The sequence below is a fragment of the Kiloniella sp. genome, from assembly GCF_048270245.1.
GTDB lineage: Bacteria > Pseudomonadota > Alphaproteobacteria > Kiloniellales > Kiloniellaceae > Kiloniella.
Genome location: NZ_JBLWTH010000001.1, coordinates 980418 through 1038088, shown reverse-complemented (window position 1 = coordinate 1038088; position 57671 = coordinate 980418). Strand labels below are relative to the sequence as shown.

Sequence of the window (57671 nt, the reverse complement as noted above, 5' to 3'; positions counted from 1 at the left end):
AGATAAAAGAAAAAGCAACATCCTGTGCGATTGCGATTCTTTGCCCTATAGGTGGTATAAAACTGTGTAGATCATTATGTGAAAGTATTGATGGGCGAGCCTGCTTTAGTAGCTCTTCACAACGTACATCCCAGCCAACCTGCTCTGCCGCTTTGTCAAGATAGCCATCAAGCTTGCTATGCTCAATCGCCTGCACCAAGCCAAGATGCCTATTTGGCAAAACCAGATCATCCTGCCTTTTCAGATAACCAAGGACCGGAATTCCAAGCGGCTCGCAAGCCTCTTTCAGCAACTCTGCATGTCGCGGCGAACCGACTCTGTTAAAAATGACCCCGCCAACAGTGACCTCGGGATCAAGAGAAGCAAACCCATGCAAGATGGCCGCTGCCGAGGCAGACATTCCCTTCACATCAATCACAAGGATAACAGGCCATCCGGTTTTCTTTGCCAGTTCGGCGGTTGATCCCGCCCCACCGGCCGCTCCGTCAAAAAGCCCCATCACCCCTTCGGCCAAGATCACATCAACATCATGCCCGCTATGCGCAATGATAGAAGCCAGACTCGCTTGCCGCATGGCCCAAGGGTCAAGGTTGAAACAGGGGCGTCCCGCTGCTGCTGTGTGATAAGCCGGATCGATATAATCCGGGCCGACCTTGGCCGGACCAACACGCAGATTATTGTTTTTAAAATAACGCAACAATGCCAAGGTCAGCGTGGTCTTGCCACTCCCTGAAGAAGGAGCCGCAATAATCAGTCCCTTAGGGGCCTCTGAATTTATAGAAGCGTTTTGCTGTTTTGAACTTTCGGCACTGTCCTTGGCGATCAAGCGTTCGCAACCTTATCAATATTTGCAGATAGATTGAGCGGATCAGACGTCAAGACCCTACCGTTCATTGCCCCCATCCAGTCAAGGCCTGAACGCAAGCGCACAACTTCACCAATCACGACAAGTGCTGGCGGTTCAATACCGCTTTTGGCGACGTCTTCGACACAGCGTCCCAAGCTGGTTTCCAGGACTTCTTGCGACGGGGTCGACGCTCGGCTGACAATGCCGACGGGTTCATCAGCAGACCGACCATGGGCCATAAGCTTTTGAGCGATATCACCCAGATGTTTGATGGCCATATAGATCACAATAACAGGTGATCCCTGTGCAAGACCTTCCCAATTAATGTTATCCGGTACGATACCGCTCGCATTATGTCCCGTCAGAAACGTCACCGCAGAATTACAATCGCGGTGGGTAACAGGAATGCCGGCATACGCCAGACCGCCAATACCGCTAGAGATACCCGGAACAACACGGAAAGGCACATTCGCTTCTACCAGCGCCAGAGCTTCCTCGCCCCCTCTGCCGAATACGAATGGGTCGCCACCTTTCAGGCGCAGAACTCTTTTACCTTCTTTTGCCAACTGGATAAGACGTTGTGAAATATCAGCCTGCTTTGAAGACGGCTTGCCACCCCGTTTACCAGCATATTCAAGCTCACAGCCTTCACGGGCCATCTTGAGGATATCTTCGCCAACCAGCGCATCATATATCAGAACATCGGCAGATCGCAGGGCATGCAATCCATAAAGTGTCAAAAGGCCAGCATCACCCGGTCCACCACCGACAAGCCAAACCCAGCCGGGTTCAAAATTTGGAAGGTCTAGAGGCAGTTTATCCATTTATCACACTGTCCTTCTCGTGTAGCTTCACTCTGAAGATATCTCATTTGGGGAAGATACCCCAAACAAGAAAGATACTTAAAACTAACAAAGTACCCCAAACTGGTGTTACTTTCTGATTCATTTCAGAAGTAAAGCCAAACGATCTATAAAATAACGGTTTAGCATTATACTGTCATGGCACGAAAACCCGAAGGAAAATTGAAAAGAGGTTGGACCACTGGTGCCTGTGCCACTGCGGCAACCAAAGCGGCTTATACAGCTCTTCTAACAAATCAATTTCCAGATCCTGTTACTATAACTCTCCCAAAAGGAGAGCAACCCGCTTTTGCTCTTTGCAGAGAAGAAAAAGACGATTGCTCAGCGATGGCAGCAATTATAAAGGATGCGGGCGACGATCCGGATGTCACCCATCATGCCACGATAATCTCTCGAGTGCGCAATGGCGTGCCTGGAAGCGGCATAGTTTTTCACGCTGGCGAAGGGGTCGGCATGGTTACCAAGCCCGGCTTACCCATTCCCGTAGGTGAACCTGCAATCAATCCAGTTCCCAGAAAGATGATGACCGAGGTAATCACAGAAGTTGCGGGTCAACACGGGCTGCCCGGCGATGTTGAAATTGAAATATCCATTCCTAATGGCAAAGAGCTTGCCCAGAAAACATGGAATCCACGACTGGGCATTCTTGGTGGTTTGTCCATCCTCGGCACCACAGGCCTTGTTATTCCCTTTTCCTGTTCATCCTGGATCCATTCCATACATCGCGGTATCGACGTAGCCATAGCAACAAATCGACCACATGTGGCAGGTTGCACTGGATCTACATCGGAAAAAGCGGTCATGGACCTTTATGGTCTTGAAGATACAGATATGCTTGATATGGGGGATTTTGCCGGGGGTATGCTCAAATATCTGCGTGATCACCCCGTTCCCAAACTTACCATTGGCGGTGGCTTTGGCAAGCTGACAAAACTAGCGATGGGCCATATGGATCTTCACTCCGGACGTAGTCAGGTCGATATGTCCTGGTTGGCCGATAGACTGCGAGAGATATCAGCCCCGGAAGATATCATTGAGGAAGCACAAACCGCCAACACAGCCAATCAAATCCTTGTGCATTGCCTTGCCGAGGGTATTCCTCTGGCTGAAAAAATTGCTTTTCTCGCCCAAGCAGAAGCCTTGAAAATTTTAAAGGGAACTTCCCGAGATAATATCACCGAAGTAGAGATCATCATCATTGATCGTCCCGGAGCTATTGTGGCTAAAACCGGCTTTTTAAAATGACTTCTAGAGAACTAGGCGAAATAAATCATCACTTGGATCAAGCACGCATTTTGATTCTGGGCGGCACCACCGAAGCCAATCAACTTGCAGAACAACTGTCGAAAAACCCGACCTTTCACGTCACGACATCACGCGCTGGCGTCACAACAAACCGTAAACAAGTATCCGGCAACGAAAGACTTGGTGGCTTTGGTGGTATCGACGGTCTCGTGAAATATCTGGAAACAGACGCAATAGACATCGTTATAGATGCCACACACCCCTTTGCCACAACAATTAGCGATCATGCCTGGACAGCCTGTCAAAAACTTGAAACTCCTCATCTTGTTCTCCAGCGCCCGGCTTGGAAAAAAGAAGAAAACGATGAATGGGTTGATGTACCTGATATGCAGGCTGCACAAGATTATTTGCAGTCTCAGGACACTTCTTTAACCATTTTCCTAACAACTGGCCAAAAAGAACTCGACGGTTTTACCTCGATTATAAAACATCGTTTCGTCGCACGAATGATCGAACCACCGGCCCCAGAAGCAGAAAAACAAAATTTAAAAGTTATACTTCAACGTGGCCCCTTCACGCTTAATGAAGAAATCCAGCTTATAAAAGAAGAAAAGATTGACCTGCTGATCAGCAAGAACTCAGGGGGTACCGCAACCAGTGCCAAGCTCATTGCCGCCAGAAAACATAATATTCCTGTTCTGATGATAGCCCGCCCGCCACAGCCACCAGCTATGGTAATACCCACTGTTGAAGGTTGTCTCGAATGGTTAGATAATCGCTATTCAGCTGAGTAACTTTTACCTTCTCGAAAGTAAGCTTAAGCTCACACAAAAAGCCTAGTCCAATTTTTTAACACCACCTGATAATGAAAGCGCTGACATCATGCGGATCAAACTTGAAGATGAACGAAGAACCGACATTATCGAAGCTTTGATCAATTTTCACTACTCAGAGTTTGATGAAAATATCAGTGAGTTCCGTGCTGCAGAAATCGTGGATTTCCTTCTGAAGAAAATTGGCCCGTCACAATACAATCAAGGTATCGCCGACGCCCGAAAATATTTTGCCGAGAAACTTGATGATCTCGATACAGAGTTATACGAACCAGAAGAATAACCCAGGTTGGGATCACTCAATACAAATTCCCTTTTTCTCTTAATCTCCGCCACGTTCTGCTGGTAAAGAGAAGTAAAAATCTGATCCATTATCAGGGGTGCTATCCACCCATATCCGGCCTTTGTTACGACTGAGTAGATCCTTACATAACGGCAATCCTAATCCAGTCCCGTGTTCTCCCCCTGTACCGATTGTCGATGTCTTTTCATCCAAAGTAAAAATCTTCTTAACTTGCTCTTCAGACATACCAACACCATGATCAGAGACCTTAACCTCAATCATATCGGCAATTCTTTGTGCAGAAACAGAAACGCTATCCCCTTTCGCCGAAAACTTCAAAGCATTGGCGAGTAAGTTCCGCAGCACCGTCGAAACCATATTGCGATCACAAAAAGCCTCAATGTTCTCTACTTCATTTATAAGGAGTATCCCTTTTTCCTCTGCAATAGGATCCAGAACATCCAGATTTTCCCGCGTAACTTGTCTCAGATCCACGGATTGCTTTTCCAGAGTATTTTCCATCATCTGAAGACGCGACCAGTCCAACAGATTTTGTAGAAGATCAAACACGCGGTTACCTGTTTCATTTACATCGCGAGCATAGTCGACCAGCTTCTCTTTGCTCATCTTATCTGCCATTTGAGACATCATTTGGGTCATCCCCAAGAGCGAAGTAAAAGGGCTTCTTAAATCATGAGCAATAATGGAAAAGAACTTGTTTTTAATCCCAACCTCGTACTTAAGCTGCTCATTCAAAACAGCTTCTTGTTCAGCCAAAGCCGCGAGTTCGCTTGATTGCACTTCTTGTTGTCGACGGGCCATCTTGGCCTCAATCAACATCATTTCCAAACGAGAGTGAAATGCATTGATAGCGTAGAAAACAATAATCAAAGTCAGCACAATAACTGCCAGACCAATCAGCGAGTTGGTCAAAAGGCCATCCTTAATAGCGCTTAAAGCCAGAGCCTCTTCCTGTTCCACAATAACATGCCATCCCAGCTGTGGAATGAAGCGCGTATTTAACAACATGGCTTCTCCGGCTTTTTCATACTCAAAGAACCCACTATCAGCTGCCATTATATCCTTTGCAACGACAGATACCCCATCAGCAGAGTAAATATTATCTTCTTCGATCGTTGCCCCTTCAGACCGAATCAGGATCTTCCCCGCATCATCGACAAAATAAACATGACGACCATAATCTTTTTCGTAATACCCTACGATTTCCGCCACAGTATCCAGCTTGAGCCCTACACCGACAGCTGCCAGAAAATTGTCATCATAATCAAAAATTTTATGATTGATAAAAATGGTTGTCGTATTATTCTGAGCTTCGTTTAAATCAACGTTTAGTTCGTATTCTAATGCTCCATCTTTTACCCGAAAGAACCAAGTATCATTCTGATCATCTTCAGAGATTGATTGCGTTAGGCCTTTGAAATGATAATAATTACGGGTTTTTTCAGAAACTAAAAAGCTTGTAAAAAGACCATATTTTGTTCTGATTTCATCCAGATATCGGGCAATTTTATCAACGTCTTTCTCACCCCCAATCAACCAGTCTTTAACAAAGATATCGTTCGCCATAAGAGAGGCCACAAAGACAGGCTGCAACAAATCCTGCTGGATTTCTGAATAAATATTATTACTCGTCAGGGGGAGCTCATTATTAATCAGAGCTTCACGTAAGCTGTTTCGTGAAATTTGATAGTTAAGGAAGTTTGTGATCAAAAAACCCGCCATCAATACGAAACCGATCGTCAGGATAAGCGGGGCACGAACCGAGTGAGGGTTATTCCACCAGCGCATATTGAAGTCGTCCCTGTAAAAAGAGCTGTATTAGGAGATTCTTTGAAAGTTTATTTTTTGAGCTTTTACCCCCTTATATCGAGCAAAACAAGATTGGTTTGACCAAAAGCACAAATAGTCCTCTCTTATTTGTGCTCGCTTCTTTTTCAGAAAACGTCATCCTTATGACAGATCACAACTAAATCAGATACTTACCATGTTGCGTTGGAGCATTCTTTCTACGGCCAAAATCGGCGAAAAACACGTGAGCCCGGCAATATTAGATGCTAATAATGCCGGGATCACCGCCATCGCCAGCCGGGATAAATCAAAAGCAGACGTCCTTGCTGAACACTTTTCTATCCCACAACCTTTGGGTCTTATGAAGAACTCCTCGCAAGCGATTTGGTCGATGCTGTCTATATTCCCCTCTCCACGTCGAATCATGTGGAATGGTCTATCCGGGCAACAAATGCAGGAAAACATGTGCTTTGTGAAAAGCCAATTTCTCTGAAGGCATCACAAATAGAAGAGATTATTCAAGCACGTGAGAAAAATTGTGTTTTGATTTCAGAAGCTTTTATAATTACGTACCACCCGCAATGGCACAGAGTACGGGATTTGATCCAAGATGGTGCCATAGGCGCTCTTTTCCACGTGCAAGCGGCGTTCACCTACTTCAATAAATATACCCGAAACATGCGAAATATCCCCGCGCTGGGGAGGCGGTGCATTGCCGGATATTGGGGTTTACCCAACTGTCGCAACCCGTTTTGTCAAAGGGGGCTGAACCTGTCGCAGTTTCTGCACGGGTAAATTTTGATCAGGATTTTAACACTGATACCTATGCATCCTGCCGCGCGGATTTCGGATCCTTTGAAATGACCATGTATGTGTCAACTCAACTCGCACACAGGCAAGAAATCTCGTTCCATGGCGACAAGGGATAGATCGACGTATCAGGCCCTTTTAAGTAACGATCCCTCAGAAAACGCCAAAATATTTTCTTTGGAAAATTCACAGAAAAATCAACGAATGATTGATGCTATTTATTAAGCCGGACGAACTGGCGTTTGGGAAGATATTTATATGCCAAGATTCCTCAAATTATCATTTGATAATTCAGTCTAATAAGCCCAAAGCTTGCTTTTTTCTATTTACACTTTATGTTTCATTTTTCTAAACTGGATCAACATCAATGTTTATAAAATATTTATAACATTGCCCCTCAAGTCCACTTACTCGTCAATCCTGAGTGCCCAAATGACAATTAAAGCAGTTCTTCAAAACGGAGACGAAATACAGGTCAATGGTCCCTTAATATTAATGGCTGATGACGGCCGCGTTGTGGTAAGTCCTGAATTATTTTCCTGTGCTCAGAACGGAGAGTTTATCAAAGTTCATATTGATAAACTTAGAAATGCAAATTTTCCGGAAGAAAGCCTTCATAAGGTGAAAGAAATCATGTCGTCCGAGCTTCCCAGCGTCAAGGCCATATGGCAAGAACTTCATACTCATCTGACACTGAAATAAATCGCTATCGATAGATCAACTCTTCCACAATGTGTATAGTAAGGCTGTGTCTAAAAGACTTTCAGCACACAAAAACACTCTCAAAAATAGAAAATTAATTATAAATACAGATTATATGATATACTGCCAGTATATATTGGCCCACATTTAAGATTATAGCCCCCAAAGGTTATAACCATGCTCGTTAATCTTCATAGAACATCACGTACAAGTATTTATTTCTTAGTCCTACTGACCTGCATATTCGTCTCAATTTTTTCTCTAAAAGTTACGCATGCAGCAGAGTATGAAATTTATAGTTATCATAACGTCCCTCCCTTCATTATAAATGAGAACGAAGGTCTTAGTTACGATCTGGTTCGCTATTTGAACAAGCACAGTGATAACAAGTTTCAGTTTAAACTTAACATTATACCTCGCAAACGTTTGGACAAGTTACTGGATGCAAACAGCGACATTATTGTTCCCTGGGTCACACCAGAATGGTTTGGCATAAACGCCAGATCACGTTTCCTTTGGACAGAGCCATTGCTTTCAGACCGTAATATCTATTTTTCCCGAAAAGATAATCCTATCGACATTAAAGAAATCACCGATTTGAAGCATCTAATTCTCGGCGGTGTTCTTGGGCATCGTTATGCAACAATTGACCAAGAAGTCGCCAAAGGAAGACTTGCCAGAATCAATGCCCCACACGAACGGAACCTGATTAAAATGCTACTTGGTGAACGTGCCGACATTGCAATAATGGCAGAAAGTTCCGCACGGTATCTGATTTGGGAAGGAAAACTGGATCAAGATATATATATCAGTCCCTATAAACACAGTGCCTTTCTCCGGCGCTTGCTCATAAGCGGTTATCTGCCACAGGTACATCTATTTCTTGATGATATAATACTGAAAATGAACACAGACCCGGAATGGATCGCGATTAAATCGCGCTATAAGCCCCCCATTGAAACCAACTAATTTTCTTTTACTGTCAAAGTTTTTCCCAAGTCTCGTCATCACCTTGGCATAAACATTGAATGTACTTTAAGCATAGGAAGGATCGTTCCCATGTTTAAAATTACATTTTTCCTCGTATCGTTGTTGAGTGGGCAACAGGAAATGACTATTGGGGGATCAGAAACCTACACCACTTACGAAAGCTGCAAAGCCTCTGCCGAGTTTGTGGCGCAAAACTCGCCCGAAGGTTATCGAACGATATGGGAATGCAAAGAAAACGGATTGAACTAGCAGGAAATATCAGCTGATGAGCCTTAGTCTTGCACAAAAAGCAGCGCTTCAATAAAAACAACGCAACAGAGAGAAGCAATAAGCTCCTCTCTGCATTTTCCATCGATGAAATTTTCTTAGTTTGATGGCGTGATCGCTTTTAGCTTCAGCACTGGTTTTGGTTTAGGTTTTGGCTCAATTGGAATAGCCTTGATTTTATCAATTTTAACTTTCGCCGGTGCCTGCTTCAAAGTTGTCGGCGAATTGAATTTCGGTTTTGGTTTACATTTCCAGCTGTAAAAGCTTTCCTGTGAAGTCGTGCTAACAGGTTCGACAACTTCCACTTTCCAGGACCCGTGTTTTTTATCACTCGGTGCATTTTCAAATCCGTTGATATTACCGTTCTGTGGGGGATTATTGATTGCAAGCTTATTGATTTTTCCGCCAGACGGTTCGCCAATATGACGGGTGAAATCTATAATTTTATGACCATCATTATTAAAGTTAACACTGTTGATTGGACCTTTTGCGCCGACTTCGTTAATCATACGGTACTTAACGGTCCCCTTACCTTGCGCTTTGAAGGTTAAACGAAAACCAAGATCAGCAGGACATTGGCCAACATAATTTTTGACATGCGGCGCGACCTTCGCTTCGCTAAGGGCAAACTTTGCAGCAAGGTTATTTTGTGAAACCTGTGCTGGTGATGACTTCACAAGGGTTGGGTCACCTTTAAATTTAATACCAATTGGCACAGATGCCGTCACATAACCGCCTCTGCTATCAGCACCTTTATTACAATATCCGGCAAGAGAAACCGGGCGCATAATGCTAAAGAACTGATCCTGCTTAAGGAAGTCAAGTTCATCCCCACCACCATTTACGTGCTCTTCCAACCTTTTATTAAATTCCTCGACCGGATCAACGCGAACTGATGGATGTCCGTTCTTGATATTGGCAAGCGGAACTTTAAAAGCTTCTGCATTTCCTGCTTCTGCAATCCACCCCCCAAAAGTACCTGTCCAAACCTTGAAGGTTGGATGGTAACCATCCTCATAAAGTGCGTTTACAGGAACAATTTTGTTACCCTGTCGTTGGGCGGCACCAAAATACATCCGCCCCTTATTAAAATCGATCTTCTTGCTCTTGCTACACTGAACAAAACCCTTCAATGGAATGTTCATTACTGTGTTAACAGGTTGAACATTTATCTTGCTCATCAGTTTTGAGCCGGACATGTTTTTCAGCTCAATCATGTTAACGTTGATTCCCTTCATGGACAGGGTCACATCTTTTACATAATCAGAATTACTCCGGGGAGAATTCGCGTTAACAACTGGGGTTAAAGCTGTTGCTGTAAGAGCCAGAATACTTGTTGTTAGAAGAATATTTTTCATCTCTATCGCCTCAACATTTGTTAAGCAGTAATCAACTACTGCGGTTGAGGATTAAGCCGAGACAAAGGTAAATTGGGTTCAATTTTTTTTTAATGTTATTCAAACAACAATATTAATCAATTACTTGCAAATGAATATGATCATCATGACGGGCAGCTTTGCATCCCTGAAAACGGATAATTTTATTCGAAACACCTAAACGCTTGGCCAAATAAGGTTCAACAAAGACTTTCGACACCTTATAAGATTGTCCTTGTTTCACAAGCCATTGCAACGCCGCCGAGGTTCTTTCTTGATCAAGGTGATATTGGTGTTTGTTGAAAAATTGAAACCAATCCATATCCCATCGTAAATTCAAATTGTGATCTTTATTGGAACAAAGTTGACCATCATCATCAGTAGGTTGCTCAAAACCCCAATATCCGATCGGGGATTTAGTTTTTCCCACAACATATTCATTTTTCTCATTACGATAATAAAAGGCGATATCCAGTTTTCTTCCGTCATCGTGAGACAAATGCGGCAAAAGGGGAAATTTATCAAAAAATGGAAAATTAGCATCAAGAGCCAGCGTTTGTGTTCCTGGAAACTGAGCATCAATATTCGCTGCTAAAGCATTACCAACCTCTAACAATTTTGGGGAAACATAATGCCTATTGAGCACACAATAAAATGGTGATTGAACCACAATTTTTTCAGTCTGATCAGAAAAACAAGGAATAGCTACTCGACCAAACTGCGGAGCGATCAAAAAGGATCCGCCCCATAAGACGCTATAACAAAGAATAAAGAGAAGAAAATTATACCTAAACTTCGATTTGTTTATTGCAGGAATAAACTGTTTGAAAATTAAAACAATAACATAGGCGACACCACCAATTTGTGTCACCACGGTCAAAAGCACGGACAAGGAAAGATGCAGTAAGCCTCGAAAAACCATATTGTTTTTCCAATAATTAATAAGCGTGATTACACCCTGCACATAAATTGTGTCGAAAATAAAAGAGAGGCCACAAAGCCTCCCTCACTCATATTCCTAACGCGAAATCTGATAATCGTCAGTCCAGTCCACCCGGTACATTGGCTTCGCGTTCCACGGCGGCAGCTTTTTTCTTGTTTTTACCAAGGCGCAGGACGTGGACGAAGTCCGGGTCGTAGAGCTTGCTGTCAATAAAGTCTTTGTCATCAGCAAGCACGTGACCGACAAGGATCAGCGCCGTGCGGGTGATTTTGGCTTCACGTGCTTTTTCGCGTACATCTTTAAGGGTACAGCGAATAATCAATTCATCAGGCCAGGTCACACGATAGGCGATAACCACAGGGCAATCTTCACCGTAATGCGGAATTAGCGTTTCCTGTAGGTGTTTGAGGTTACGCACGGACAGATGAATGGCAAGGGTTGCGCCTGTTTTACCAAAGGTGTCCAGATCTTCGTTGTTGGGCATTGCCGAAGATTTCATGGCTGTCCGGGTCAAAATAATAGACTGACTGACTTCCGGTAACGTCAATTCCTTCTGAATAACAGCAGAAGCCGCTGCATAGGCTGAAACGCCCGGAACAACTTCGTAATCAATACCCAGCTGATCAAGGCGGCGCATCTGTTCGGCAACAGACCCATAAAGGCAGGGGTCACCAGAATGCACCCGTGCAACATCTTTGCCGTCTTTATGTGCTGTGTTGATGTCTTCGATGATCTCATCAAGGTTCATCGGGGCGGTGTCTTTAATCAAGGCACCTTCTGGAGCAAAGGCAATAACACCTTCCGGAACCAGTGACCCTGCATAGAGACACACGGGACACTTAGCAATCAGATCACGCCCCCGAATGGTAATAAGATCCGGCGCACCCGGACCAGCGCCAATGAAATAAACCGTCATGCTGCTGATCCTTCTGTTATCGCTTTTACTTCGCCTGTTTGGTCAAAGTCTTCATAGAGATGGGCTTTCTTTTCATACCCGCGCGGAGTGTAAACCCAGCATGAACCATCGGATTTTTCAATCTTGCGCGAGGTAGATGACCCGACAAGGACAACTGTCAACATATCGACCTGATCGGGGGTCAACTCATCAAGGCGGAGAACAGTCATGCTCTCGCCTTCGCGGCCAAGGTTACGGCCCAGCATAACCGGCGTGTCTGCCGGGCGATGCTTGAGAAGAATTTCAACAGCTGTTGCCAATTGTTTGGTGCGACGGCGAGAAACCGGATTATAGAAGGCAATGACAAAATCGCCCTGCGCTGCGGCGTTCAAACGCTTTTCAATGGCTTCCCATGGGGTCAAAAGATCAGAGAGAGAAATCGTGCAGAAGTCATGGCCCAATGGTGCTCCAATACGTGCAGAAGCTCCTTGCAGGGCCGAAATACCCGGGGTGACCTGAATATCAACCCGGTTCCAGTCGGCGCGTTCACCGCGATCAAGCAGCTCAAACGTCAACGCAGCCATCGCATAGATACCGGGATCACCAGAACAGACCAGCGCCACAGAGCGACCTTCTGCGGCAAGGTTCAACGCGATACGAACCCGCATCTCTTCTTCGCCCAGTTCATAGCCGTGACGGTCTTTGCCTTCGGCCAAGGGGCCAAGCAGATCGAGATAGAGATGGTAGCCAACCAGATCGGTTACACCACGCACAACGCGATCAACTTCTGGCGCACGCCAGCTTTGATCGCCCGGGCCAAGCCCCACAACAAAGAGCTTGCCGCGTGCTTGACCAAGAGTTGACGTTTCGATGATCTCTTTTGATTGCCCAATAGCGCAGGTCGCGCGCTTGGACTTGTTCTTGGCAACAAGAAGCTTACCGTCATCACCAACAGCAGCCAGCGCAGATCCTTCGGACACCCCATGGCAGCCAACCTCGGCAAAGACGATATCCGATGGTGTTTCCAATCGAGGCGTCTGCTTCTCAAGTTCTTCAGCCGGGAAGAAACGTGCAGGAACATCCAGTTCCGCAGCAAGTGCTTGTACAGCGGTTTCATCTGCTTTCACATCAATGGAGAAAACACCAGCAACAGCTTTCGGGGAAAGCCCATCTGCCTTAAGTGTTTCATGAACAAGTTTTGCAAGCTCTTCTGCTTCTGCATTGCGTTCACAACCAACACCAAGCGAGAGCGTTGCAGGATGCAGGATAAGCTCTTTCTCAGAACCCTCGAGATCCTTCTCGGTTACTGTGATAACAAGCTCACCATCATCAGAGATCGGAAGGCTCCCCGCTTTCACCCAATCCGCTTCGCCATTCAGTTTCACAGAAGCACCCGCCAAAACCGACGCGATAAAGGCTTTGTAATCCTGTGGATTACCAAGTTTCCATCCTACTGGCGGATTATCCAGTGCAATGCCAAAACGATTATCAGAAGCCGTGGTAATTGAGGCAACAACATCAAGTTTACTGCTCAAGGACTTTGCGAGGTCGTTAGCCCCGTGATGTCCGCCCAAAAGTGGTACAACAGCAGAGCCATTTTCAGCAACAGCAATGACGGGCGGTTCTGCACGTTTATCAGCCAATAGCGGTGACAAACCGCGGATCAAAACACCGGCAGCACAGATACCCACAATTGCGCGTCCTTCGCGGAAAAGCGACTGAATATGTGCGATGGTTTCATCGAAAGAAACATCTGCACCTTCCACACGGCCCACGCGGCCGTGAACTTCACCCGCGCCAAAGGCATCGCGTAATCTAGTGGCCAGTTTGGCTCCTTCGGCAGTAAGCGCCACAAAAGCAGGAGAGTGATCAAATTTTTGAGTCATTACAGTGTCCAGGCCTCACCACGTTTGTGGACCAATATCATTGAGAAATAAGGGGCTTTAGCTTCGCCAACTTCGCTAAGCGGCATGATTTTCTGATTTTCCATGGTCGCGCGCTCCACATATCGGGCACAATCAAGCAAATCGAGTTCTTCTAAGATGTTACGAATTTTTTCAAAGTGACGCCCCACCTTGATAATCGCGGCTGCCTGCACATTGCGCAGACGCTGTTTCATAATCTCTTCGTCAACGGGACCGGGAATGATTGTCATGACATCATTGCGGGCTGCCAGGGGCGCACCGACCATCGCCGAACAGGCCATGAGAGAAGAAACACCGGGCACAACTTCAACGTCATAATTTTCCATCATGCGTCCGAATAGGTACATGAAAGAGCCATAAAAGAAGGGATCACCCTCACATAGCACTACGACGTCCTGACCAGCATCGAGAAACTCGGCTATATCTTTAGCCGCTTTGTCATAGACATCCTGTGCTGGAAAACGTTCCGTCACCATCGGTATCCGGATCGGGTATTCTGTCTGTCCACCGGGTAGATGTTCCCCCACGATTGTTCGCGCCAGACTATCGCCCACATCAGGTGCCGGATAGGCCAATACCTTGGTCTTCTGGATCAAGTGCAAGGCTTTTAATGTTAAAAGCTCTGGATCGCCGGGCCCAATGCCGACGCCATAAAGTTTACCCGTCATATCTTTTCGTCACTGCAAACTGGGTTACAGGCATCGCTGCCCGCCAGCCATGATAAGGTCCAATGGGGGATGCCTGACTAATCGAAATACGATTGAGCTCTCCCCCTACTTTTTTATACCATTCAAAGAGTTTCATTTCGCCTTCCAGCGTCACAACATTTGCAACAAAGCGGCCGCCAGGCTTTAAAGCTTTCCAGCAGATATCAAACAGCCCTTCGGATGTAGCTCCTCCGCCAACAAAAATGGCATCAGGGCGTTGCTCTTCTTTCATCAAATCACCAAGAACAGAAAGCAGTTCACCTTCTTTGATAGACAAAAAAGGTGTTCCCAAAGCCTGTGCATTCGCTGCAATACTTGAAAGACGATCTTGATCGCGTTCGATCGCAACAGCTTTCGTTCCACGTACGGCACGCATCCATTCGATGGAGATGGATCCACAACCAGCGCCCAGATCCCAAAGAACTTGCCCCGCCATCGGCATCAGGGCTGATAGGGTCGATGAGCGCACAATCTTTTTCGTCAACTGCCCATCGTGCACAAAGGCATCATCAGGCAATCCCGGAACAGTTGGCAAAACTTCGGCACGATGTGTTGCAATACACTCGACAGCAATCGTGTTAAGATCAGCACAGCCAGGATAGGACCAACAGTGCGCAACACCGTCGAGTACCTGTTCTTTCTCTCCGCCCATGTGTTCAAGAACGGTAATCTTACTATCGCCAAAACCACGATCAGTAAGCAAAGAGGCGACTTCGGCTGGTGTGGTTCCATTTTCACTCAGCATAAGCAACTGTGCACCGGGCTGAACATGAGGATGAAGGAGGCTCAAAGGGCGGCCATGCAACGTCAGCATATCAACATCCATCATAGCCCAACCAAGTCTGGAGCAGGCAAGTGAGTAGGATGAAATACCAGGAACAACAAGCATTTCATCAACAGAAATGCGTTTGGAGAAAGTAGCGCCGACACCGAAGCACATCGGATCACCCGACGCGAGGATACAAATATCTTCGCCTCTGCGATCGAGAATTTTCTCAACCATTGTTGAAAAAGGCGATCCCCACACTATTTGTTCTCGTGGATCTTCGCCCAACATTGCCAGATGACGCTCTCCGCCGACCAGCACCTTTGCCTGATCAAGCAAACGACGTGCGACAGGCGTCAGACTATCCAAGCCTTCCTCCCCTATGCCCAATACTGTGAGCCAAGCACCCGTGTTTGCTTTTGAGATCATTTGTTGTCCTTTGCTACTGCGTTCAATGCAGCAGATGCGATAGCGCTTCCGCCGCGACGACCACGCAAGGTCATATAAGGTACGTCAATCTTAGCTGCAATCAAGGCATCCTTCGATTCAGTAGCCCCAACGAACCCGACAGGAAACCCAAGAATCGCGGCAGGCTTTGGCGCACCATCTTGCAAAACTTCCAATAACCGGAACAGTGCTGTCGGTGCATTCCCGATGACGACAACAGCACCTTCAAGATGTTCTTTCCATAACTCGACAGCCGCAGCGGATCGCGTGTTGCCTATCTCTTTCGCAATTTGTGGCACACGTTCATCAATCAAGGGGCATAAGATCTGGTTGTACGCCGGAAGCCTGTTTTGAATAATACCATCCCGGGCCATGCGACAATCAACAATGATGGGCGCCCCCGCTTTCAAAGCAGCACGTCCTTTTGCCGCAACATCATCGGTCCAAGCCAGATCGTCAATAACTTCCGGCATGCCACACGCATGAATAATACGCACAGCCACATCAGCAACATCGGCAGGCATTTTTCCAAAATCAGCAGCAGCTTCTATCTGCGCAAATGACTCGCGATAGATTTCTTGTGGGTCCCGGATATAGTCATATTCAATCGGCATACTTTAAAACCTTGATCCTAAAAACATTCTTCCCTCAAAATCTTCATTAAGAGCTCAGGAGTTCTTTTCATCTTTCGTCATGGTCACAGGACCAAGAGGATGATCCGCATGCGGATAAGGATGGTGGTGGTGATCGTGATCATGCCCATGGTCGTGACTATGACCGTGTCCATGAGAATGACTGTGATCGTGCGAATGCCCGTGAGAGTGGTCATGATCATGTGAATGATCGTCGGCTGTGCCTGTACCGATACCTTCAACATGATGATGATGGCTTTCCTGCGGCAGGCCAATTTCGGCTTCAAAGCCCAGAACCTGTTCTCTGTATTTGCAGAGTTTACAGTTCATCACATTAGCACCGTCCAAAATTTCCTGAACGCGATCAGCAAAGGCATCAAGAACCTGCGGGTGGTCAGACAGATAAGGCGCTTTTACAAAATCAATATCCGGATGTGCTACAGCCACTGTATCTGTGTAATCGTAGATGCGTTTAACCAAAATGCCTGTGAAGAGGAAGTAAGGAAAAACAATAATACGTTTGTAGCCAAGCTTTGCTGCATGTTCCAGACCCGGTTGAACCAACGGGAAAGTCACGCCCGAATAACAAACTTCGCCCCAACCAAAGCCAAACCCTTCCCAGAGAAGACGCATTACCTTGTTGACGTTGGAATTTGCATCCGGGTCTGATGCTCCGCGGCCAACAACCATCAGCATGGTCTCGCTGATCGGCATTTCGCCGTTTTCTTTGTTCGCTTGATCAACGGCTTCTTGAATGCGGTCAGCAGCAGCTTTGATCAATTTGGTATCAATGCCCAACTCGCGCCCATATTCAATTTTCATTTCAGGGTTCTGCGCTTCGTAAGTCCGCAACACAGACGGGATGTCGTTCTTGGCGTGACCAGCGGCAAAGAGCATTCCCGGAATAGCCAAGACCAGATCATGTCCGGCTTCGCGCAAATTATCTAACCCAGTGCGAATAATTGGCGTTGCGAATTCCAGAAAACCGCTATCGACTTCGTATTGAGGCAAGCGCTCACGAATACCCCTAGCAACGGATTCAAACTCGCGGACGGCGCCTTCATCACGGCTGCCATGTCCACAAACCATTACACCAATTTTTGGACCGTTTTCGGTCATTATACTCACCTCATCCATCATTTTTTTAGCAACGAGGGGGCGTTGCTGCGATACACTTTTATCAAATTATGACACACGACTACTTGACCTGTAACAAGACTGCTAACATTCTCGCGCCATGTTAATGTCGTATTTTGTCCAAGAACCACTTTTTTTACCAATCCTGATCCTGATTACAGCTATTTTCATAGATATCTTAATCGGCGACCCTGCTTGGTTGTATCGCTATGTTCCTCACCCCGTTGTCATTATCGGGAAAGCCATAGAAATCAGTGAACACCGAATGAATAATCCCAAGAACAGCCGGATCACAGGAATCCTTCTTGGCACCTTACTCTCTATCGGAATCATTGCTCTGGCCATCGCTGTCGGTCTTATACTCTCCCGCACCTTGGGGCAAGTATCTCATGGCTGGATTATCGAATCCATTCTTGCGTCCAGCCTTATTGCCTATAGAGGTCTGGGAACAGCCGTTCACAATGTCGCGACAGCACTTTCACAAAACATGGACGAAGGTAGGAAAGCCATCAGCCATCTGGTCGGACGAGATCCCGAGAGTCTGGACGAGGCAGGGATCAGCCGCGCCGCCATAGAAAGCATGGCTGAAAATTTTTCTGACGGCGTTGTTGCCCCCGTTTTCTGGTTTGCCCTTTTTGGCCTTCCCGGACTTTGCGCCTACAAGGCAATCAATACTCTGGATAGTATGATTGGGCATAAGAACGAACGCTTTGAAGCCTTTGGGAAATTTGCCGCCCGTCTAGACGACTTCGTGAACTTAATCCCAGCAAGACTAGCAGGATTCTTCTATGTATTTGCAGGGATTTTTATTCATAAAGCATCTGCGATCAGGGCCTTTAGGGTGATGATCCGTGACGCGGGAAAGCACAAATCACCAAATGCAGGATGGCAGGAAGCAGCCGTTGCCGGTGCACTTGGCTTTGCCCTTGCTGGCCCAAGGAAGTATCCCGGCTATGTCGTTGACGATCCCTGGATGGGTGACGGCGGCCGAAATAACCTTACAGCAGCAGACATAAAATTAGCCCTGAAACTCTACATCGGCGCGGGCTTTTGGATGGTATTTCCTTTGGGCGTTTGTATGGGAATTTTGCTCTTCTAATTCTGTTTATCAAGAAATCAAATGAAAGATTTGATCAGTCCAGAAATGGACAGCGCCATCAACAGCACTAAAACCACATAACGATAATGAGTTGCTGAACTCCGTTGGAATATATAATTGCCAAGGTAAATACCCAGCGTGACAGGAACAACAAGAAGAAGCGCCCGTGCAATGGTGACTTGATCCAAAAGCCCTGCGAAGAACAAAGTACCTGTTCCATAAGCATCAAGGATCAAAAAATACAAATTCAACGTAGCTCGGACAGCCTCAGCAGGAAGTGCGGCGGCCATCATATAGATAGCGACAGGTAATCCCCCCAAGGATGCTGCACCGTTAGCAAACCCTGAAATTAAGCCAACGGATAGATTTTTAGCACCGCTTTCTTTCACTTTAAAGCGTGCGCCCAAAAACAATAAAATACTCGCGATCAAAACACCTAATGAAATCGCAATACGCAACGGATCAGCAGGTATTATTTTCAACAGAAACACACCTGCAGGCACCCCAATCGCAGCCCCGACACAAAGCCATCGCAACAGCCCCCAGTGAATGGCAGTCCACGTCATCCGGGCCATAACCAGGCTTGAAATCATCTCAAGCAACAACGCAATCGGCACGACCTCAACAGGCAAGAGCACGAGAGTCAAGGACGTAACCACCAACGCAGATAAGCCAAAACCTGCAAATCCACGACAAAGTCCGGCAATAGAACCACAAATCAGAACATACAACAGATCAAGAGCATCTAACTGAACTTGTGCTAATAAAAACGCCATCACCCTACCCTGCCTATATTTTAACTCGTCTCGCGATTACGATAATGCCCAGCGATTACAGGCTAAACCTACGCAGAAGGGCGCACCAATTGCACAACCTCATTTACCACAGAATAATCCTGATAGCCCAACCGAGCCAAAGGCTTCATTTTGGCCGCATCAACCAGACCATCCGTGAGATAAGCTTCATCGATGTGCATTCCGACCACTTCCCCAATAACCAATGTATAGTGCTTATCACCATCGTCTTTCGGCAAGTCCATAGTCTTGAACAACTTACACTCAAAATGAACTGGTGCGCCTTTCACACGAGGAGGCTTGATCATCTGAGAAGGAAGCTTCTCAAGACCTGCCGCCTCAAACTCATCCACATCTGCTGGGGCAGGTTTTGAGCTTTCGTTCATTGCCGTGCGCTGCTCCCAGGAAACAAGATTAAAAACGAATTCTTCCGTTTCGATGATATTCCGCAGCGTATCCTTTATGCCTTCTTCCCGACTATCCGGCGCTATGCCCACACCAATAATTGGCGGCTCGTCGGCAAAAGCATTAAAAAAACTATAGGGAGCAAGATTACAGACACCACTGGCTGACTGCGTTGAAAGCCAGGCGATTGGGCGCGGCAGGACACAAGCTTTAAAGGGATTATAAGGCAAACCATGGTCTTTATGTTTGCCGGGAACAAAAAACATCTATGTCTCCGAATGAGTAGCAGCGATTAAAAGCTGTAATAAAGAAAGTAACGGAGCTTAGGACGTTCCTATAAAAATCTAAAGTCCATAAAATTTAAAACCTAGAAAATCTCCAGAAAATTTAAAGACGGGTTTTGTGAAAAATCCAATCCGGAACAGAGCGTATAATCAACATAATGACACCCCAAAACCAAGGTGTGTAAACAACGGACTTTTTCCGATCCAATGCCTTGATAATTAGCTTGGCGATCTGGTCAGGTTGCACCCATAACGCCCCTTTGTCGAAAGCGACTGTCATTGGGGTATCGACAAAGCCCGGTTTAATCGTCAGAACCGGAACCCCAGACTTGGCAAGCCGATGACGCAGACCTTGCAAGAAGATTGAGACCGCCCCCTTTGCAGCACCATAGACATAATTTGACTGTCGCCCCCGATCCCCTGCAACAGAAGAGATAACAGCAATTGAACCTTTTTTTTGGGCTTCAAAAACATTGGCAAAGTACGTCAATATTGCCACAACACTGGTCGCATTGACCTCAAAAGCCTTCAGCGTGTCTCCCACAGAAATTTCACAGGCCTTTTGATCAGGAAGAATGCCATGTGCAACGAGAAGTATATCAATCCCATCAAGCCGCTTTATGACTTTATCAAAGATGTCTTCACTGCTTTGCTGTCCGGTAGCATCATACACACCCGTGTAAACATTCTGTGCGCCCCGAACCTTCAGATCATCGGCAATAACGGACAGCTTTTCCTGATCACGAGCCAATAAAAACAGCTGATCACCACGTTTTGCAAAAAGCCTTGCCGTTGCCTCTGCAATTGCTGACGTCGCGCCAATTATAAGTACTTTTTTCATATACGTCTCAATATTCTAATATCCGGATCCTAATGCCCTGATCCTAACGTCCAGCATCCAAGCCAAAACGCCTTGATTGCAAAGAGGCAAAGGTACCTATAGCACCGTACTTTTCCCTGACAGACTGAAATACTTCCCACTGGGGATAACCCGCTTTGAATACCTGGTCACTCATGCGGGCATCTTTTGTCAGATAAACCCTGCCTCCATAGTCGAGAACAATTGCATCCAACTGATCTAGTAATTCAAATGTTTGTGCACTAACTTTGAAATCCAATGCCAGCGTATACCCTTCAAAAGGGAAAGAAAGAAGGTTGTCATTTCCTTTGCCAAAAACCTTCAGGACCGACAAGAAAGACCCTGCACCGGATTTCGCGATTTTATCGAGAACACGTGTCATCCCGTCTAGACCAGCCTCCTTTGGAATAACAAACTGATACTGCACAAAACCTTTAGCACCATAAAGCCGCGTCCAGTTTCCTATGCCGTCCAGAGGATAGAAATAGGGACCATAATGCACATGGCGTTCCTGAGTTTGTTTTCGAATTCGCCCATAATACAGGGCATTAAAGGCTCCCACCGTCAATTTGTTTAGACAAACTTCCGGCAGGTTAAAGGGAATGGAAAGTGCTATCTTTTTCAGATCATCATATCCACCTTGTCCACTATGCTTTCCCAGCATCAGCAAAGAGCGACCAAGATCTTCCCCCTGTTTAAGGCAATCGATCCAAGCGACCGAATAAGGGGCGGAGTTATGTGCATCAAAAAGCTCTAGACATTCTTTCAGGTTCCTTGCTTTACAGGTCGTTTCTTCAATAAAACTACTCTCGACTTTTAATAGTTTTATCGTTGCGTCGGTAATCAGACCTGTTAATCCCATCCCGCCACAAGTTGCCAAAAACAAATCTCTGTTTTCAGACGGTGAACAATTGAGAATATCCCCGTTGGCGATCAAAATTCGAAATGACAGAACATGGTCGCAAAAAGCCCCCACAGTATGATGGTTCTTGCCATGAACATCACTGGCGATTGCGCCGCCAACTGTCACAAATCTTGTTCCCGGCGTAACAGTCGGAAACCAACCTCTGCACACAAAGGTATCCAAAACTTCATCAAGGCTAACACCTGCATCGCAGGTAAGAACGCCTGTTTTTTCATTAAAAGAATGAAATCGATTTAAATATCTGGTCGAGATAATTGTTGAAGAAAGAGAGCTGTCGCCGTAACTACGCCCAAGCCCCCGGGCGATATAGGGCTTATCGTCTTTTGTTTTTATTGTTCGCTGTAAATCATCGCCAGTCAAAGGACTTGATACTTTTGCCTCAACAAGTGGATATTGCCCCCAACCACCGATCAGCATTTTATTTCCTTTGTGATAAATACATACTTCTTGTCCAGCTGGTATTTAATCCAATACCCGATAGCCAGACCGATTATACCGCCGAGATAGCGCATCATTTTATCATCAAAAATAAAATGAAACCCAAACTCAAATGCCCAGAATATTACCGTCGTAAAAATCCCCATCATAGTATAAAGCATAAAAATTTTGCTTTCGTGCGCCATACCACTGGTTCGGTAACGAAATATATACCTTTTATCTAGCAAATACTTAGTAACAAGACCAACAGCCGTTCCTATCCCTATAGACAAGAAAAGGGCAAAAGGGCCTGCATACACTCTCAAAAATAAGTCTTGAGAAGCAATATTCGCGATCGTCGCCAAAACAGCAAAGAGACTATAACTCAACAAAAGGGTCATGAAGGACTTCGGTTTAAAAATTAGATATGAACAATAAGAACCAAGAACAAAGCAAAAGTCACCCCTATATCGGATTAAGCATTGCTAAATTAATGCGCCCCAAACACTGGGTTAAAAACGGCTTTGTTTTGGCTCCGTTAATGTTTACGGGGTTATTCGCCAACCCCGATGCCGTAACCAACACACTCATTATCACGTTCTTATTCTGCATTGCATCGTCTGCTGTCTATGTTCTTAATGATATAAAAGATATTGATAATGATCGAAAACATCCTAAGAAATCGCAAACACGCCCCTTGGCATCTGGCGCGATTTCCATTCCACAGGCTTTTATCCTGCTTGGCTGCCTGTATAGCATTCTAATTGCCGGCTATTTCTATTTACCCGGAGCAACGCTTGTTATCTGTAGTTATATCATTCTGAATATTGGATATAGTTTTTACCTTAAACACCAACCCGTACTGGATATTTTTACCATAGCCATCGGTTTTGTGCTCCGCGTTTTTGCCGGAGCTACTGTTCTGAATGTTCCAGTTTCAGCCTGGATGTTTGTCACTACTCTTTGCCTCGCCCTTTTTCTCGCGGCGATCAAAAGAAGACAAGAACTACAGGACAGTGGAACTTCTGGTCGGGAAGTTTTGGGATCGTATTCAATATCGCTGGTTAATCGTTTTGCAGAAATGGCAGCTACTGGCGCGTTGGTATTCTATAGTCTTTTTGTTGTCACCACACGTCCGGAACTCGCAATCACAATTCCCATCGTTCTGTTTGGCATTTACCGTTATTGGTATATTGTCGAAATGACAAATGCAGGGGAGTCCCCAACAGAAGCTCTCTTTTCTGACCCTCAGCTCATGATTACAATCGCCATATGGGTCGGGGCTTCGGCCTACACGATCATTACTGGCCAGGCACCTTTATAAAAAAAGAGGCCATAATCCTAGCCTCTTTCTTACAACAAAAAGATTGAATAAATCTCTTAGAATTCGATACCACGTTGGGCTTTGATGTTTTGATCTCTAAAGGGGTGTTTCACCAAGGTCATTTCAGTAACCAGATCTGCGATTTCGATCATCTCTTCCTTGGCATTACGTCCTGTAATGACAACGTGCAAATCTTCTGGTTTGTTTTCAAGGAAATCAATCACTTCCTCCAGAACCAAGTGATCATAACGCAGCGTTATATTCAGTTCGTCCAAAACAATCATGTCGTATTTCGGGTTATCACCGCGGCAAGCATCAATCATTTCTTTGGACTTTGCCCATGCTTTTTCAGCTGCGGCAATATCACGTTCTCTATCTTGCGTGTCCCAGGTAAAGCCTTCACCAAGTGCGTACATTTCAACTTGGTCAGGGAATTTTTCTAGAACGTATTTTTCGCCTGTTTCCCACTTCCCTTTTACAAACTGTACAACACCTATTTTCATACCATTGCCAACGGCACGCGTCGCCAGACCAAATGCGGCAGTGGATTTTCCTTTACCTTTACCCGTATGAACGATGATCAAACCTTTTTCGTTGACCTTGTTCGATAGCATTTTATCCCGGGCGGCCTTACGTTTTTTAGACTTCTCATTCGCGCGGTCATAATCTTCCGCGCTCTGTTTATTTTCTGTATCACTCATTTAATCGTCTCCCCAATATCTTCTCTCATTATACAATCCACAAACCAGTTTATTTAACATGCTTATTCAGCTGGCAACGATTTGTTCCAAAAGAGCGCGTGCAGAATTTGACCGCGCTTTCCACAAATTTCTGTCCTGCGCTTCGATCATCCGTTCGGCCATTTCCCGCAAAGCTGCGGGGTTATTTTGTTCCAGAAACTCGCGAACATCAGCATCATCTAAATAGGCATCAAAAACAGCATCAAAATGATGATCCTCAACTACTTTTGCTGTCGCTGCAAAGGCAAAAAGATAATCAACTGTTGCCGCCATTTCAAAAGCGCCCTTGTAGCCATGGCGCCTAACACCATCAATCCATTTGGGATTAACAACACGCGCTCTGACGACCCGTCCGATTTCTTCTTGGAGCGTTCTAATCTGCGGACTTTCCGGGCGCGAGTGATCATTGTGATATACTGTTGGCTGCTCGCCTGAAAGATGGCGAATGGCCGCAGTTATGCCACCTTCAAACTGGTAATAATCATCGGAATCCAGCAAGTCATGCTCTCGATTATCCTGATTATGAATAACCGCTTCCACATCTCGCAGGCGACTTTCGAACAGACCATGCTCCGCCTCTCCTGCACCACCGCTACCATAGGCATAACCACCCCATCCGATATAGGCTTTAGCAAGATCCGCTTCGGTTTCCCAACCACGTTCATCGATCAATGCCTGTAATCCAGCGCCATAAGCACCGGGCTTAGAACCAAAAACACGATATCCTGCACGTTTAATCGCTGTCTTTTCGTCTAGCCCCTTAGCAATCAGATCTGCTGATTCAGCAGATACTCGCGCAGCCAGAGGATTCATTTTCTCGGTTTCTTCATCCAAGGCTGCTACGGCACGACAAGCAGAATCAAACAGATCAATCTGTGCAGGAAAAGCATCACGGAAAAAACCCGATACACGTAGAGTCACATCAACTCGTGGGCGATCAAGAACCGACAAGGGTAAAATGTCAAACCCAACAACACGCCGTGATGTTGGTTCCCACTTTGGTTGTACCCCCATCAGAGCGAGACCTTGCGCGATATCATCCCCACCAGTTCGCATGTTTGACGTTCCCCAGGCCGAAAGCGCCATTCGTTTAGGCCAAGATCCGTTTTCCTGACGATAGCGTTCAATCATCAGATTTGCTGATTTCCAACCCAAATGCCAAGCTGCGGGGGTTGGCACAACACGGGAATCTACAGAATAAAAGTTACGTCCCGTCGGCAGAACATCTGGTCGTCCCCTCGTCGGCGCACCAGAAGGGCCGGGTTCAACAAATTGTCCGTTGAGACCGCGCAGAGTCCCCTTAATTTCTTCAATACCACAGGATGATACAATCGGCCCAATTTTACTTTTAATTTCGTCGAGAACCGGGCGTGTATTTTCCCATTCATCTAATGCCTGCACCTCTCCAGATACCAATTTTTGCGCCAATATTTCCAGACGCTCAACAGTATCACCCTTCGTACGCCAACTGCCTTCTGCTGTTAGAATATCAGGTTTTGGCCCAGACCAAAGATCACCGAAACGGCAATCCAAAGGATCAAATTCAATCGGAAAGTTGAAATCTTTTGCCAAGGAGCGAATCAAAGAGGCATCGCCCTCTTTCCCTTCCCCCCGCGGCAAACGAGTCAAAGCAACCAGTAAATCATCAAGAAGACGCCCTTCCGGAGCCAGACCAAAGATATGCAAGCCATCTCGGATCTGCATTTCTTTCAATTCACAAAGATAGTTATCCAGCTTTGAAAGCGCAGCATCTTCATCATCAGACTGATCAATACCACAATCCTTGTCCAGACCGATCCGCTGTGTGATTTTGAGAATCTCGTCTCGCAAAACTTTCAGACGGCGAGGATCAACACCTGCGGCTTCGTAGTATTCATCACAAAGCTGCTCGAGGTCAGCCAAGGGACCGTAAGATTCAGCCCGTGTTAACGGAGGGGTCAGATGGTCGATAATCACCGCCTGAGCACGACGTTTTGCTTGCGTACCTTCCCCGGGGTCATTCACGATAAAAGGGTAGAGATGCGGCGTCGGTCCAAACACAGCTTCCGGAAAACACTCCTCTGAAAGTGCCAACGACTTCCCGGGCAACCACTCCATATTTCCGTGTTTGCCCATATGGATGATGGCATCAACCTTTTCTTCCTGTCGCAGCCACGCATAAAAAGCCAGATACCCATGAGGCGGGACCAAATCCGGATCATGATAGGTTTCTACCGGATTGATATTATATCCACGCGCGGGTTGAAGACCGATAATGATCCCGCCGCAATGAAACGCAGAGACAGCAAAAGCATCAACATCTGGCATAAAAAAAGGATCGTTTTCAAAAGCGCCCCATCTATCTTCGATGGCTGTTTTTACGGCAGTGGGTAGCGTATCCCAAAACTGTTTATAAGCGGTCAATGAAATCTTTGATCGAATGACACGACCATCAATTGCCGCATTGGTTGGCCCCTCTGCCATCCGTTCAACCAACGCATTTCCATCCGCAGGAATATCAGAAACATTATAACCAGCATCAAGCATTGCCTGTAGAAGCTGTATTGTGCCCGCAGGTGTATCAAGGCCAACACCGTTCCCCATACGGCCATCCCGATTGGGATAATTCGCCATGACTACCGCGATTTTGCGTTCAGAAACTTCTTTGTTCCTGAGCCGTAACCATGCCCCAGCTAAATCAGCAACAAAATCAATCCGGTCAGCGACTTCCTGATAGCTGACAACAGAGCTTTGGGTTACGTCGTCATAACGGGCTTCTGACTTAAATGAAACCGCACGGGAAAGGATGCGTCCATCAACCTCTGGCAGTGCAACATTCATTGCGATGTCTCGAGCAGAAAGACCAGCTAAGCCTTCTCGCCACCCTGCCTCGTTCCCACCAGAGAAAATTACCTGCAAAATAGGGGCATCAACAACATCGAAAGGCGTTTCTTTTCGAGCCGCGCCGGGGGTTGAAATCGCAAAACCCGTCGCATTCAGAATGAGCCCAGTATCTGCATCTTTTAACAGTGTGCTGACGATACCTGCCGAAATCGGTTCTTTTAACGAGGCACAATAGATGGGTAAGGGATTAATGCCCTTTTCCCGTAAAGATTTGATCAGGGCATCAACCGGCGTCAGATTTGCGGCCTGCAAAAGCGCGCGATAAAAAACAATCCCTGCGACAGGTGCATCCGCTATCCAATCATTTCGCAAATCATCCAATTCAGGATTGTCACGTCCGGGCCAGTAAATACCAGATCGCAATAATGGCTTGGGCTCTACCCAATCAAAATTGAGATCAATCAACCCCGCAAGATAGCACAAAAGATTACGAGAATTATCCGGTCCACCATGAATGAAGTATTGCCAAACGCGGTGATAAACATCCCGCGATACTGTTGAATGAGCAGCAAGTTCTGCATCGGGTTGATCATCACCTGGTAACAACACAAGCGGAATTTTCTTTTGCTTACAAATTACCCTGAGCTGCTCAACACCATACGGCCAATACCCCGCACCGCCAAGTATGCGCGCCACAACAATTTTGGCATTGGCTATAATATCATCGACATACAAGTCGACGGACATATTGTGGGACAGCTGCATCAAGTTTGCCAAACGCAAAGACGGATATGCATCACCAATTACCTGTCTGGCCTGAACCAAGCTGGCCAGTTCGGTGTCTGCCGCAGATACAATAACAATATCTCCTGGCGTTTGCCCCAGGTCGATTGCTTCGGATCCATCAGCGATTGCCCCGGGTTGGGCTTGTAACAGATGCATAGAGTATTTCTCTTGGTTCGGGTTCTCGTAATCCTGACTTATCGCTAAGTTTCGGATTGATACTTATATACACCGGGACCGGAAGCGTTATATCCCGCCCCGGTGTTATATTATTTAGGCCGCAATCGCAGCACGAATAGCCGCTTCATCCATATCGTGATCCCCAATAATCACAAGGCGAGAACGACGTTCAACGCCTTCTGACCATTCCTGATCAAAATAATGCTGGAAACGACTGCCCACGCCCTGAATCACAAGGCGCATATCTTTATCAACTACAGCCGCAAAACCTTTCACACGAAGAATGTCGTGCTCTGCCACAATCGGAAGCAGCTTTTCAATCAAGGCTTCAGGATTTGCAATCTCGCCCAACTCAACCGCAAAGCTTTCGAAATCATCATGGTCATGTTCGTGCCCATCATCATGATGTGAAGGCCGAGCATCCAGATCATCCTCAGCTGCAGCTTCCAGACCAAGCAGAACAGAGGCATTAATCTCACCATGAGATATTTTCACGATTTTCACTTCGGGGCGAATTTCTTTCCGGATTGCCGCAAGGACGGTATCCATATCACCTTCGTTGAGCAGATCAAGCTTGTTCACAACAACCATGTCAGCACAGGCGAGCTGCTCTTCGAAAAGCTCTTCCAAGGGGCTTTCATGATCAAGATTTTCATCGGCTTCACGCTGCTGCGCAATTGCTTCAGGGTTCGTTGCAAACAGACCATCGGCGACAGCTCTACCATCAACCAACGTAATGACCCCATCAACGGTTACCCGGGTACGAATTTCTGGCCAGTTAAAAGCTTTGACCAATGGTTTGGGCAAGGCAAGTCCAGATGTTTCAATGATAATATGGTCCGGGGGTGTTTCGCGATTTAGCAGTTTTTCAATTGTCGGAATAAAATCATCCGCAACGGTGCAACAAATACATCCATTGGCAAGTTCGAGAACATCATCATCATTGCACCCTTCGATGCCACAACCTTTAACAATGTCGCTATCAACACCAAGGTCACCAAATTCATTAATAATAAGCGCAATTCGTTTACCACCAGCCGTCTTCAAAAGATGCTGTATTGTCGAAGTTTTACCAGCACCCAAAAAACCTGTAATAACAGTGGCTGGAATTTTTGCTGCTTGAGACATACTTAAAAATCCTGCTTTTAAAAATTTAGTCAGCGCATGCAACAGATGGTTTCACCTGCATTGGCAATCCTGACACCATAAATGTTACGGAAGGAACTACTGCGGCAAGACGCTGATGTAAACGTCCTGCATAGTCCCTGAAATCTCTGGACATCTTGTCCATGGGAACAATTCCTAAACCGACTTCATTTGAAACTAACACAACAGGGCAAGACAACTCGGCCAAAGACGCGACCAATTGTGCACCTTCTACGTCAGGATCACGACCTTCCATCATCAGGTTTGTCACCCAAAGAGTTAGGCAATCGACGAGAATAGTTCCATCTGGCCTCTGTATACGCTTAAGGCATTGCACTATATCCAGTGGCTCTTCAAAGGTCGTCCACTGATCTCCCCGACGCTCTTTATGTTCATCAATCCGGTCCGCCATCTCATCATCCCAGATCCTCGCCGTCGCGACATAAAGACAGGGGCCACCCTGCCCCTCAACCATCTGTTCGGCATAGCTGCTCTTTCCTGAACGAGCCCCGCCCAAAATCAACGAATGAGCCGGTGCAGTATTTTTTTCTACCATCACTTGGAACTCTCAATCTTTACAGGAAACATACCGCTTTCTAAAAATTATCATCTATTCTTTTCTCTTGGACATAAAGTTGTTGCAAGGCAAATATCAAAAACGGTTAATATGAATAAAACCATCGACAGTTCCCGACATTCCATGCATTTTCTATCAGCAACATCCAGTGACGATTGGCTTTAAGTGCAATGAACAAACCAGATTTCAACGATAATTTTTGCAACAAATTAACCGAGCTGCTCGAATGGCGCAGGGATGTGCGCCAATTCAAAACTGATCCGCTGCCTGACGGCACACTGGATGAGCTACTGGATCTCGCCTGTCTTGCTCCATCAGTGGGAAATAGCCAACCCTGGCGCTATGTGTTGGTCGAAAGCGACGCTAAGAAAAAAGAAATCAAAGAAAACTTTGAACGCACCAATGCACAGGCTCTTGAAGGTTATGACGGAGAAAAAGCACAGTTATACGCCAGCCTTAAATTATCAGGCATGGATCGCGCCCCAATACAGCTGGCAGTTTTCGCTCATGAAGAAACCGACCAAGGCCATGGACTTGGACACCAGTCCATGCCTGAGATGTTGCGATACTCAGCTGTTTTATCGGTCCACACTCTTTGGCTTGCTGCACGTGCAAAAGGCATTGGCCTTGGATGGGTCTCAATCATCGATCCAGATGCGGTAAAGCAGACATTAGAAGTACCCGACGAGTGGACATTGGTAGCCTATTGCTGCATAGGCTACCCAACCGAAGAAAAAGATACGCCCGAACTGGTAACTCTCGGTTGGCAGGACAGATTAGGTGATTGCCGTAAACTTCTTGTCAGATAAAAATGCCCGCTTAACCAGGCATTTTTACTATTCGAAACGTTATCTAGATCTAAGAAAGAGATTTAGACGCAATCTCATAAACATCATTAGAGAGATTTTCTGTATCCAGAATGCGCTGCAGCTCCGTTTTCATCATTTTTTGATGTGTCGCATTCATCCGTCGCCAGCTTCCCAATGGTGCCAGAATTTTTGAGGCAACCTGTGGATTGATGCTGTTGAGGCGAATAATACTATCGGCCAAGAAACGGTAACCTTCACCATCTTCAGCATGAAACCGAGCGGGGTTTGCACCAGAAAATGCTCCGATAAGAGCTCTGACTTTATTCGGGTTCTTATAAGAGAAGGTTGAATGCGAGAGTAGTTTTTTCACTTCGTCCAATGCATTTGGTATTGTTGATGTGGCCTGAACAGCAAACCATTTGTCCATCACCAGAGTATTATCGGCATAACGGCTTTCAAATTCGCTTAATGCCTTTTCTCTTTCCTGACCCGGGATATCAGCCAATAAGGACAACGCAGCCATTCGGTCCGTCATATTGTCCGAGGCGTCAAATTGCGCGACAACAAGCTTTAGACACTCGGGATCGTCAATAACTGACAAGTATCCAAGTGCTACATTACGAAGGGCACGACGCCCCGCAGATATGGAATCCGGGCTATAAGGCATGCTGTCATTAGCAACCAAATACAGATCTTTAAACTGCTCAAACAAAGCCTTTGCAATGCCCACTTTGAAAACAGACCTGGCTTTCTCTACTGCGGCGAAATCTGCGACTTCCATTTGTTCAGTGACATAATCGACAGAAGGCAAAGTTAACATCTGTGCTAAAAATGCAGGATCAAGAGACTTATCTGCGATATTCAACGCGACTTTTTCTGCGTACTGAGCATCAAATTTCGGGCTCCCACCTTCTTGAATGGTTTGCACCATCTTAAGGATTAATCTGGAAGCATAAGTTTGCGCCGCGTCCCATCGGCTAAATGCATCCTTATCATGTCCCATTAAAAAGCCAAGATCTTCAGTTGTATATTTTGTCGACAGCTTAATCGGCGCCGAAAAATTTCTATTCAAAGATGGGGTTGGACGTTGATGTAGATCGACAAACTTAAAAGTTTGATGTTCCTGATCGAAACGGAGTGTACGATTGGTTACCGAACCTTCATCGCTCTCGCCTTGAAGTTTTAAGGGCAGCTCTTCACCATCCTCACCAATAAGACCAACAGTAAATGGTATCAGCAAAGGCCGTTTTGTTTTCTGGCCCGGTGTTGGTGCCGTAAGCTGATCTAACGTCAACGTAAAACTTTTTTCTTCTGCGTCATAGGACCAGCTGGCTTCGACTTCTGGCGTTCCGGCCTGGCTATACCACAAACGGAAATGATTAAGATCGACCCCGTTCGCATCTTCCATTGCGGCAACGAAATCATCACAGGTTACAGCCTGATTATCATGCCGTTTAAAGTAAAGGTCGAGCCCCTTTCGGAATCCCTCTTTCCCAAGAAGCTCAGCCATCATACGAATAACTTCGCCACCTTTTTCGTACACCGTAGAGGTATAGAAATTATTTATCTCGATATAAGATTCCGGTCTGATCGGGTGAGAAAGAGGCCCAGAGTCTTCGGGGAATTGTCGCGCACGTAATGTACGTACATCCTGAATTCGTTTTACAGGGGCAGACCGCATGTCTGCTGTAAATTCCTGATCACGATAAACCGTCAAACCTTCTTTCAAACTCAACTGAAACCAATCACGACAGGTGACACGATTTCCTGTCCAGTTGTGAAAATATTCATGGGCGACAATGGCCTCAATACGTTCAAATTCCATATCAGTCGCAGTATCAGGGCTTGCCAGTATGCATTTAGAGTTAAAGATATTAAGGCTCTTGTTCTCCATCGCCCCCATATTAAAATCACTAACAGCAACAATATTGAATATATCCAGATCGTATTCCAACCCAAACCGGTCTTCATCCCATTTCATTGAACGGATAAGGGAATCCATAGCATAGGCACACTTATCTTCGTTCCCATGCTCAACAAAAATTTTCAGGGTTACATCTTGACCAGAACGTGTTTTGAAAACGTCTTCGTGACAAGCCAAATCCCCTGCTACGAGGGCAAATAGATAGCTCGGCTTAGGAAAGGGATCATCCCAACGGGCCCAATGACTTCCATCTTCATTGACACCTTGATCAATCAGGTTCCCATTTGAAAGCAGGATAGGATAACTTGCTTTGTCTGCATGTACTGTCACTGTATATGTTGCCATAACATCGGGACGATCAGGGTAAAATGTTATACGGCGGAAGCCCTCGGCCTCGCATTGAGTACAAAAGTTACCTCCTGACAGGTAAAGCCCTTCAAGCTTAGTATTCTGGACTGGATCAATAAAGGTAACGATCTCCAGTTCACCCTCCGCCGGAAAGTCAGAAACTGTAAGAGAAAACTCATTAAGTTGATATTCATCAGTACTCAACACGCGTCCATCAATAGCAACAGAATCCAACCGCAATTCATCCCCATCCAAAACCAGAGGCTTTTTGCTATTTGAGCTTTGTCTAACTTTTAATTTTGAATGAACTTTTGTTGCTTCAGGCTTAAGGAAAAACGCCAAATCTACATGGTCTACTAAGAAAGCTGGCGCTACATAATCTTTTAACTGTGTAGCTTTCACCTGTGCGTTTTTCATAATCCCTCACCAAAAAACAACTTTAATTTATACAATATAATCTGTTGCCTAATACTATTAGGCAACAGAAGAAACAGCAACGTTAAAACCACTGCTCCAAATTGTTAGATAGCATATTTGATTATTGAAATCATTTAATAATGGGTTGTTCAGATCTCAAAGAAATCCTAGGAAAAATCACTTAGCGTTGCATTTTATCAAAAACTTACAAACAATGTGCATACCGGAAAACCTAATGAAACACGGTATAAGCCGCACGAACATACTGAGAAGAAACTGTGATAAAATTTTTTGGTATTGCTGATTTATTCAGCCGCGAGATGTTTCATTTTTGCAAACTGTGCATTAAACGATTTCTCTTCATCAAGCATATCTTTGATGTCACAACCGCACTTTCCGCACTGTGGTGAACAATCCATTGCTTTATATACGCCCGCAACAGAAGACGCGCCCAAACCGACCGCGTTTTTTACATCTTTTTCTGTAAAACCATTACATATGCAAACGTACATTTCTTTTCTCGCCATTGAGAATGATTTTCATCCACGCCCAATACATAGTGTAAATGAGAATTGATTGCAAACAGATTAATGATCTATTTTGAATAAAAAAATTCCCTACTATCTTCTTATGAAGAAAAATAAAAAGAGGGTGTAAATGTTAGAATTATCATTTATTGAGAGAAATACAGCTTATTAGGAGAACACCTTGTCATTTCTTTTATCTCGCAAATCTATCGTCACCCAATGGATGGTAGACCCAGCCCCAAGCAAAGAAGACATCAACTACATGCTTCGTGCAGCCGTCACCGCACCTGACCATGGATGGCTTCGCCCATGGCGTTTTATCGTTATAGAAGATGACGCAAGAAATAAACTATCTGATCTGTTTGTTGAATCACTTAGGAAAAGAAATCCAGACGCAACAGCAGAACAACTGGAAAAAGAAGGCAGCCGCCCCAAACTAGCTCCATTGGTTATTGTTGTCTGCTCTGTAATGACAGATGAAAAACCCGGGGTTCCCAAAAACGAACGCGTTCTCTCTGCTGGCGCCGCAGCACAGAACATTATGCTTGCCGCCCATGAACGGAATTATGGAGCAATCTGGTTAACCGGAAACGCTGCGTATGATCCAAATGTCAAAGCCGGACTAGGCTTAGAAGACAATATGGATATTATCGGCTTCTTGTATGTCGGCAGCGTTGAGAGAGAAGTAAAAGACCGTAAACGCCCAGATCCGGAAGATTTCACCACTTACTGGAAATAACGAATCAAAAATCAACCCGAAGATTTTTTGACAAATCCCCCGATAAACTTCGGGGGATTTTTACATCAGGAGCATTATAGACTTTTTACATAAACCAACAGCCCCAGGCCACCGGCCGAGATTATTGCGAAGAGAAGAAGCAACACCCAAAGACTGGGGCCACTTTTCTTAGCAGGATTCTGTTCTGTTGTTTTACGAGGTCGTTTTTTTAGAGGCTGGCGCTCGGATCGGTCAACTTTCGTTGCTGTTTGACGCGCTTTAGCAGCTCGATTATCCCGATCAGCAACAGTCGTTTCAAAAATAACCCGTTCGCGGCTAGAGTTACTATTTTCATCATAAGTTTCCTGCACAACCCTCACAGCAGAGAAACGTTTGGAATCATACAGCCTTTTTGCTGTAGACAGCGCCATATCTTTATCATCAAGGACACACTCCAGTACCCACCGATTATTCTGATATGTATCAACTTCGAAAGAAACAGCCTGAGACATCATGGCTTTAATCCCTATTTGTTCATCACTTTTCGGCAATTGGCACCGCCAAAGAGCGCATCAACAAATTCATCATCCGAAGATAAAGGCATTAATGTGCTGCGATAAAGAAGCTTATCCCCCCCATCTGAGCACTCACCTCCGACACTGACAGGCACCCCCAACTCTAGAACTCTGGGCATAAAACGGGTCGCTTGCTTAACTAGACTTTCATCAGGGCTAGCACTTACTTCTTTTCCCACTAAAGGCGAGCGATCATTCGGCCAGATTAAAGATCCAATATAATGAAAAGTTGCACTTTCATCTTCATCGCCCAGCAAAATTAAAAAACACCAATCCCAGTCATCTCCCAGTTCAGAAGCCTTAATATCATCCAAACTCGGCATTTTCCGACCGTCTTTTTTCTTCTCCCAATAATCAAGCAGGCGGAAAACCAGGCGCCGTTCGATACCTTTATATTCTGCCATTTAAGACAACCTTTTGATTTCATGACATATTCGCACTACTTTAAGTAACACCAAAATGGTAAACAAATAGTCAAGCAGCAATCTTTTGGAATGTTCAGCAGAAGTTTATCACAAACAACTCCCGCCTCTCTTGAATTCATATTGCCTAGGTATGCATGATCACTTACAACGGACACAGATTAGATTTGACATATTCAAGCTGGTATTATGACAGAAAATCCAACAATTAGTATTATTGGCCTAGGCTATGTTGGCCTTCCGCTAGCAGTCCATTTAGCAAAGCATTATAAAGTTACTGGCTTTGATATAAACCAAAGCCGTATAAATGAACTGAGAGAAGGCGTTGACCGCACCGGCGAAATAGAAACATCCGATTTACGAAATTCTACACTTCACCTGACAAGTGACAAAGCGGAACTCAGTGGACACAACATTCATATCGTAACGGTTCCAACACCTGTCGATGAGAATAATACACCGGACCTTACCCCGGTAAAAAAAGCATCTGAAACTGTGAGCAGTTTCTTAAAAAAAGGGGATATCGTTGTTTATGAAAGTACGGTGTACCCCGGTGTAACAGAAGACATTTGTGGTCCTATTCTCGCCAATGGATCAGGCTTGGAATGTGGCAAAGACTTCTTTCTTGGTTATTCCCCAGAGAGAATCAACCCTGGGGATAAAGTACATACCGTAGATAACATCACAAAAGTTGTTGCCGGTCAGACCCCGGAAGTCGCTCAATTACTGAAAAGTATTTATGGCACAATGAACGGCGATAGGATCTTTTTAGCAAAGAATATTAAAACGGCCGAAGCTGCAAAAGTAATTGAAAATGCTCAAAGGGATATCAACATCGCCTTCGTAAATGAAATCGCTGTTATTTTCCAGAATCTAGGCATTTCAGTTTACGATGTTTTAGAGGCTGCGGGCACAAAGTGGAATTTCTTGAACTTCCAACCCGGTCTTGTTGGCGGACACTGTATCGGCGTGGATCCTTACTATCTCGCTCATTGTGCAACAGCAGTAGGACACGACCCAAAGGTCATATTGTCAGGCCGCTCTACAAATGAAGCAATGAGCAAAGCTGTAAGTAATGCCATTCACAACACAATACTCGCCAGAGACCAAAGTATGCATCAGCCGCGTACTCTTATTCTCGGATTAACGTTTAAAGAAGACGTACCAGACTTAAGAAACACAAAAATAATAGATATTGTTCAGGACCTAAAAGAGCTTGGGCACAAAATTGATGTCCACGATTCAATGGCCGATCCCCTGGAAGCTAAAGAGTTCTTTGACATTGAACTGAAATCATCTCTCGAAACAGATGAACCTTATGACTGCGTCATTGGGGCGGTCCCTCATAGGGGTTACAAAGAGCTGACAAATATCAATATCCAGCAAATCATAAAGCCAGCAGGCTTAATTGCTGACATGAAGGGAATGTGGAGAGACCGTCGCTTCGATAACGGCTATGGATATTGGTGTCTCTAATATAGATATTAGAGACACTAGCCGAGGAACCATTCAGCACAGAGACATAAGCGATTGATCATGCGCGCCACAGCGCGCCATGACGGGAATCTATTCATCATGTACGCCATGACGGGAAATCTTAATGTCTCTATGTAGCCACACCGACATGACAAGACCAAGCCCCACCATAACTGTCAACATGACTGTTCCGCCATATGATATTAAAGGTAATGGAACACCAACGACAGGTACCAGCCCCATAATCATAGCAATATTGATGAAAACGTATAGGAAGAGGTTAAAGGTTAGGCCAATCGCCAACAGCCGACCAAACTGATTTCTTGCACGTAGTGAAATCGCCAGACCATAAACCATCAAAAGAACGTATAAGCCTAACAGAACAAGCCCGCCCACCAGGCCAAACTCTTCCGCAAGCATGGTAAATATAAAGTCTGTTTGCTTTTCTGGTAAGAAATTTAGATGGCTTTGCGATCCTTGAAGAAAGCCCTTACCAAACACACCACCAGATCCAAAAGCGATCTTGGATTGATGAATATGGTATCCAGTTCCAAGAGGATCCTGCTCGGGATTAAGAAAGATCAAAACCCGGTTTTTTTGATAGGTGTGTAAAAATTGCCACCCAATCGGGATCGCGGCAAGCCCCGATAAGACAACTATTGCAAACTTCCAAAGACGAACGCCAGCACAAAAGAAAACCGCCCCTGATGCCATCACGAGCATACCGGTGGTACCCAAATCAGGTTGTCGCAGCACAAGTACAGAAGGGGCAATAACCATCGCCAAAGGAATAATCAGGAAGGAAATTCGTCCGATATCTTCTTGTGATACACCATGGAAATATCGGGCAAGAGCAAAGACAATAGCAACCTTCATCAACTCTGATGGTTGTAACTGAATAAACTTCAGATCAATCCATCTCTGAGCTCCCATTCCGATGCTCCCCATGACCTCAACACCGACGAGAAGTATCAAAGCACCAAAATAAAAAAGATAACTAACGCGGAACCAAAATCTTATATCCACGAGAGCAACGATAATCATAAAAACAAAGCCTACCGCGAAGCGGATCGCCTGCCGTGACGCCCAGGGATCAAAGCTTGCGTTAGCAGCAGAATAGAGCATCCCCAAACCAATAGAGGCAATCATACAGATGAGAATAATCATCCCCCAATTTAATTGCCATAATTTCTGACCAAGAGTTATTTCGGGATTATGTCGGCCTAGGTAATGTGGTTGCTGTCCCATAGTTACACCTCATCAGCCGTATTGGTCGCTTCAGCCGTATGCTGCAAAGGAACAGCTGGCGTATTAGCCGGATCACGCCTTTGTGTCTCCCGCAAGATATCTCTGGCAATCGGGGCAGCACTTTTCGATCCGCTACCGTGCTCAACAACAACGGCACAAGCATAACGAGGATTATCAACTGGTGCATAAGCAACAAACAACCCATGATCTCGACGTCGCCAAGGTAAATCTTCGTTCTTGAAAACACCCGCCTGTCGTTCCGCCAGTGTAATTCTGCGTACTTGCGCAGTTCCGGTTTTACCAGCCAACTCCCAGCCTTCATCTTTAATACGATATTTATAAGCCGTGCCACGAGGATTGTTCGAAACAGCGTCCATCCCTTGAAAAATCATTTTCATATGCTCTGAGGGAATACCCAAGTCCTCAAACTCAGGAACAGGATAAGCAACAGTTTTCTCGCCGTCTCTATAACCTCGTGCGAGACGGGGAATTACTTTTTTACCGCCAGCAGCGATCCGGGCGACCATAACCCCTAATTGAAGGGGGGTTGCGAGAACAAACCCCTGCCCAATAGAAGTTACAAGCGTTTCTCCACCCTGCCATGGCTCGCCGATATTTGCCTCTTTCCAAGCTTTGGTCGGAATAACGCCCGAGCGTTCACCTGGGAGATCAATACCTACCTTTTCTCCTAGACCAAATTTGTTTGCCATTTCTGCGATCTTATCAACGCCAATACGACGGGCAACATCATAAAAATATACATCGCAGGAATGTTGTAATCCTTCGATCATATTAACATTGCCGTGACCACCACGCTTCCAACAATGGAACCTTGCATTCCCGAGCTTCATAAAACCAGGACAATAGGCCGTATGACTTAAAGCACCGATACCTTCTTTCATTGCAGCTAAGGCCACAATCATTTTAAAGGTTGATCCTGGGGCATAGGTACCCGAAATCGCCTTATTAGACAGCGGCGTATACGGATTGTTAATCAGCCCATTCCACTGTTTACTACTAAGGCCAAGATTAAAAGCACTTGGATCGTACCCCGGCACAGAGCCCATAGCGAGTACATCCCCATTTTGAATATCGATCACAACACTTGCTGCAGACAACTCACTCATTAGTCGCTGTTGAACAAAAGTTTGCAGCCCAGCATCAACAGTCAGGATCATCTCACGACCACTACCGCCTTCATTTCTGGCGAGTTCTCGTATTACGCGACCATAAGCATTCACCTCAAATTCACTGGTGCCTGCCTGCCCACGCATATCGTTATCATGATATTTTTCAATGCCGCTTTTACCAATTCTAAAGCCAGGCAGCTCAAGCAACGGATCTCCTGTTAGCTCTTTTTCAGAGACTGCCGCCACATATCCAAGAATATGAGACATATCTGCCCCATATGGATAGAAACGAGTTTCTCCAACTTCGATGCTAGCCCCAGGTAAATCAGCAGAATTCACTTCGATACTACTGACCTGATCCCAACTCAGATTATCTTTTACAGTAACAGGTACAAAGCCTCTTTTACGTTTTACATCCCTTAGAATACGTTTGTAATCATGTTCAGAAAGTTTGATTAGCTTGGCGAGAGCATCCAAGGTTGCCATAAGATCAGGCGTTTGTTCTTTGACGACAACCACTCTAAAATTTTGCTGATTATTTGCAACTTCAACACCGAAACGATCAAGGATATTGCCGCGCCTTGGGGGAAGTAAGCGTAAATTTACACGATTATCTTCAGCAAGGGTTTTATACTTTTCGGCCTCGATAACCTGTAAATAATACATACGGCCAACAAGGGCAGATAATAATGCAGCCTTTCCGCAAGAAAGCATCAGTATTCTACGTGTAAAACCTTTATGACGGTCCTGGTCTTCGTGAACCATCGGCATAAATAATTCCTAATCCTTGAGTAACGTTCGCTGAATCAAGGCAAAAATCCATGAAAAAGCAGGGTAAACAGCAACTGTTGTCAGGTTTTGAAAAATGACTGGTCTATAATCAGGAATACCCGGTTCCAATAAGTATATTAAGACCCACTGAAATAGAAAAGCCAAACTGGAGAGAATAAAGAAATTAATCCAAAGCGCAGAAAATGATGCACCGACAAGAAACTTACGCTGCCCATTTAATGCCAAACAAAACAACAAAAGAATTAAAGCTCCAACACCCAACAAAATACCGGACAACAGATCATGAATAAAAGCTAGCCCGAAAACAGCCCATACCGGCATCAAATCAGGTCGGTATAATGTCCAATAAAATACTGATATCAGCAAGACCGAAGGAACAACCTCTGCCAAGTTTGGAATGCGTAAGGGAACTAGAAATAAAACTGAGAGTAAAAGCGTAATCGTGAAAGGACAGGCAGATCGCGCAAGTCCGTCAATACGTTGCCAAAAGGTTGGGTTCACTTTTGTCTCTCGGCCCCGCTATCCGAGTACAGGATATCTAGATTTTGCTTCAGTCTATAATCTTCAAGACGAAGAAACTCCAAACGCCCCCAATCGGCATAAGGCCTCACTTTAATCGAAACATCCGTCAAGGAGTGAACGACGCCAACAGGCAAGCCCGTAACAAAACCACCACCTTGACCGGAGGTGTATATCGCATCCCCAACTTTAACCTCCGTTCCTTCATCCAAGTATAATAAAGATGGCGAAGGAGAGTTATCCCCAGCTAAGATGGCCCGGGCTCTAGAAGATCCAACGAAAACGGGAATACGGCTGCTCAAATCAGTTAACAAAATAACACGTGAAGAATGACGCCCCACCTCTGCCACACGTCCAGCTAGACCGAGACCTGTCATCGCTGCTTGGCCTTTGGTTATGCCATCTAGGCTGCCAGCATTAACAACGACAGAACGGACAAAAGAGCCACCCTGATCAGCAACGACCATCGCCGTCGTTATATTTGGCGCCCGTGTCGGTGCAAGATTTAACATGCCTCGTAGAGATGCGTTTTCACCCTGCAATTTAGCAGCTGCAATTTGCCAGCGTCGTAAATTTTCATTCTGACGACGTAGTTCTTCATTTTCAGATTTTAGCGCCACATAATTTTGGGCAGTTTCAATCGTATCACTTATCATAACAACAGGACGATTGGCGATTTCCATCAAGGGAGATACGCCATCAACAACCGCTGTACGGACGCGTTCAACGCCAACATTTCCTGTTTTTGCCATAATTATCAATGCTATAGCAACAACGATCAAAACAGCATACGCAGAACCATGAAGCCACGCCTGAACAGGCGTCGTCACATGACTAATGGCTCCGATCCTCTTACTCAAGTCCTGCTCCTGTTACATTCAACATGAGATAATTGCCACAAACCTTTGAAACTATTCTATATACTATACACCAAAAAGTTAAAAAATAACTTTTAAAATGATGAAAGCATCAAATAATTTCAAATTTATTTTAATACATCTGAATGAGAACGTGCTGAAGTGTTTTCCAATCTTCGAGGCAGCGCCCCGTTCCCATGGCTACACAGCTAAGAGGATCGTCTGCAATGGACACAGGCAGACCAGTAGAGGCACGTAGAACATAATCAAGATTACGCAACAATCCGCCGCCACCTGTCAAGACAATGCCCTTATCTACGATATCAGCAGCAAGTTCCGGCGCTGTATGCTCAAGAGCAACCTTAACAGCCTCAACAATGCCACCTACAGGCTCGGCAAGAGCCTCAGCAATCTGACGTTCTGAAATAATCAACTCTTTAGGAACGCCGTTCATAAGATCACGGCCTTTGATTTCCATTGTCATGCCTTCGCCATCTTCTGGCGGGCAAGCTGATCCAATTTCCTTTTTGATACGTTCGGCTGATGCTTCACCAACAAGAAGGTTATGGTTACGACGGATATAAGCAATAATAGCTTCATCCATTTTGTCGCCACCAACACGAACAGACCTTGAATAAACAATTCCACCAAGAGATAGAACAGCAACTTCCGTTGTACCACCACCAATATCAACGACCATAGAACCCGTTGGCTCTGTCACAGGCAGTCCAGCACCAATCGCAGCAGCCATTGGCTCTTCGACAAGGTGAACTTCGCGAGCACCAGCAGATTCAGCAGATTCCTGAATGGCACGGCGCTCAACCGCTGTAGACCCAAAAGGAACACAGACAACAATTCTTGGGCGGGCAAATGAACGGCGGCCATGCACTTTGTGTATAAAGTGCTTAATCATTTCTTCTGCGACATCAAAGTCAGCAATAACACCATCGCGCAATGGCCTAATAGCTTGGATGTTACCAGGTGTACGACCAAGCATTAACTTGGCTTCATCACCAACAGCAAGAACTTGTTTCTTGCCTTTTTTCTCACCAATTGCAACCACTGAAGGTTCGTTGAGGACAATGCCCCGCCCCTTCACATATACCAAGGTGTTGGCGGTACCGAGGTCAATGGCCATATCGGTAGAAAACATGCCAAACAAAGAGACCATGAATTAGCTATCCCTAATTTACAAACGTCATACACAATAATGCGAGGGATACTCTTGCAAAACCTATCTTGCAAGGCACGACCCCGTAATGTTTGGAGAAAGTCACAAAATTCCCCCCGAAACAGAATGTCCCGATGGTCGGGTACAATAACACTTTTCACGTTTTGTGAAAGGTCGAAAATCGCAGTTTAGTTACTCTTTCACGATTTCCTTGTTATCAACCTGTATTTACACCTATTCCCCCACAGACACATCGTGCAAAGAAAGAGCTTTAAAGATGGTTAATAAACGCTATCAAACACAAAAAAAGGCGGGAAAACCCGCCTTTTTTTCAAAATATAAAGAAAATTAGTTCTTTTCTTTGTCTACAAGCTTGTTTGCACCAATCCATGGCATCATCGCACGCAGGCGAGAACCAACTTCCTCAATTGGATGTTCGGCATTCAAACCGCGTGTTGCTTTAAGCTCAGGTTGACCCGCTTGATAATCCAAAACGAATTTCTGTACGAAACGACCAGACTGAATATCAGCAAGAACGCGCTTCATTTCAGCTTTTGTTTCGTCAGTGATGATGCGAGGACCAGTTACATAGTCACCAAATTCCGCAGTGTTAGAGATGGAATAACGCATGTTCGCCATACCACCTTCGTACATCAGATCCACAATCAGTTTCACTTCGTGCAAGCACTCAAAGTAAGCCATTTCAGGTGCATAACCTGCTTCAGTCAATGTTTCGAAACCAGCTTTAATCAAGTCACAAAGACCACCACAAAGAACAACCTGCTCACCAAAGAGATCAGTTTCACATTCTTCACGGAAAGTCGTTTCGATAACACCAGAACGACCACCACCAATAGCAGAAGCATAAGAAAGCGCGATTTCCTGCGCATTACCAGAAGCGTTCTGATGAACAGCGATCAAACATGGAACACCCCCACCTTTGAGGTATTCGCTACGAACAGTGTGACCCGGGCCTTTAGGTGCGATCATGAAAACATCAAGATCAGAACGTGGTTCAATCAGCTTGAAGTGAACATTCAAACCGTGAGCAAAGACGATTGCGGCACCTTCTTTGAGGTTTGCAACAAGATCAGCATTATAAAGAGCTGCCTGATTTTCATCAGGAGTCAGGATCATAACGACATCTGCCCAAGCAGCTGCATCAGCAGGTGCCATAACTTCAAAGCCAGCCGCTTCAGCTTTTGCCACAGAGCTTGAGCTTGGACGAAGTGCTACACGCACATCTTTAACGCCGCTGTCTTTCAGGTTGTTAGCATGGGCATGACCCTGGCTACCGTAACCAACGATTACAACCTTCTTACCTTTAATCAGATTTACATCCGCATCACGGTCATAATAGACACGCATCGCTTATTCCTTCCTTACTGTAGCTATTCATAGCTAAATCAAATAGAAAATCTCGTGGGTTGTATCGCCTAGAGCGCCTTCGCCCCGCGGGAAATGGCTACAACACCTGTCCGACTGACATCAATCAATCCTAAGGGTTGCATTAGATCAACAAAGACATCCAACTTGTCACTTTGCCCGGTCATTTCAAAAACAAAGTGATCATGGCTGGAATCGACAACACGGGCACGGAAAATATCCGCAATCCGTAATGCCTCAACACGCTTTTCACCAGCGCCAGCAACTTTGATCAAAGCAAGTTCTCTTTCAACAGAAGTCCCTTCCTTTGTCAAATCACGGACGCGGTGAACAGGAACAAGACGCCCCAACTGGGCTTTAATCTGTTCCAAAATCTGGGCCGTACCAGATGTTACAACCGTAATTCTTGAGAACCCGTGTGCGACGTCAACTTCAGTCACAGTCAAGCTCTCAATGTTATATCCGCGGCCTGAAAACAGGCCAATAACTCTGGCCAAAACGCCAGGCTCGTTATCAACGAGAACCGCTATCGTGCGGCTTTCAATATTTGTATCCATCGGCGCCATGGGACGCATATCCTACTAATAGTTTTTGTCACAATTCATTTCGCACACTTTTAACAAAGCAATACGAACAACAAATCAATCCACGATCAGACGAGAACCATTCCCTCTTCGGAAATTGGCTTCGCAGCAGTATCTTCAGGACCAAGCAACATTTCGTAATGCGCTGCACCTGATGGAATCATCGGATAACAGTTTTCTTCTTTTGCGACCTGACAATCAAAGATAACCGGCTCAGGGGAATCAATCATTTCCTGAAGCATCTGATCCAGATCTTCCGCCTTTTCACAGCGCATGCCTTTCAGCCCGAAAGATTCAGCCAGTTTCACAAAATCTGGCAACGCGTCAGAGTAGCTTTCAGAATGGCGGTTACCGTGCAATAGCTGTTGCCATTGACGCACCATGCCCATCCATTGATTATTCACAATAAAAATCTTCACAGGTAGCTTATACTGGGCAATTGTACCCAGCTCTTGCATGTTCATCATGAAAGAAGCTTCCCCGGAAATATCAATCACCAAATCTTCGTGGTGCGCAAGCTGGGCCCCAACAGCCGCCGGAAGGCCATAACCCATTGTGCCAAGACCGCCAGACGTCATCCACTTTTTTGGTTCGTCAAAATGGAAATACTGTGCAGCCCACATCTGATGCTGGCCAACTTCTGTCGTGATATAAGGTTTACGATCTTTGGTTAGCTCATAGAGACGCTTGATCGCGTGTTGAGGCTTGATGATGGAGCCATCCTGAACATAGCCAAGACAGTCTTTCGCACGCCATTCATCAATACGTGACCACCAGGCCTTGAGAGACTTAGCATCAAGTGAGTGTTTCTTTTCTTTCCATATCCGAAGTATCTCTTCAACAACACGCCCGGCATCACCGACGATCGGAATATCAACCATGACATTCTTGTTGATCGAACTGGCATCAATATCGATATGGATTTTCTTAGAATCCGGTGAGAATTCATCAATAACGCCTGTAATACGGTCATCAAACCGTGCGCCAACATTGATCATGACATCACAGTTATACATGGCAAGATTAGCTTCGTACGTACCGTGCATTCCAAGCATACCAAGAAACTGTTTGTCTGTTCCCGGATAAGCCCCAAGCCCCATCAATGTCGTTGTACAAGGCGCACCCGTCAAACGAACAAGCTCAGTCAAAACCGTGGATGCAGAAGATCCAGAGTTAATCACGCCACCACCAACATAAAAAACAGGCCGCTTTGCATTCGCAATAAGTTCGACAGCGTCGTTAATGTGATCAGATTCACCATTAACTTGCGGACGATAGCTTCGGTGTTTCACGTCTTCCGGCGCGAGATAAGTGTCAATCTTCCCTTGTTGAACATCTTTAGGCAGATCAATCACAACGGGGCCGGGACGCCCGTTCTGCGCAACATAAAAAGCTTCATGCATCGTACGAGACAATGTCTCAATATCGCGAACAAGATAATTATGTTTTGTACAAGGACGCGTAATACCTGTGGTGTCAGCTTCCTGAAACGCATCATTACCAATAAGATGCGTTGGAACCTGCCCAGTAAGGCAAATCAAAGGAATTGAATCCAAAAGAGCATCGGTCAGACCAGTAACAGCATTTGTGGCACCGGGACCAGATGTGACAAGGACGACACCGACTTTACCAGTAGATCGTGCATATCCTTCCGCTGCGTGCACCGCACCACCTTCTTGACGAACGAGAACATGCTTAATGTCGTTCTGTTTGAAGATAGCATCATAAATCGGTAGCACTGCACCGCCAGGATAGCCAAACACGGTGTCCACACCCTGATCTTTCAGGGCTTTGATCACTATTTCCGCGCCGGTAAACTGTTCGGTCGCCATTGGTTTCATTCCTCTCAAACAAACTGGCTTTCAATGATGTGCAATCCTAGCTCCAATGCCTGTAGCAAGAAAAGAAGCAAAAGGCCAAGATTCTCTAGCCTTCCTTTTTGGTTGCGAGCGCGAAAACTAGCCTCTTAGCAAGAAGGGGTCAAGCCGCTTTGGCGAATAAAATTAAAAAAATGACCCTGTAATCTTTCCGAATATTTCTCATTTACAATTTCAGCGTCATTATATTGTGTTCTGATCCATGTCATCTGCCTTTTCGCATAACGACGGGTATTTTGCTGCGCACGCGAAATTGCATCCTCCAGACTCGTCTTCCCCTGGATATATTCAGTAAGTTCCGGAACGCCCAAAGCCTTCATAATCGGCAAAGAGAAATCAAGAGATAAAGCGAGCAAATCTTCCACTTCTTTTAAGCCGCCTTGATCCAACATGATCTCAAATCGTTTGTTACAATTATCGTAGAGTTCTTCACGAGGAGGCACCAAAGCAAAACGGATAAAATCATAATCCGGCACTTTGCCTTCAGCTTCCCGCTGCCAATGCAAAAGTGATTTCCCTGTATGAGTAACGACTTCCCATGCTCGCGCTAATCTTTGGCTATCGCCCGGGTTGAGCTTTGCCCCCATTTCAGGATCAAGCAGAGCAAGTTCAGCTTTAAAAGCTTCGCCCCCGACCTGTGCCAAACGAGTCCGCCCTTTTTCGCGAATAACATCCGGAATATCAGGAACTTCTGCGATTCCCTTTTCCAGTGCTCGGATATACATCCCCGTTCCACCAACAAGAATGGGCATTTTACTGCGTTTATGGGCCTTATCAATTTCCACAATCGCGAGAGTTCGCCACTGTTCAACCGAACACCGGCTTGAACCGGGAATCGTGCCATATAAATGGTGAGGAACTTTTTCCAAAGCCGCCTTATCTGGGCGGGCAGTGATCACATCCAGCTCTTTGTATATTTGCATAGAGTCCGCGTTGATAATTTCACCACCTAGGGCAAGGGCAGCATCTACACCAAGAGCTGATTTCCCACTGGCGGTCGGTCCCGTAATGACAATTACTTTAGGCTTATCGTTGATCACGTCTGACTTCTCTGCTTTAACAAGGTCTATCAGGTTCCTACTATAACCTAATCTGAAGAGCTACAAAAACAAATCAAAACCCACAAATCAGACCCGAGGTTACGTCCCAATGCGTTTTGTTGCCACCCTTGTTACCCGCCCGAATAGCTCCCTGCTTGACCACGCGACTATTCAGTCAATTTCCACATGCCTGAAAGAGCATGGCGCGTCACTGGAAGAACAAGACTGGCTTTCTGACGGTGAAGCCTGTGACATCTTCTTCTCAGGCCTGGCGCTCAAAGAAGCCAAGGATCTGATAACACAGGAATTGCTTGGAAGTTCTTTTGATTTTGCTGTCCAAGAAACAGTTAATCGACGTAAGAAGCTACTCGTGGCAGATATGGAATCCACCATCATTGGGCAAGAAATGATTGACGAGCTGGCCGTACGCCACGGAATCGGCGACAAGATTGCTAAAATTACTGAACGCTCTATGCACGGAGAGTTAAATTTTGAAGAATCTCTCAGAGAAAGAGTTGCTCTGCTAAAGGACATTCCCGAAAGCGAACTCACCGAAATATCCAGTCTGATGAAATTAAACCCCGGTGCAGATACACTGGTCAAGACGATGCGAAAACACAGTGCCTATACTGCATTGGTTTCTGGTGGATTTACCTTTTTCACAGCCCAGATACGCGATCTTTGCCAGTTCAACGAAGACCGCGCAAACACCCTTAACATTGAAAATGGTAAACTGAATGGCACAGTAACAGAGCCTATTCTCGGAAGAGAAGCCAAACTGGAAGCAACCGAAGATCTTGTTCAGAAACTGGGAATCACCCTGAACGATGTTTGCGCTGTCGGCGACGGCGCCAATGATCTCGCCATGCTCTCAGCTGTGGGCATGGGTGTCGGTTATCACGCGAAGCCTATCGTACAGGACACTGCGGAATATCAGGTCAAACACACCGACCATCTCGCGTTGCTCTATTACCAAGGCTATAGCAAAGAAGACTTCGCTTAAAAGGCTACTCCCAGCCATTGATCGAAATAAAAAAAGGGCGTCACCGATAAAGGGACGCCCTTTTTTATTAACAAGAACTTCTCTGATTACGAATCAAGCTTGATCGCAACCCAAGAATATTCACCCTGTTTAAAGACAAGCAGCGTAACAACTCTAAAACCAGCGTCTTTGGCTTTACCCACAAGTGATGCCACCTGTCCCGGATCAGACACTTCTTCTTGATCCACTTCAACAATAACATCCCCAGGGCGTAAGCTTTTCTCAGCAGCGCTACTGTTGGGGACCACATCTGTGATCACGACACCATTTACGTTGTCGTTCAGCTTAAAGCGCTTTCTGGTCTCGCCATCCAGCTTCCCAAGGTAAAGGCCAAGGTCATCAACCTTACTTGTTTTACGCTCACTTTTTTTCTCTGACTGTGAAGGCGCAGTCGCAGCAACGACATCATCATCCAATTGGCCAAGGTCAACCTGAACGGTTTTACGCTTTCCTTTACGCCACACCACCACATCAACTTCGCGGCCGATTGATGTTTCAGCGACCATTAACGGCAACTTGCGCATTTCAGGAACTTTGCGGCCATTGAATTCGAGAATAACATCGCCTTGCTTGATACCAGCTTTCTCAGCAGGACCACCCTCGGCAACAGAGGCAACCAGTGCCCCGCTTGCTTCATCCAACCGCAGACCTTCGGCGAGTTCTTCGGTTACAGTCTGGATATGGACACCAAGCCAGCCACGTCTGACTTCACCATGCGATTGAAGCTGTTCAATGATGTTTTTCGCCATCGCCGAAGGAATAGAGAAACCAATTCCAACGGACCCGCCTGAAGGTGAATAGATTGCCGAGTTAACACCAATAACTTCGCCATCCATATTAAAGAGTGGCCCGCCAGAGTTACCACGGTTGATCGCGGCATCAGTTTGAATGAAGTTATCATAAGGGCCAGAACGAATATCACGTGAATGGGCAGAAATGATACCAGCAGAAACAGACCCACCAAGACCAAAAGGATTTCCAATAGCTAGAACCCAATCACCAATCCGGGATTTATTGGAATCACCCCACTTGGTTTCCGGTAAATTGATCTTTGTATCAACCTTTAGCAAAGCCAGATCAGTTTTTTGATCTGTACCAATAACCTCGGCATCAAGAACAGTTCCGTCCTGTAAACGAACAGCAACTTCGTCTGCCCCATCGATCACATGATGATTGGTTACGATCAACCCTTCAGAATCAATAATAAAGCCAGACCCTTGTGCACCACCACGACGGGGTTGTTGAGGACCACTGCCACCTCTTCTTTCAAAGAAGTCACGGAAAAACTCTTCGAAGTTCTCACCCTGAGGAATTTGTTGTTCACCCTCGGCCTGCTCACTTGGCTCAATGGTTTGCGTCGTAATGATATTCACAACCGAAGGCAATAACTCTTCTGCTAAATCAGCAAAGCTATCAGGCGCGGAACGGGCTTTCGCCGCAGCAGCCATAGAAAGCATACCAATAGCAACAGTCACACCGACAAACCATTTATGTAAATTCTGATAACCTTGTGAATTTTGATTGGCGGTTACGGTCTTCGCCACCGCCACAACACGGTTACTTGTACGATCCGCTTCTTTTATCATTTACGATTTCTCCAACTATTCTTTCGCATTTAGCGAGTAACGAATACTTATGCTTAAACCAAGTAGATTCAAGCTATGTTGCTTTTGACGATGGGGGAGGAAATGGGCGTAATTGTGACTTACGCGTGACATTTCGCCCTTTATTGTCCCATGAGTATTCTATGTCAGAATACTTTATGCCAGCAAAACACTGACTTAAACCGATCTGATAACCCAGATCAGAAAAACACCTATGGCCGCACAGCCAAGCCCACCAGCACGCAATGCACTGGGTGACATTTCGTCCAATAGCTCTAGCAATTGCCGTAATCGATGAGGGAAAAGTGACAGAAAAATTCCTTCTATAACAAGAACCATCGCCAAAGCTGTCAAAAATTCAATCATTTTTACATCACTACTTATTCATCAAAAATCTGAATATCTATCACAAAAAAGCGGCGGCATCTTTTAGATACCGCCGCTTTCATAAGTATTAAATCAACTTATTTGGCTGATTTATCTGGTGCATCTACACTAGAGAAGTAATCAAAGAAATCACTATCTGGTGAAATCACCATATAGGTGCCATTGGTAGCCAACGCCCCTTCATAAGCCTGCATTGAACGATAGAACTTAAAGAACTCCACGTCTTGCCCATAAGCATCATTCAAGATCTTTGTAAGAGCCGCATCACCCTGACCGCGAAGAATTTCAGATTCTTTATTCGCTTCAGCAGCAAGAACTGTCACCTCACGATCAGCAGTTGCTCGAATCCTTTCCGCAAGCTCAAAGCCTTGCGCACGATTTTCCGCAGCTTCTCTTTCACGCTCTGTTTTCATCCGAGCAAACACAGCCTGGCTCGTCTCTGAAGGAAGGTCTGCACGGCGAATACGAATATCGAGAACATCGATACCAAAGCGGCTAGCCTGTGCATTAACCTGAGCAAGGACTTTAGCCATAAATATTTCGCGATCGTCAGAAAGAACAACATTCAGATCGACCGTGCCCATTACTTTTAAAAGCTCTGAGATAACCATAGCTTGAAGGCGATCACGTGCTCCGGCTTCAGTACGAACCGTTTTAAAGAATGTAAGGGGATCAGAAATTCGATATCTGGCAAAGCTGTCGACATTAAGAGGTTTTTTGTCGGAAAGGATCATCCGTTTTACCGGAGGATCAAGATTCAGTACGCGCTTTTCATAACGTACAACATCCTCGAGGAAAGGCAGCTTAAAATGAAGCCCAGGATCTTGGACAGTTCTTTTATGCTGCCCAAATTGCAAGACCATTACCTGCTCTGTAGGATTGATCGTATAAACACTACTGCTAGCCAAGACAGCCAAGACAGCAACAACGATACCTCCAATAAGAGTAATTTTGCTATTCATTGTAATTACCCCTTATCACTGGCTATTTCTACGAAGCTGATCAAGCGGCAAGTAAGGTACAACGCCCTCCTGATCAGATCCAAGAATGACTTTATCTGTTTTCCCAAGCACTTTCTGCATCGTTTCCAGATATATACGACGCTTCGTCACTTCTGGGTTTTGCTTGTACTCACGATAAACAGAGAGAAAACGTTCGGCTTCACCAGTCGCTTTGTTTTCAAGGCTTTCTTTGTAAGCTTCGGCAGCCTGGACAACTTTCAGAGCATCACCCCTTGCGCGAGGAATAGCATCATTTCTGTACTTTTCAGCCTCGTTACGGGCACGGTCTTTATCTTGCAAAGAACGCTGTACGTCGTCAAATGCATCGATAACAGCCTGAGGAGGCTGAATATTCTGCAACTGAACCTCTGTGATAAGAACACCTGCCTTATACTGATCCAACAGTTCTTGTAGCAGCGACAAAACCTTTATCTGAATTTCATCACGTCCTGTAGATACCGCCTGATCAAAAAGAGTCCGCCCAACAATTTCACGTAAAGCTGATTCAGCAGCGATCTTCACCGTAGCTTCCTGATCACGTATGTTGAATAGAAACTCTCCAGCGTCACGAACTTTCCACTGAACGGTTAAATTCACATCAATAATATTCTGATCACCAGTAAGCATCAGGCTTTCTGCTGCTATTGATTTGACCTGTCGCGAACCACCACTAAACCCAATACTGATTTGGTGAATAGTCGTGACCTCTGGCGTCATCACAGTCTCAATAGGGTATGGCAAATGCCAATGCAAACCTGGTTCAGTTGTTGCTGTCCACTCACCAAAAGTGAGGACCACGCCCTGCTCGTTTGGCTGGACACGATAAAAACCGGATGCGATCCATAGAAGCACGACAACCCCAAGGATAAAGGCAAAGCCTTTACCACTGAATCCACCGCCACCTGGGATCATTTCTTTTACCCGGTCCTGACTCTTGCGAATCATGTCTTCGATATCAGGTGGTCGTTGTCCTCCACCTCCACCGCCACCGCTGCCGCCATTGCCGCCGCCCCAAGGGCCACCGCCGCCAGAACCTTTATTTTCCCAAGGCATCTATTTTCCCTGTGTTAATCGATTAATATGCAAACGAATTTGTTTGAATCTGTCACTAAATGCACCTGTTTTTCAAGCCCAGTGCAACAGAAAACTAAATATTTTCCGCAGAGGGTGCGTCAATTCCCCCTTATCTTTGTCGTGGACCCCACTATATAATCAAGGCATAACACTTTAATCAACGTGTAAGAGACCAACAAAGAGTACCTGCACATATTGTTCAAGGCGCAAAGAATTCAAGGGGAATTCAGGGATGAGTATGGTTACAGAGCAACAAATTCTCGATATTTTGAGAACAATAGTAGAACCTCAGAGTAAAAAGGATATTGTCAGCCTTGGCATGATTTCCGGCCTCATCATAAAAGAGGGCAATGTCGGGTTTTCCATCGAAATTGATCCTGCACAGGCTGCAGAGATGGAAACATTACGTAAATCCGCAGAAAAAGCAGTCCATGCCCTTGATGGCGTTTTATCCGTTAGCGCGATTCTCACCGCAGATAATGCCCCGGGCCAAGCCAAGTCCCAAGCATCTTCTCCCCCTCCCAAAACAACCTCATCGACGCCCTCACCGGGCCCCGGGAATAAGATCGAGCTCAAAGGCATCAAGAACATCATTGCCGTAGCAAGCGGGAAAGGCGGTGTCGGAAAATCAACAACGGCCATTAATCTCGCACTATCACTTGCAAAACAAGGGCTAAAAATCGGCCTGATGGATGCCGATATCTACGGTCCGTCTCAACCCCGAATGATGGGAATAACCGGAAAGCCGTCCTCACCAGATGGAAAAACCTTATTACCGATGGAAAGGCACGGCATTAAATGTATGTCGGTCGGTTTTCTGGTTGCAGAAGACACCCCGATGATCTGGCGCGGGCCTATGGTTCAAAGCGCGTTAACCCAGATGTTACGCGACGTTGTTTGGGGTGAACTGGATCTCCTGATTGTTGATATGCCACCTGGGACAGGTGATGCACAATTGACCATGGCACAACAGGTCCCACTGAACGGTGCCGTCATTGTCTCAACCCCGCAAGACATCGCCCTGCTCGACGCACGTAAGGGCCTGAACATGTTCCGCAAAGTCGATGTACCTGTTCTTGGTATCATTGAAAATATGAGCGTATACATCTGCCCAGAATGTGGTCACGAAGCCCACATCTTTGGAGAACACGGTGCCCGTGCCGAAGCTGAAAAAATGGAAACACCTTTCCTTGGTGAAATGCCATTGCATATCGATATCAGAATGACATCCGACGAAGGCGAACCCATCGTGATTTCTTCGCCAGATGGTGAACATGCAAAACGTTATGCCTCTATCGCTAACAAAGTCTGGTCCAGTCTAGCAGGGTCAGAACGCAAAGCGCCTTCTATTTCGATGGAATAATCTCGCTTCTCCCAACAAAAACATATACTCCAGCAAAAAGCCTCGTGGATTTTTCACGAGGCTTTTTTCATACAGTTATGAGAATTTGTTTTTTTATGAGAGTCTTAATATCTGATCAGGCTGTCTGTGGTGCATTCCATGCTTTGGGTTATACCGAGAATCACACTAAAAAAATTTAAAAGCCTTCGCGGCATTATTTCCCGATTGATGCAGGGATTGCTTTTGGGAAGCTATTTTTGCATTACCTCCGCCTATGGAGCCGACTATGGGACCGGGCAAGAGCCTGTCGACTTGGAACTCGTCTTGGCGGTAGATGTTTCTTCTAGTGTTGACGAGTACGAAGCTAACCTTCAACGCAGAGGTTATATAGAAGCCCTAAAAGATCCCGAAGTTATTGATAGCATTCGATCTGGCCCTTTGGGTCGTATTGCGGTGACCTATATTGAATGGGCAGGCGAACAACATCAAATCAAAGTTGTTGAATGGGTCATTCTTGATGGCTTAGAAAGCGCAAATACCTTTTCGGACAAACTCACTCATAGGCCGATCAGCTCAGCCCCCTCAACATCCATTAGCAGAATGATTGATGTAGCCAGCTATGAAATTGAGAACAATAACTTCATAGCCCCCAGATTGGTCATTGATATTTCCGGGGATGGACCAAATAGTGATGGGCGACATGTTCAGCTGGCCAGAAACGATGCCATTAAACGGGGTATAACCATTAATGGGTTGCCCGTCTTGTCCTTTCGCCCTAACCCGAACGGCTTCGGCGCCCCCTCTGCATGGCTCGGAGACTATTATCTAAAAAATGTTATTGGCGGCGAAAACGCATTCCTGATTGAAGTTCTGGGCTTTGAAGCTTTCAGTGACATACTAAAAGAAAAACTCAAACGTGAAATTAGGGGAACCTCAGAAATTGCTTTGACCGTCCCGAACACGCAACAAAACCGAGCCTATTAACGTCACGATGCAATTCTATTTGAAATGACAAAAGCATATCCCGGTGTACTTCCATCAGGCGCATGTATTTCACGCGAACTCTCGGACCATTCCTGAGCTTTGGTTTCAGGAAAGAAAGCATCGGCTTCGGGTTCAAGATCAACCTCGGTAATGTAAAGTCGATCCGCTAAATCTATGGCTTGGCTATAGATTTGCGCGCCACCAATAATCATAAGCTCGCCTCCTCCCTGACGCTTGACTTCTTCTCTAGCCAAATCCAGAGCTTCTTCCAGACTTTTGCTTAGGCAAACACCTTCTGCAGCAAAGTTCCCGTCACGGGTGATCACAATATTAAGGCGACCCGGCAAAGGACGGCCAATGGATTGAAATGTTTTACGCCCCATAACAACAGGCTTGCCCAGCGTCTGCGCTTTGAAAAACTTCAAATCACCCGGGATGTGCCAAGGCATAACGTTATCTTTCCCGATTGCTCGGTTTTTCCCGTGGGCCACAATCAAGGAAATAGTCGTCATTAATTTACTCTTTTCCATCACGCATAACTACAAGATACCCAGAATCATGAAGAATCATGATAAGATGATCATGTCTCTCAAGCTGGATTTCAGATTTATCTATGAAAGCTGCTGGTCAAAGGAGGATAAAATATCCTATTATGCCGCCCAGCCATCATTGGCAATGAAGGCATCATAATTAAGCAAATATAAAAACGGAAGCCCAAAACCGAATGCCCGATACCAATAATAAATCTGGCGGCTTTAAACGCCAAACGATCACCGAAGCGGTGGCCGAAGCTCTGAGAGAAGAAATACTTTCCGGACAGCAAAAAGAAGGTGCCCAATTAAGACAGGACGCCATTGCTTCACGCTTTAACGTTAGTCGAATTCCTGTTCGTGAAGCCTTGAGACAGCTGGAAGCGGAAGGCCTGGTTACCTTCTATGCCCACAAAGGTGCCGTTGTCTCGGCTCTATCCCGTGACGAAATCCGCGAACTTTTTGATGTCCGACGCTTACTTGAAGGCGACTTAATCTCTCGTGCAATCCCCAGAATGCCACCAGAACTTATTCAGGACGCAGAAAACATCCTAAACCGGTATGATGTTGCCCTTGAAAATGGAGAAATATCTCTCTGGGGAGAGCTAAACGCAGAGTTCCACCACATTCTCTACATCGCGGCAGAACGCCCCAAAACTTTGGCAATTGTTCAAAATTTGCACAATAATATTGATCGCTACTTGCGGATTCAGCTGCACAGTGCTGGCGCACGCGCAAAAGCACGAGATGATCACTGGGATTTACTCAAGTTCTGTAAAGCAGGAGACGTAGAATCTGCAACAGACCTACTTGATCGTCATATAGAAGCAGGTTGTGAAAACCTAATCGAATTTTTGGACGAACAATCAGTTGGTTAAGCTTTTCAAGCCGAACGAGTAAGGCTAAAGTAAAAACATTAGGTTATCAAAAAAGAGCAGCTTTGTTATTTGCTGCTTTTTTTTGAGCTCCATATTATTGTATAAAATATTCAAAACTAATAATTTCGAGAAAAACTATGACAGGCATCAAAATTAAAACTGTAGAAATGCATACTGGCGGGGAACCACTTCGTATTATCACCGATGGATACCCGACGATCAAAGGGGCCAGTATTCTCGAAAAACGTCGTTATGTCCGAGAAAACCTCGATCATCTGAGGCATCTCCTTATGTTTGAGCCACGCGGCCATTATGACATGTATGGCGCTCTTCTTGTTGAGCCATCACATCCCGAGGCTGATCTTGGTGTTCTTTTTCTTCATAACGAAGGTTACAGCACAATGTGTGGACATGCGGTCATTGCACTTGGTCGTTATGCCGTTGATCAAGGTATTGTCAAAGCCGTAGAGCCGACAACAACAGTTAAAATTGAATGCCCCTGTGGTCTGGTTGTTGCCGATGTTGATGTAAAGAATGGAAAAAGTGGTGCTGTTTCCTTCCTGTCTGTTCCTGCATTTGCCTTCCAAACAAACCTGAACATTAATATTCCTAACTATGGCGCTGTTAACTATGACATTGGATATGGCGGTGCCTTTTACGCCTTGGCTTCTGCAAAACAATTGGGCCTAGATGTTCGTAAATCATCAACACGTGATCTAGTTCAAGCAGCAGACGCCATTAGTACCGCAGTAAAAGCATCAATGACTTTATCTCACCCGGAATCTGAAGATCTTGCGTTTCTTTACGGAACGATTTTAACAGATGGCGAAGAAATATTTTCAACAAAACCAACAGCAAATATCTGTGTTTTTGCAGACAAACAGGTCGATCGTAGTCCAACCGGTTCTGGTGTTACCGCCCGTATAGCCGTTCAAGTTACCAAAGGACAGATCAACTCGGGTCAAACACGTCAATTTGAAAGCGTCACCAAGAGTATATTCAACGCAACAGCAGAAGACATCTTTAACTACGGCCCTCATCAAGCAGTTCGGGTTCGCGTCAAAGGTAAAGCAAATTACACTGGTGAATCCATTTTCACCATGGAAGACGATGATGTGATCGGTAAAGGGTTCCTCTTAAAGTAAAATAAATTCAATTAGATAACCCGTTTTCTCC

General features: G+C 45.5%; 58 protein-coding genes (1 of these 58 only partly in view). 20 read left to right on the top strand and 38 right to left on the bottom strand.

Annotated elements, in window-relative coordinates:
- Positions 1-826, bottom strand: partial view of a cobyrinate a,c-diamide synthase gene (locus ACN0W5_RS04910; protein WP_417453076.1) — the 5' portion only. Its footprint begins 539 nt before the window's first position; only the first 826 of its 1365 coding nucleotides appear in the window; its start codon is at positions 824-826; its stop codon lies off the left edge, out of view.
- Positions 823-1671: a uroporphyrinogen-III C-methyltransferase gene (cobA, locus tag ACN0W5_RS04905; RefSeq protein WP_417453075.1), complete on the bottom strand. Its 849-nt coding sequence runs from the start codon at positions 1669-1671 to the stop codon at positions 823-825. Before cobA ends, ACN0W5_RS04910 begins: the two co-directional genes overlap by 4 nt.
- A 177-nt stretch (positions 1672-1848) precedes the next feature.
- On the opposite strand from cobA, the gene ACN0W5_RS04900 reads away from it, so the two are divergent.
- The 3 genes from ACN0W5_RS04900 to ACN0W5_RS04890 all read left to right on the top strand — a co-directional run bounded on the left by ACN0W5_RS04900 (position 1849) and on the right by ACN0W5_RS04890 (position 4071).
- Positions 1849-2955 carry a cobalt-precorrin-5B (C(1))-methyltransferase gene (locus ACN0W5_RS04900; RefSeq protein WP_417453074.1) on the top strand — a complete coding sequence of 369 codons (1107 nt, stop codon included), beginning with the start codon at positions 1849-1851 and terminating at the stop codon, positions 2953-2955.
- Complete coding sequence (locus ACN0W5_RS04895) at positions 2952-3749, top strand: cobalt-precorrin-6A reductase (protein ID WP_417453073.1); 798 nt, start codon at positions 2952-2954, stop codon at positions 3747-3749. Before ACN0W5_RS04900 ends, ACN0W5_RS04895 begins: the two co-directional genes overlap by 4 nt.
- A gap of 88 nt (positions 3750-3837) precedes the next feature.
- Positions 3838-4071, top strand: coding sequence for a DUF2164 domain-containing protein (locus ACN0W5_RS04890; RefSeq protein ID WP_417453072.1), 234 nt, complete (start codon positions 3838-3840; stop codon positions 4069-4071).
- Positions 4072-4110: 39 nt separating this feature from the next.
- Here the strand turns inward: ACN0W5_RS04890 and ACN0W5_RS04885 are convergent, their stop codons facing one another.
- Positions 4111-5880, bottom strand: coding sequence for an ATP-binding protein (locus ACN0W5_RS04885; protein WP_417453071.1), 1770 nt, complete (start codon positions 5878-5880; stop codon positions 4111-4113).
- A 196-nt stretch (positions 5881-6076) separates the two neighbouring features.
- Between ACN0W5_RS04885 and ACN0W5_RS04880 the strand changes: the two genes are divergently transcribed.
- The 6 genes from ACN0W5_RS04880 to ACN0W5_RS04855 all read left to right on the top strand — a co-directional run bounded on the left by ACN0W5_RS04880 (position 6077) and on the right by ACN0W5_RS04855 (position 8631).
- Positions 6077-6373 carry a hypothetical protein gene (locus ACN0W5_RS04880; RefSeq protein ID WP_417453124.1) on the top strand — a complete coding sequence of 99 codons (297 nt, stop codon included), beginning with the start codon at positions 6077-6079 and terminating at the stop codon, positions 6371-6373.
- On the top strand, positions 6265-6675 hold the full coding sequence (locus tag ACN0W5_RS04875; protein ID WP_417453070.1) for a Gfo/Idh/MocA family protein: 411 nt from the start codon (positions 6265-6267) through the stop codon (positions 6673-6675). The genes ACN0W5_RS04880 and ACN0W5_RS04875 overlap by 109 nt, the downstream gene beginning before the upstream one ends.
- The gene (locus tag ACN0W5_RS04870) at positions 6588-6809 is read left to right on the top strand and encodes a hypothetical protein (RefSeq protein WP_417453123.1); all 222 of its coding nucleotides are present in this window, start codon (positions 6588-6590) and stop codon (positions 6807-6809) included. The genes ACN0W5_RS04875 and ACN0W5_RS04870 overlap by 88 nt, the downstream gene beginning before the upstream one ends.
- A 313-nt stretch (positions 6810-7122) precedes the next feature.
- A complete protein-coding gene (locus tag ACN0W5_RS04865; RefSeq protein ID WP_417453069.1) occupies positions 7123-7392 on the top strand; it encodes a hypothetical protein in 270 nt (89 codons plus the stop codon).
- Positions 7393-7569: 177 nt separating this feature from the next.
- Positions 7570-8361 carry a substrate-binding periplasmic protein gene (locus ACN0W5_RS04860; RefSeq protein ID WP_417453068.1) on the top strand — a complete coding sequence of 264 codons (792 nt, stop codon included), beginning with the start codon at positions 7570-7572 and terminating at the stop codon, positions 8359-8361.
- A gap of 90 nt (positions 8362-8451) precedes the next feature.
- Positions 8452-8631 carry a hypothetical protein gene (locus ACN0W5_RS04855; RefSeq protein ID WP_417453067.1) on the top strand — a complete coding sequence of 60 codons (180 nt, stop codon included), beginning with the start codon at positions 8452-8454 and terminating at the stop codon, positions 8629-8631.
- A 116-nt stretch (positions 8632-8747) separates the two neighbouring features.
- Here ACN0W5_RS04855 and ACN0W5_RS04850 read toward each other — a convergent pair whose 3' ends face one another.
- The 8 genes from ACN0W5_RS04850 to ACN0W5_RS04815 form a co-directional block, all read right to left on the bottom strand.
- Positions 8748-10007 (bottom strand): hypothetical protein, encoded by a 1260-nt coding sequence (locus tag ACN0W5_RS04850; protein WP_417453066.1) that lies wholly within the window; start codon positions 10005-10007, stop codon positions 8748-8750.
- Positions 10008-10119: 112 nt separating this feature from the next.
- Complete coding sequence (locus tag ACN0W5_RS04845) at positions 10120-10947, bottom strand: hypothetical protein (RefSeq protein ID WP_417453065.1); 828 nt, start codon at positions 10945-10947, stop codon at positions 10120-10122.
- Between the two features lie 118 nt (positions 10948-11065).
- On the bottom strand, positions 11066-11884 hold the full coding sequence (cobM, locus tag ACN0W5_RS04840) for a precorrin-4 C(11)-methyltransferase (protein WP_417453064.1): 819 nt from the start codon (positions 11882-11884) through the stop codon (positions 11066-11068).
- A complete protein-coding gene (gene cobJ, locus ACN0W5_RS04835; RefSeq protein WP_417453063.1) occupies positions 11881-13749 on the bottom strand; it encodes a precorrin-3B C(17)-methyltransferase in 1869 nt (622 codons plus the stop codon). Before cobJ ends, cobM begins: the two co-directional genes overlap by 4 nt.
- A complete protein-coding gene (locus tag ACN0W5_RS04830; RefSeq protein ID WP_417453062.1) occupies positions 13749-14456 on the bottom strand; it encodes a precorrin-2 C(20)-methyltransferase in 708 nt (235 codons plus the stop codon). Before ACN0W5_RS04830 ends, cobJ begins: the two co-directional genes overlap by 1 nt.
- A complete protein-coding gene (gene cbiE / locus ACN0W5_RS04825; RefSeq protein WP_417453061.1) occupies positions 14446-15690 on the bottom strand; it encodes a precorrin-6y C5,15-methyltransferase (decarboxylating) subunit CbiE in 1245 nt (414 codons plus the stop codon). The genes ACN0W5_RS04830 and cbiE overlap by 11 nt, the downstream gene beginning before the upstream one ends.
- Positions 15687-16322, bottom strand: a complete 636-nt coding sequence (locus ACN0W5_RS04820; RefSeq protein ID WP_417453060.1) for a precorrin-8X methylmutase — start codon at positions 16320-16322, stop codon at positions 15687-15689. The genes cbiE and ACN0W5_RS04820 overlap by 4 nt, the downstream gene beginning before the upstream one ends.
- A gap of 54 nt (positions 16323-16376) precedes the next feature.
- Positions 16377-17459 (bottom strand): sirohydrochlorin chelatase, encoded by a 1083-nt coding sequence (locus tag ACN0W5_RS04815; RefSeq protein ID WP_299379917.1) that lies wholly within the window; start codon positions 17457-17459, stop codon positions 16377-16379.
- 124 nt (positions 17460-17583) lie between these two features.
- On the opposite strand from ACN0W5_RS04815, the gene cbiB reads away from it, so the two are divergent.
- Positions 17584-18576 carry an adenosylcobinamide-phosphate synthase CbiB gene (gene cbiB / locus ACN0W5_RS04810; RefSeq protein WP_417453059.1) on the top strand — a complete coding sequence of 331 codons (993 nt, stop codon included), beginning with the start codon at positions 17584-17586 and terminating at the stop codon, positions 18574-18576.
- A 17-nt stretch (positions 18577-18593) separates the two neighbouring features.
- Here cbiB and ACN0W5_RS04805 read toward each other — a convergent pair whose 3' ends face one another.
- The 5 genes from ACN0W5_RS04805 to ACN0W5_RS04785 form a co-directional block, all read right to left on the bottom strand.
- Positions 18594-19352 carry a sulfite exporter TauE/SafE family protein gene (locus ACN0W5_RS04805; RefSeq protein ID WP_299379924.1) on the bottom strand — a complete coding sequence of 253 codons (759 nt, stop codon included), beginning with the start codon at positions 19350-19352 and terminating at the stop codon, positions 18594-18596.
- 68 nt (positions 19353-19420) lie between these two features.
- Positions 19421-20041, bottom strand: coding sequence for a flavin reductase family protein (locus ACN0W5_RS04800; protein ID WP_417453058.1), 621 nt, complete (start codon positions 20039-20041; stop codon positions 19421-19423).
- Between the two features lie 121 nt (positions 20042-20162).
- On the bottom strand, positions 20163-20900 hold the full coding sequence (locus tag ACN0W5_RS04795; protein WP_417453057.1) for an SDR family oxidoreductase: 738 nt from the start codon (positions 20898-20900) through the stop codon (positions 20163-20165).
- A 43-nt stretch (positions 20901-20943) separates the two neighbouring features.
- Positions 20944-22260, bottom strand: coding sequence for an FAD-binding protein (locus ACN0W5_RS04790; protein WP_417453056.1), 1317 nt, complete (start codon positions 22258-22260; stop codon positions 20944-20946).
- On the bottom strand, positions 22254-22661 hold the full coding sequence (locus tag ACN0W5_RS04785; protein WP_417453055.1) for a GtrA family protein: 408 nt from the start codon (positions 22659-22661) through the stop codon (positions 22254-22256). The genes ACN0W5_RS04790 and ACN0W5_RS04785 overlap by 7 nt, the downstream gene beginning before the upstream one ends.
- A 26-nt stretch (positions 22662-22687) precedes the next feature.
- Here ACN0W5_RS04785 and ACN0W5_RS04780 point away from each other — a divergent pair, with 26 nt between their 5' ends.
- Entirely contained in the window at positions 22688-23584 is an 897-nt protein-coding gene (locus ACN0W5_RS04780; protein ID WP_417453054.1) for a decaprenyl-phosphate phosphoribosyltransferase, read from the top strand.
- 56 nt (positions 23585-23640) lie between these two features.
- Here the strand turns inward: ACN0W5_RS04780 and cobO are convergent, their stop codons facing one another.
- From cobO to cobU, 4 genes are all read right to left on the bottom strand, one after another.
- A complete protein-coding gene (gene cobO / locus ACN0W5_RS04775) occupies positions 23641-24285 on the bottom strand; it encodes a cob(I)yrinic acid a,c-diamide adenosyltransferase (RefSeq protein WP_417453053.1) in 645 nt (214 codons plus the stop codon).
- Between the two features lie 66 nt (positions 24286-24351).
- Positions 24352-28089 (bottom strand): cobaltochelatase subunit CobN, encoded by a 3738-nt coding sequence (gene cobN, locus ACN0W5_RS04770; RefSeq protein WP_417453052.1) that lies wholly within the window; start codon positions 28087-28089, stop codon positions 24352-24354.
- Positions 28090-28203: 114 nt separating this feature from the next.
- Entirely contained in the window at positions 28204-29238 is a 1035-nt protein-coding gene (cobW, locus tag ACN0W5_RS04765) for a cobalamin biosynthesis protein CobW (RefSeq protein WP_417453051.1), read from the bottom strand.
- Between the two features lie 25 nt (positions 29239-29263).
- Positions 29264-29812 (bottom strand): bifunctional adenosylcobinamide kinase/adenosylcobinamide-phosphate guanylyltransferase, encoded by a 549-nt coding sequence (gene cobU / locus ACN0W5_RS04760; protein ID WP_417453050.1) that lies wholly within the window; start codon positions 29810-29812, stop codon positions 29264-29266.
- A 191-nt stretch (positions 29813-30003) separates the two neighbouring features.
- On the opposite strand from cobU, the gene bluB reads away from it, so the two are divergent.
- Positions 30004-30642: a 5,6-dimethylbenzimidazole synthase gene (gene bluB / locus ACN0W5_RS04755; protein ID WP_417453049.1), complete on the top strand. Its 639-nt coding sequence runs from the start codon at positions 30004-30006 to the stop codon at positions 30640-30642.
- Positions 30643-30691: 49 nt separating this feature from the next.
- On the opposite strand, the gene pepN is transcribed toward bluB, so the two are convergent.
- A complete protein-coding gene (pepN, locus tag ACN0W5_RS04750) occupies positions 30692-33331 on the bottom strand; it encodes an aminopeptidase N (protein ID WP_417453048.1) in 2640 nt (879 codons plus the stop codon).
- A 305-nt stretch (positions 33332-33636) separates the two neighbouring features.
- Positions 33637-33858 (bottom strand): (2Fe-2S)-binding protein, encoded by a 222-nt coding sequence (locus tag ACN0W5_RS04745; RefSeq protein ID WP_299380740.1) that lies wholly within the window; start codon positions 33856-33858, stop codon positions 33637-33639.
- Positions 33859-34039: 181 nt separating this feature from the next.
- Here ACN0W5_RS04745 and ACN0W5_RS04740 point away from each other — a divergent pair, with 181 nt between their 5' ends.
- Complete coding sequence (locus tag ACN0W5_RS04740) at positions 34040-34597, top strand: nitroreductase (protein WP_417453047.1); 558 nt, start codon at positions 34040-34042, stop codon at positions 34595-34597.
- Between the two features lie 74 nt (positions 34598-34671).
- Here ACN0W5_RS04740 and ACN0W5_RS04735 read toward each other — a convergent pair whose 3' ends face one another.
- Positions 34672-35127, bottom strand: coding sequence for a hypothetical protein (locus ACN0W5_RS04735; RefSeq protein ID WP_417453046.1), 456 nt, complete (start codon positions 35125-35127; stop codon positions 34672-34674).
- Positions 35103-35555, bottom strand: coding sequence for a hypothetical protein (locus tag ACN0W5_RS04730; protein ID WP_417453045.1), 453 nt, complete (start codon positions 35553-35555; stop codon positions 35103-35105). Before ACN0W5_RS04730 ends, ACN0W5_RS04735 begins: the two co-directional genes overlap by 25 nt.
- A 207-nt stretch (positions 35556-35762) precedes the next feature.
- On the opposite strand from ACN0W5_RS04730, the gene ACN0W5_RS04725 reads away from it, so the two are divergent.
- On the top strand, positions 35763-37049 hold the full coding sequence (locus ACN0W5_RS04725; protein ID WP_417453044.1) for a nucleotide sugar dehydrogenase: 1287 nt from the start codon (positions 35763-35765) through the stop codon (positions 37047-37049).
- Positions 37050-37139: 90 nt separating this feature from the next.
- On the opposite strand, the gene rodA is transcribed toward ACN0W5_RS04725, so the two are convergent.
- The 9 genes from rodA to miaA all read right to left on the bottom strand — a co-directional run bounded on the left by rodA (position 37140) and on the right by miaA (position 47653).
- Positions 37140-38297: a rod shape-determining protein RodA gene (gene rodA, locus ACN0W5_RS04720; protein WP_417453043.1), complete on the bottom strand. Its 1158-nt coding sequence runs from the start codon at positions 38295-38297 to the stop codon at positions 37140-37142.
- Positions 38298-38299: 2 nt separating this feature from the next.
- A complete protein-coding gene (gene mrdA, locus ACN0W5_RS04715; protein WP_417453042.1) occupies positions 38300-40198 on the bottom strand; it encodes a penicillin-binding protein 2 in 1899 nt (632 codons plus the stop codon).
- Between the two features lie 9 nt (positions 40199-40207).
- Positions 40208-40720: a rod shape-determining protein MreD gene (gene mreD / locus ACN0W5_RS04710; RefSeq protein WP_417453041.1), complete on the bottom strand. Its 513-nt coding sequence runs from the start codon at positions 40718-40720 to the stop codon at positions 40208-40210.
- Positions 40717-41598 (bottom strand): rod shape-determining protein MreC, encoded by an 882-nt coding sequence (gene mreC, locus ACN0W5_RS04705; protein WP_417453040.1) that lies wholly within the window; start codon positions 41596-41598, stop codon positions 40717-40719. The genes mreD and mreC overlap by 4 nt, the downstream gene beginning before the upstream one ends.
- Before the next feature lie 130 nt (positions 41599-41728).
- On the bottom strand, positions 41729-42766 hold the full coding sequence (locus tag ACN0W5_RS04700) for a rod shape-determining protein (RefSeq protein WP_046509031.1): 1038 nt from the start codon (positions 42764-42766) through the stop codon (positions 41729-41731).
- A gap of 348 nt (positions 42767-43114) precedes the next feature.
- Positions 43115-44134, bottom strand: a complete 1020-nt coding sequence (ilvC, locus tag ACN0W5_RS04695; RefSeq protein WP_417453039.1) for a ketol-acid reductoisomerase — start codon at positions 44132-44134, stop codon at positions 43115-43117.
- 68 nt (positions 44135-44202) lie between these two features.
- A complete protein-coding gene (ilvN, locus tag ACN0W5_RS04690) occupies positions 44203-44709 on the bottom strand; it encodes an acetolactate synthase small subunit (RefSeq protein ID WP_299379296.1) in 507 nt (168 codons plus the stop codon).
- 95 nt (positions 44710-44804) lie between these two features.
- Positions 44805-46568: an acetolactate synthase 3 large subunit gene (locus ACN0W5_RS04685; protein ID WP_417453038.1), complete on the bottom strand. Its 1764-nt coding sequence runs from the start codon at positions 46566-46568 to the stop codon at positions 44805-44807.
- Between the two features lie 134 nt (positions 46569-46702).
- Entirely contained in the window at positions 46703-47653 is a 951-nt protein-coding gene (miaA, locus tag ACN0W5_RS04680) for a tRNA (adenosine(37)-N6)-dimethylallyltransferase MiaA (protein ID WP_417453037.1), read from the bottom strand.
- Positions 47654-47762: 109 nt separating this feature from the next.
- Here miaA and serB point away from each other — a divergent pair, with 109 nt between their 5' ends.
- Positions 47763-48656: a phosphoserine phosphatase SerB gene (gene serB, locus ACN0W5_RS04675; protein WP_417453036.1), complete on the top strand. Its 894-nt coding sequence runs from the start codon at positions 47763-47765 to the stop codon at positions 48654-48656.
- Positions 48657-48742: 86 nt separating this feature from the next.
- On the opposite strand, the gene ACN0W5_RS04670 is transcribed toward serB, so the two are convergent.
- From ACN0W5_RS04670 to hflK, 4 genes are all read right to left on the bottom strand, one after another.
- Complete coding sequence (locus tag ACN0W5_RS04670) at positions 48743-50281, bottom strand: DegQ family serine endoprotease (RefSeq protein ID WP_417453035.1); 1539 nt, start codon at positions 50279-50281, stop codon at positions 48743-48745.
- Positions 50282-50476: 195 nt separating this feature from the next.
- Entirely contained in the window at positions 50477-50665 is a 189-nt protein-coding gene (locus tag ACN0W5_RS04665; protein WP_417453034.1) for a DUF2065 domain-containing protein, read from the bottom strand.
- A gap of 98 nt (positions 50666-50763) precedes the next feature.
- On the bottom strand, positions 50764-51648 hold the full coding sequence (gene hflC, locus ACN0W5_RS04660; RefSeq protein ID WP_417453033.1) for a protease modulator HflC: 885 nt from the start codon (positions 51646-51648) through the stop codon (positions 50764-50766).
- A 15-nt stretch (positions 51649-51663) separates the two neighbouring features.
- The gene (gene hflK / locus ACN0W5_RS04655) at positions 51664-52740 is read right to left on the bottom strand and encodes an FtsH protease activity modulator HflK (RefSeq protein WP_417453032.1); all 1077 of its coding nucleotides are present in this window, start codon (positions 52738-52740) and stop codon (positions 51664-51666) included.
- A gap of 253 nt (positions 52741-52993) precedes the next feature.
- On the opposite strand from hflK, the gene apbC reads away from it, so the two are divergent.
- On the top strand, positions 52994-54124 hold the full coding sequence (gene apbC, locus ACN0W5_RS04650) for an iron-sulfur cluster carrier protein ApbC (protein WP_417453031.1): 1131 nt from the start codon (positions 52994-52996) through the stop codon (positions 54122-54124).
- A 138-nt stretch (positions 54125-54262) separates the two neighbouring features.
- Complete coding sequence (locus ACN0W5_RS04645; RefSeq protein WP_417453030.1) at positions 54263-55087, top strand: DUF1194 domain-containing protein; 825 nt, start codon at positions 54263-54265, stop codon at positions 55085-55087.
- A gap of 2 nt (positions 55088-55089) precedes the next feature.
- Here ACN0W5_RS04645 and ACN0W5_RS04640 read toward each other — a convergent pair whose 3' ends face one another.
- A complete protein-coding gene (locus ACN0W5_RS04640; RefSeq protein WP_417453029.1) occupies positions 55090-55599 on the bottom strand; it encodes a dihydrofolate reductase in 510 nt (169 codons plus the stop codon).
- Between the two features lie 46 nt (positions 55600-55645).
- Between ACN0W5_RS04640 and ACN0W5_RS04635 the strand changes: the two genes are divergently transcribed.
- From ACN0W5_RS04635 to ACN0W5_RS04625, 3 genes are all read left to right on the top strand, one after another.
- On the top strand, positions 55646-55777 hold the full coding sequence (locus ACN0W5_RS04635; protein WP_417453028.1) for a hypothetical protein: 132 nt from the start codon (positions 55646-55648) through the stop codon (positions 55775-55777).
- A 34-nt stretch (positions 55778-55811) separates the two neighbouring features.
- Positions 55812-56495: a GntR family transcriptional regulator gene (locus tag ACN0W5_RS04630; RefSeq protein ID WP_417453027.1), complete on the top strand. Its 684-nt coding sequence runs from the start codon at positions 55812-55814 to the stop codon at positions 56493-56495.
- A gap of 137 nt (positions 56496-56632) precedes the next feature.
- On the top strand, positions 56633-57640 hold the full coding sequence (locus ACN0W5_RS04625) for a proline racemase family protein (protein ID WP_417453026.1): 1008 nt from the start codon (positions 56633-56635) through the stop codon (positions 57638-57640).
- Positions 57641-57671: the final 31 nt, after the last annotated feature.

What these genes read in the sequence shown, in the direction of transcription:
- cobA (WP_417453075.1), bottom strand. Translation starts at nt 1,671, where the DNA reads ATGGATAAACTGCCTCTAGACCTTCCAAATTTTGAACCCGGCTGGGTT.
- ACN0W5_RS04900 (WP_417453074.1), top strand. Translation starts at nt 1,849, where the DNA reads ATGGCACGAAAACCCGAAGGAAAATTGAAAAGAGGTTGGACCACTGGT.
- ACN0W5_RS04895 (WP_417453073.1), top strand. Translation starts at nt 2,952, where the DNA reads ATGACTTCTAGAGAACTAGGCGAAATAAATCATCACTTGGATCAAGCA.
- ACN0W5_RS04890 (WP_417453072.1), top strand. Translation starts at nt 3,838, where the DNA reads ATGCGGATCAAACTTGAAGATGAACGAAGAACCGACATTATCGAAGCT.
- ACN0W5_RS04885 (WP_417453071.1), bottom strand. Translation starts at nt 5,880, where the DNA reads ATGCGCTGGTGGAATAACCCTCACTCGGTTCGTGCCCCGCTTATCCTG.
- ACN0W5_RS04880 (WP_417453124.1), top strand. Translation starts at nt 6,077, where the DNA reads ATGTTGCGTTGGAGCATTCTTTCTACGGCCAAAATCGGCGAAAAACAC.
- ACN0W5_RS04865 (WP_417453069.1), top strand. Translation starts at nt 7,123, where the DNA reads ATGACAATTAAAGCAGTTCTTCAAAACGGAGACGAAATACAGGTCAAT.
- ACN0W5_RS04860 (WP_417453068.1), top strand. Translation starts at nt 7,570, where the DNA reads ATGCTCGTTAATCTTCATAGAACATCACGTACAAGTATTTATTTCTTA.
- ACN0W5_RS04855 (WP_417453067.1), top strand. Translation starts at nt 8,452, where the DNA reads ATGTTTAAAATTACATTTTTCCTCGTATCGTTGTTGAGTGGGCAACAG.
- ACN0W5_RS04850 (WP_417453066.1), bottom strand. Translation starts at nt 10,007, where the DNA reads ATGAAAAATATTCTTCTAACAACAAGTATTCTGGCTCTTACAGCAACA.
- ACN0W5_RS04845 (WP_417453065.1), bottom strand. Translation starts at nt 10,947, where the DNA reads ATGGTTTTTCGAGGCTTACTGCATCTTTCCTTGTCCGTGCTTTTGACC.
- cobM (WP_417453064.1), bottom strand. Translation starts at nt 11,884, where the DNA reads ATGACGGTTTATTTCATTGGCGCTGGTCCGGGTGCGCCGGATCTTATT.
- cobJ (WP_417453063.1), bottom strand. Translation starts at nt 13,749, where the DNA reads ATGACTCAAAAATTTGATCACTCTCCTGCTTTTGTGGCGCTTACTGCC.
- ACN0W5_RS04830 (WP_417453062.1), bottom strand. Translation starts at nt 14,456, where the DNA reads ATGACGGGTAAACTTTATGGCGTCGGCATTGGGCCCGGCGATCCAGAG.
- cbiE (WP_417453061.1), bottom strand. Translation starts at nt 15,690, where the DNA reads ATGATCTCAAAAGCAAACACGGGTGCTTGGCTCACAGTATTGGGCATA.
- ACN0W5_RS04820 (WP_417453060.1), bottom strand. Translation starts at nt 16,322, where the DNA reads ATGCCGATTGAATATGACTATATCCGGGACCCACAAGAAATCTATCGC.
- ACN0W5_RS04815 (WP_299379917.1), bottom strand. Translation starts at nt 17,459, where the DNA reads ATGACCGAAAACGGTCCAAAAATTGGTGTAATGGTTTGTGGACATGGC.
- cbiB (WP_417453059.1), top strand. Translation starts at nt 17,584, where the DNA reads ATGTCGTATTTTGTCCAAGAACCACTTTTTTTACCAATCCTGATCCTG.
- ACN0W5_RS04805 (WP_299379924.1), bottom strand. Translation starts at nt 19,352, where the DNA reads ATGGCGTTTTTATTAGCACAAGTTCAGTTAGATGCTCTTGATCTGTTG.
- ACN0W5_RS04800 (WP_417453058.1), bottom strand. Translation starts at nt 20,041, where the DNA reads ATGTTTTTTGTTCCCGGCAAACATAAAGACCATGGTTTGCCTTATAAT.
- ACN0W5_RS04795 (WP_417453057.1), bottom strand. Translation starts at nt 20,900, where the DNA reads ATGAAAAAAGTACTTATAATTGGCGCGACGTCAGCAATTGCAGAGGCA.
- ACN0W5_RS04790 (WP_417453056.1), bottom strand. Translation starts at nt 22,260, where the DNA reads ATGCTGATCGGTGGTTGGGGGCAATATCCACTTGTTGAGGCAAAAGTA.
- ACN0W5_RS04785 (WP_417453055.1), bottom strand. Translation starts at nt 22,661, where the DNA reads ATGACCCTTTTGTTGAGTTATAGTCTCTTTGCTGTTTTGGCGACGATC.
- ACN0W5_RS04780 (WP_417453054.1), top strand. Translation starts at nt 22,688, where the DNA reads ATGAACAATAAGAACCAAGAACAAAGCAAAAGTCACCCCTATATCGGA.
- cobO (WP_417453053.1), bottom strand. Translation starts at nt 24,285, where the DNA reads ATGAGTGATACAGAAAATAAACAGAGCGCGGAAGATTATGACCGCGCG.
- cobN (WP_417453052.1), bottom strand. Translation starts at nt 28,089, where the DNA reads ATGCATCTGTTACAAGCCCAACCCGGGGCAATCGCTGATGGATCCGAA.
- cobW (WP_417453051.1), bottom strand. Translation starts at nt 29,238, where the DNA reads ATGTCTCAAGCAGCAAAAATTCCAGCCACTGTTATTACAGGTTTTTTG.
- cobU (WP_417453050.1), bottom strand. Translation starts at nt 29,812, where the DNA reads ATGGTAGAAAAAAATACTGCACCGGCTCATTCGTTGATTTTGGGCGGG.
- bluB (WP_417453049.1), top strand. Translation starts at nt 30,004, where the DNA reads ATGAACAAACCAGATTTCAACGATAATTTTTGCAACAAATTAACCGAG.
- pepN (WP_417453048.1), bottom strand. Translation starts at nt 33,331, where the DNA reads ATGAAAAACGCACAGGTGAAAGCTACACAGTTAAAAGATTATGTAGCG.
- ACN0W5_RS04745 (WP_299380740.1), bottom strand. Translation starts at nt 33,858, where the DNA reads ATGGCGAGAAAAGAAATGTACGTTTGCATATGTAATGGTTTTACAGAA.
- ACN0W5_RS04730 (WP_417453045.1), bottom strand. Translation starts at nt 35,555, where the DNA reads ATGGCAGAATATAAAGGTATCGAACGGCGCCTGGTTTTCCGCCTGCTT.
- ACN0W5_RS04725 (WP_417453044.1), top strand. Translation starts at nt 35,763, where the DNA reads ATGACAGAAAATCCAACAATTAGTATTATTGGCCTAGGCTATGTTGGC.
- rodA (WP_417453043.1), bottom strand. Translation starts at nt 38,297, where the DNA reads ATGGGACAGCAACCACATTACCTAGGCCGACATAATCCCGAAATAACT.
- mrdA (WP_417453042.1), bottom strand. Translation starts at nt 40,198, where the DNA reads ATGCCGATGGTTCACGAAGACCAGGACCGTCATAAAGGTTTTACACGT.
- ACN0W5_RS04700 (WP_046509031.1), bottom strand. Translation starts at nt 42,766, where the DNA reads ATGGTCTCTTTGTTTGGCATGTTTTCTACCGATATGGCCATTGACCTC.
- ilvC (WP_417453039.1), bottom strand. Translation starts at nt 44,134, where the DNA reads ATGCGTGTCTATTATGACCGTGATGCGGATGTAAATCTGATTAAAGGT.
- ilvN (WP_299379296.1), bottom strand. Translation starts at nt 44,709, where the DNA reads ATGGATACAAATATTGAAAGCCGCACGATAGCGGTTCTCGTTGATAAC.
- ACN0W5_RS04685 (WP_417453038.1), bottom strand. Translation starts at nt 46,568, where the DNA reads ATGGCGACCGAACAGTTTACCGGCGCGGAAATAGTGATCAAAGCCCTG.
- serB (WP_417453036.1), top strand. Translation starts at nt 47,763, where the DNA reads ATGCGTTTTGTTGCCACCCTTGTTACCCGCCCGAATAGCTCCCTGCTT.
- ACN0W5_RS04670 (WP_417453035.1), bottom strand. Translation starts at nt 50,281, where the DNA reads ATGATAAAAGAAGCGGATCGTACAAGTAACCGTGTTGTGGCGGTGGCG.
- ACN0W5_RS04665 (WP_417453034.1), bottom strand. Translation starts at nt 50,665, where the DNA reads ATGATTGAATTTTTGACAGCTTTGGCGATGGTTCTTGTTATAGAAGGA.
- hflC (WP_417453033.1), bottom strand. Translation starts at nt 51,648, where the DNA reads ATGAATAGCAAAATTACTCTTATTGGAGGTATCGTTGTTGCTGTCTTG.
- hflK (WP_417453032.1), bottom strand. Translation starts at nt 52,740, where the DNA reads ATGCCTTGGGAAAATAAAGGTTCTGGCGGCGGTGGCCCTTGGGGCGGC.
- apbC (WP_417453031.1), top strand. Translation starts at nt 52,994, where the DNA reads ATGAGTATGGTTACAGAGCAACAAATTCTCGATATTTTGAGAACAATA.
- ACN0W5_RS04645 (WP_417453030.1), top strand. Translation starts at nt 54,263, where the DNA reads ATGCTTTGGGTTATACCGAGAATCACACTAAAAAAATTTAAAAGCCTT.
- ACN0W5_RS04640 (WP_417453029.1), bottom strand. Translation starts at nt 55,599, where the DNA reads ATGACGACTATTTCCTTGATTGTGGCCCACGGGAAAAACCGAGCAATC.
- ACN0W5_RS04635 (WP_417453028.1), top strand. Translation starts at nt 55,646, where the DNA reads ATGAAGAATCATGATAAGATGATCATGTCTCTCAAGCTGGATTTCAGA.
- ACN0W5_RS04630 (WP_417453027.1), top strand. Translation starts at nt 55,812, where the DNA reads ATGCCCGATACCAATAATAAATCTGGCGGCTTTAAACGCCAAACGATC.
- ACN0W5_RS04625 (WP_417453026.1), top strand. Translation starts at nt 56,633, where the DNA reads ATGACAGGCATCAAAATTAAAACTGTAGAAATGCATACTGGCGGGGAA.